The sequence below is a fragment of the Streptomyces sp. NPDC050145 genome (assembly GCF_044460245.1).
GTDB lineage: Bacteria > Actinomycetota > Actinomycetes > Streptomycetales > Streptomycetaceae > Streptomyces.
The window spans coordinates 1-56,847 of sequence record NZ_JBITJS010000016.1; the positions used below are offsets into that span (position 1 = coordinate 1).

Below are 56,847 nucleotides of genomic sequence, written 5' to 3' on the forward strand. Positions count from 1 at the left end.
GTCCGCTACCTCCTGTCGATGCTCCCGCAGAACAACCGCGAGAACCCCCCGACGGTCGCCTCCGACGACCCCGCCGACCGCCGCTCCGAGGTCCTCCTCGACCTCGTCCCGGCCGACGGCAACCGCCCCTACGACATGACCAAGGTCATCGAGGAACTCGTCGACGACGGCGACTACCTCGAGATCCACGAGCGCTGGGCCCGCAACATCATCTGCGCCCTCGCCCGCCTCGACGGCCAGGTCGTCGGCATCGTCGCCAACCAGCCGCAGTCGCTGGCCGGCGTCCTGGACATCGAGGCGAGCGAAAAAGCTGCCCGCTTCGTCCAGATGTGCGACGCTTTCAATATCCCGATCGTGACGCTTCTCGACGTTCCGGGCTTCCTCCCGGGCGTCGACCAGGAGCACGGCGGGATCATCCGGCACGGAGCGAAGCTGCTCTACGCGTACTGCAACGCGACCGTGCCGAGGATCTCGCTCATCCTGCGCAAGGCGTACGGAGGTGCCTACATCGTCATGGACTCCCAGTCCATCGGCGCGGACCTCACCTACGCGTGGCCCACGAACGAGATCGCTGTGATGGGCGCCGAGGGCGCGGCCAACGTGATCTTCCGCCGGCAGATCGCGGACGCCGAGGACCCCGAGGCCATGCGGGCCCGCATGGTCAAGGAGTACAAGTCCGAGCTCATGCACCCCTACTACGCGGCCGAACGCGGACTCGTCGACGACGTCATCGACCCCGCCGAGACCCGCGAGGTCCTCATCAAGTCCCTGGCGATGCTCCGCACCAAGCACGCCGACCTGCCGTCCCGCAAGCACGGCAACCCGCCGCAGTAGCGGCCACCAAACCTTCCGTTCCTTCCCTCCCGAGCTAGGAGACCTGCCGCAATGTCGACTCCTGACATCCGCGTCGAGAAGGGCCATGCCGAGCCCGAGGAGGTCGCGGCCCTGACCGCGATCCTCCTGGCCCGCGCCGCCACGGCCCCCGAGGCCCCGGCCCACCGCGGCCGCACGGACAAGGCCGGCTGGCGCCGCCTGGAGCGCGAGCCCGGCTTCCGCGCCCCGCACAGCTGGCGCTGAGCCCCGCGCAGCACGCACAGCACATACAGAAAGGCCCCGCCTCTCCCAGGAGAGGCGGGGCCTTTCTGTATGTGCGGCGTCATGTACGACGTCGTGCAGGCCGGGTTCCGCTACCGCAGACGCGCCATGAGCGCGTGCTCCACCAGCGTGATCAGGGCCGACTTGGCGTCCGCACGGTGGCGGGCGTCCGTCGTGATGATCGGGGTGTCCGGGCCGATCTGCAGCGCCTCGCGGACCTCTTCCGGGTTGTACGGCTGGTTGCCGTCGAACCCGTTGAGGGCGACCACGAAGGGCAGCCCCGAGTTCTCGAAGTAGTCCACGGCGGGGAAGCAGTCCGCCAGACGGCGGGTGTCGACGAGGACGATGGCGCCGATGGCGCCGCGGACCAGGTCGTCCCACATGAACCAGAAGCGGTCCTGGCCGGGGGTGCCGAACAGGTACAGGATCAGGTCCTGATCCAGGGTGATGCGACCGAAGTCCATGGCGACCGTGGTGGTCGTCTTGTCCCCGGTGTGGGTGAGGTCGTCGATGCCCGCGGACGCGGACGTCATCACGGCCTCGGTGCGCAGAGGGTTGATCTCCGACACGGCGCCGACGAAGGTCGTCTTGCCGACGCCGAACCCGCCGGCCACCACGATCTTCGCGGACGTGGTGGAACGACTTGGAGTTGCCGGCCCTCCGCTAGAGCTTGCGAAGTCCACTGAGCACCCTTTCGAGCAAAGTCACGTCTGGCTGGCCGCCGGCGCTCTCGTCGCCGCCGGGCTGATGGATGGCGACCAGGCCCGCCTCCGCGAGGTCGGCGACGAGAATCCTGGCCACACCGAGAGGGATGGTCAGCAGGGCCGAGATCTCGGCCACCGACTTGATCTCCCGGCACAGGTTGCAGATCCGCTGGTGCTCGGGCAGTTGGCCCTGCAACTGGTGCGGCTGCGCGGTGGTGTGCACCAGCGCCTCGATGGCGAGCTGGTAGCGCGGCCTGGTGCGGCCGCCCGTCATGGCGTACGGACGCACCAGAGGGTTGTTCGCAGCAGGCGCGGGCTTCGCGTCAGGACGCGGCTGCGGCTGCACAGGCTGGATGCGCGGCGTGTGCGGCTGGTCGTAGGGACCGGGCTGCCGCATCGGCCGGGCGTGGCTGGGCGCAGCAGGGAAGTCGTACCGGTTCTGCGAACCGTCGCCGCCCACGCCGGCCTGGCCCTGGGCGGGGCCATAGGGCGGCCAGTTGGCGGACGAACCGCTCGGGGGTGTTGCTGAACCAGACACGTACTCCTCCTCCGACTGCGCTGGGCACCATCACTGTGGAGCCGCGTCCCGAAACCTTACGGCCACGAGGCGCGAAAACGCACCGCTTGACTACTAGTTGAGAAGGCTTCCCTGAAGCTCCGCGCGCAGGTCGGGAGTGAGAACCGAGCCCGCACGGTCGACAAGAAGTGCCATCTCGTACCCAACGAGGCCAATGTCCGCCTCGGGGTGTGCAAGGACGGCGAGAGAAGAACCGTCAGAGATGGACATGATGAACAGGAATCCCCGCTCCATCTCCACAACTGTCTGGTTCACCGCGCCACCCTCGAAGATGCGGGACGCGCCCGCGGTCAACGAGGTCAGACCCGACGCGACGGCCGCCAGCTGGTCGGCACGGTCACGGGGGAACCCTTCGGACATCGCCAGAAGGAGTCCATCGGCGGAGACCACCACCGTGTGGGACACCCCGGGGGTGTTGTCCACGAAGTTGGTGATCAACCAGTTCAGGTTCTGTGCCGCCTGGCTCATCGGGCTCACACTAACGCTCCTGGTTGTAGGTGCTGTCAGGCTCATCGGGTGACCCGCTGACCTGGCCGTTCGTCTTCATCACTGCTGGTACTGCAACTGCCGTCACTGCTGGAAAAACTGTCACTGCTGCTCGCCGCCGCCTTCGCTGCGGCCCCGCTGCACACCACGGCGCAGATTGCTCAGTCTGCCGCGAACGTCCTCGGGGGCGCGGGAGATCTGGGGGCCGCCCTGGGGCGTCGACTCCGCCGTGCCCTCGACCAGGTTGGCCTTGGGCACGCGCCGGGGGAGACCGGACGAGGTGACTCCGCCCGCCTTGGGCTTCTTGAGCTGCTCCGCACGCTCCCACCGCTCGTCGTTGGCCGAGCGCCAGGAGTCGTCGCCGGGAGCGGAGTCCCCGGCCGGGGCCTGCGCGGGCTCCTGGCGCTGGGGGGCGCCGCCCCGGCGCGGGAGACCGGCATCGGTCAGCGCGTGCGGGACGGAGGGGGAGGGCCCGGCCGACAGCGGACCATGCGGCTCGAAGGATACGCTCTCCGGCTCCGCCGCGTCAGTGCTCTGGACGGATTCCGCTTCAGTCGGGTACGCGCTCGGGAAGCCGCCCTGGAAGTCACCCTGATAGGCGTTCTGCGCCTGCCAGTCGGCCTGCGGGGCGGGCTCCTCGTACGGGCTGTACTGCTCCGGAGCGGGTTCCGCATAGCCGCCGTGCGAGCCGTAGTCCGGCACCTGGCCGTTCGGGTCGCCGACCTGCGGGCCCGGTCGGCCCGCCGCGAAACCGTCGTATCCGCCCTGCGTCCGTCCGTCGTAGGCGGGCTGCTGCTCGCCGTAGACGTCCTGACGCTGATCGGCGTAGCCGGAATCCGGGCCCTGGTCGTAGCCGAGCTGCTGATCGGCGTAGGCCGACTGCGGCGCGTACGCGGTGTCGGGCTCCGCCTGCTGCGGGGCGATCTCGTCGCGGAACAGCGGGCGGCCGTCGGGGGAGTGGCCCGTCTCGGGCGTCTGGGACTGCGCCTCGAGCGCCGCGCGGCGCTCCTCGCGCATCAGCGAACGGCCGACCGGGTCGAGCTCACGGGCGTCGTCCGGGACCTCGTAGCGGCTGTCGTCGAAGCCGAGCTCGGCGGCGGTGCGCAGCGGAGCCTTCTCGAAGGCCGGCTGCTGCGGGATCATCGTCGAGACGGTGAACTCGTTCTGGTCGTGCGCCAGCTGACCGCCACCACCGTGGGTGATCCCGTCCGGGAGCATGACCAGCGAGGTGGTGCCGGCCTGCTCGCCCGAGGGGCGCAGCTGGACGCGGATGCCGTGCCGGTCCGACAGGCGGCCGACCACGAAGAGGCCCATGCGGCTGGAGATCGCGGCGTCCACGGTCGGCGGGTTCGCCAGCTTGTGGTTGATGTCCGCGAAGTCCTCGGCGGTGAGGCCGATGCCCTTGTCGTGGATCTCGATCATGACGCGGCCGTCGGGGAGACGGGTCGCGGTGACGCGGACCTTGGTCTGCGGGGAGGAGAACGTCGTCGCGTTCTCCAGGAGCTCGGCGAGCAGGTGCACGAGGTCGGTGACCGCGCGGCCGTGGATCTCGGCCTCCGGGACGCCGGACAGCTCGACACGCTCGTACTGCTCCACCTCGGAGGAGGCGGCGCGCAGCACGTCGACCAGCGGGACCGGCTGGTCCCAGCGGCGGCCGGGCTCCTCGCCGGCGAGGACCAGGAGGTTCTCGCCGTTGCGGCGCATACGGGTCGCCAGGTGGTCCAGGCGGAAGAGGTTCTCCAGCTGGTCCGGGTCGGCCTCGTTGTTCTCCAGGTCGGTGATGAGGGTCAGCTGGCCCTCGATCAGCGACTGGTTGCGGCGCGACAGGTTGGTGAAGATCGCGTTGATGTTGCCGCGGAGCAGGGCCTGCTCGGCGGCGAGCCGGACGGCCTCGCGGTGCACCTGGTCGAAGGCGCGGGCGACCTCGCCGATCTCGTCGCTCGTGTTGATCGGGATGGGCGTGACGCGGGTGTCGACCCGGCCCGGGTCGGTGCGCGAGAGCTGGTCGACCAGCATCGGCAGGCGCTGCTCGGCCACGTCGAAGGCGGCGGTGCGCAGCCGGCGCATCGAGCGCGACATCTGGCGGGCCATGAGACCGGCGAGCACGACGGCGGCGAGGAGCGCGACGACGACGGCGACGCCGATGACGATGGCTTCCTGCTTGGCGTCGTCGGCGATGCCGGACGCCTCGTTCACGGCCTTGTCCGCGAGATCCGACTCGATCGTGCGGTAGGCGTCGAACTTCGCGGTGTTGACCGCCCACCAGTTCTCGGCGGTGATGCCGCCCTGCGCGAGCGCGAGGCGGGCCGCGGGCTGGGTGCTGGGCATCGCGACGATGCCGGCCACCATCTCGGTGGGGTCGGCCGGCGGCGCCACGTAGGAGGGGTCCTTGGCCTTGGCCGCGGCCACCTGCTTGGCGCCGTCCGTCTTCAGCTGCTTCTGGGCCTGCTCGAGCTTGGCCAGGTCCTCGGGGGTGCCACCGCCCTTGTACTCCTCGATGGCGATGCCCTCGAGGTAGGCGTAGCTGCCGAGCGCGGTGCGCTGCTTGGCGAAGCTCTCCCGGGTCGGGCCGGGCTTCACGAGCAGGTGCATGCCGATGGAGCGCTCGAGCGAGAGCGCCGCCTTGGACAGCGAGATCGCGTAGACCGTGCGGCCGTAGCTCGTGATGTTTCCGGTGCCCAGACCGAGCTCGTTGGCGAACTCCATCAGCGGGTGCTGGATCTGGACGTAGCCCTCCTCGGTCATCACACCGGGAAGCTTGGAGGTGTACGCCGCGGCACGCAGCTTGTCCAGGCCGCCCTCGACCTTGTTGAACTGCTCCAGCCGGCGCTGGAGACCGGCCGTCTGCGGCATGTTCTGCGCGGCGGCGCGGAAGGCCGAGGCGGCACGGTCGGTCGCCTCGCGGGACTCGACGACCTTGGGGTCGTCCTTCTTGCCCTGGAGCAGCGGCGCGGCCGTGATGTCGCGCTCCTCGATGAGGAGGTTGCCGTAGGTCAGGGACGCCTGCACGAGCCGGGCCGTGTTCTCGGCGTCCTGGGCCTCGTGCCAGGTGTCGATGGAGTTCTTCACCTGGAAGCCGCCCATGACCAGACCCACGATCACGGGTATGAGCAGGATCGCGTTCAGCTTCGTGGGCACGCGCCAGTTGCGCGGCGACATCCGTCCGCCCGACGGTGCCGGCGCCGCGGCCTCGGCCACCGGTGCGGCCTCGGCCGCTGTGCGCGGCGGCGGGGTGAAGTTGCCCCGCGCCGAAGCCGGCTCGGGACTGTTCTTGCTTCGCCTCACTCGACCAACAACCTCTCGGCGGTCGGCACCTACACGTGCCGCTGTGTGTCTCCAGGCCCGTTCTTACTGGGCAGTTCAGCGCATTCCAGCACGTCAGGAGGCGCACTTCCAAACAGTCGGAACCGGAAGCTCCAGGACGCCGTCCCCCCAGATAAAACGGGCATAAAGAACGAGCCCCGCCAAAAGGCGGGGCTCTTGTGAGCACAGTGGAACCAGGTGTGCGCGACCCGTGTCGGTGCCCGTGGAATTCTCTGTCGAAACGTTATGAACACAGGGGCCCCGCGTGTCAAAGGCCACACGGACCTACGCGGGGCCTCTGACAACTACCGTACGGATCTTGTCACTTGGCAGCCGACTTGAGACCGTTTCCCGTCACTTCAGGCGGGCCATCAGGGCGTGCTCCACCAGCGTGATCAGGCCGCTCTTTGCATCCGCACGGTGCCGGGCGTCCGTCGTGATGATCGGGGTGTCCGGGCCGATCTGCAGCGCCTCGCGGACCTCTTCCGGGTTGTACGGCTGGTGCCCGTCGAACCCGTTGAGGGCGACCACGAACGGCAGGCCCGAGTTCTCGAAGTAGTCCACGGCCGGGAAACAGTCCGCGAGCCGGCGGGTGTCGACGAGGACGATGGCGCCGATGGCGCCGCGCACCAGGTCGTCCCACATGAACCAGAAGCGGTCCTGGCCGGGGGTGCCGAACAGGTACAGGATCAGGTCCTGGTCGAGCGTGATGCGACCGAAGTCCATGGCGACCGTGGTGGTCGTCTTGTCCCCGGTGTGGGTGAGGTCGTCGATGCCCGCGGACGCGGACGTCATCACGGCCTCGGTGCGCAGCGGGTTGATCTCGGAGACGGCACCCACGAACGTGGTCTTGCCGACGCCGAAGCCGCCGGCCACCACGATCTTGGCCGAGGTGGTCGACCGGGGAGCCCCGGTCGCGCCGTCAGAGCTTGCGAAGTCCACTGAGCACCCTTTCGAGCAGAGTCACGTCCGGCGCACCGCCGTTGTTCTCGTCGCCACCCGGCTGGTGGATGGCGACGAGGCCGGCCTCCGCGAGGTCCGCGACGAGGATCCGGGCCACACCGAGAGGCATCGAGAGCAGCGCCGAGACCTCGGCGACCGACTTCACCTCGCGGCACAGGTGGCAGATGCGCTGGTGCTCCGGGAGCAGCGTCTGCAGCGCCGCCGGGTCGGCGGTCGTCGACACGAGCGCCTCTATCGCGAGCTGGTAGCGCGGCCGGGTCCGGCCGCCGGTCATCGCATAGGGACGGACCAGCGGCTGGTCGCCCTCATGACCGTAACTGTCGGCAGCGGCGCTGCCGTACGGATCGTGAGGAGCGGTGGGCGGGGTCATGGATCCTCCGGGCGGGACGGCGGGCCGGGGGCCTGCCGTCTGAGGGTGGGCCGGTGGGGGGATTGTGTGACGGCCGGACGTGGGTCGGAAGGGGATTGGGTGTTCGCTCTGGATTTTGGGGCGGGTGGTGCGCCAGACTTCTGATGTGGCCGGGGTTACCGGCCGTCACCCCCGTCAGTGCAGCAGGCTGCCCTGCAGCTCCGCGCGCAGGTCCGGGGTGAGCACGGCGCCCGCCCGGTCGACGAGCAGCGCCATCTCGTAGCCGACGAGGCCGATGTCGCACTCGGGGTGCGCGAGCACGGCCAGGGACGAGCCGTCGGAGACGGACATGAGGAAGAGAAAACCGCGCTCCATCTCCACGACCGTCTGATTCACCGGCCCGCCCTCGAAGATGCGGGACGCACCGGCCGTGAGCGAGGTGAGCCCCGACGCCACGGCCGCCAACTGGTCCGCGCGATCGCGCGGGAACCCCTCGGACATCGCGAGCAGCAGACCGTCCGCGGACACCACCACCGTGTGCGAGACACCCGGGGTGTTGTCCACGAAGTTGGTGATCAACCAGTTCAGGTTCTGTGCCGCCTGGCTCATCTGACTCAACTAACGCTCCTGCTGGTGAGTGGGGCGGGGGTAGCTGCCCGTCTGACCGGTGCCGTTCGCCTGCCGGCCCTGCTGGATGCCCCGACGGAGATTGGTCAGGCGCCCCCGCACGTCGTCGGGCGCGCGGGAGACCTGGGGACCGGCCTGGGTCTGCTGCTGCTCCTGAGCCGTGCCCGCCACGAGGTTCGCCCGGGGGACACGACGGGGCAGGCCCGAGACGGTGACACCGCCGGCCGCGGGCTTGCGCACCCGCTCGGCCTGACGCATCAGCTCGTCGTTCGGGGACTGCCGCCAGGACGCGGGGTCCTGGCCGGGGTCGGCGGCCGTCGCCGGGCGCGAGGGCGCGGCGGCGGGAGTCTGCGGACGCTGCGGCTGGAACGGCGACTGCTGCGGCGACTGCTGCTGCGGAGCCTCCGCCGGACGCGGGGCACCACGCTGCGGCAGGTCCTGCTGCAGCGGCTGCTGGGGCTGCTGGGGCCGGCGCGGAGCCTGCTCCTGCTGGCCCTGGCGCCAGTTCGTCTCCAGCGTGTCGAACAGCGGCGTCCGGTTGTCGACCGGGCCGTTGGACGGCGGCAGGTACTCGTCCTGCGCGGGCTGCGCCGGGATGCCCTGCTGCTGCGGCGGGATCGGGCGCTCGAACTGACCGGTGGACGACGGGTCGTGGTAGCCGTTCGTCTGCGGCGCCGGACCGTTCGGTACGCCCCCGTAGACGTCGGGGCGAGCGAAGGCACCGGTGTCCTGGACCGGAGCCGGCCGCGGAGCGTCGAAGTCGGGACGGGCGAACTCGGCCGTGGCACCCGGGCCCTGCCGGTCGTCGCGCACCGGCGGGAACTGGGTCGTGGAGTCCGGCTCGTCGTGGCCGCGCGGGGCGTCGAGGTGCGGCTGCGCGTTCTCGTCGCTCCAACTGGGCACGCGCGGCTGCGGGTTGCCGCCCGGCAGCTCGGCACGCGGACCGCCACGCGGCGGCAGCACCGGCCGGCCGCCCTGCGGCTGCTGCGCGGCCGGCCCGTTCGGGTCGGCGTGGGTGCGCTGCTGCGGCGGGACCGGACCCCGCATCCCGGAGTCGAACAGGCTGCCCGTGGCGGACGGACCGGACGGACCCTGCGGGTTCTGCGGGTTCTGGGCGCGCGCGGGCTGCGGGGCCTGCGGGCGCTGCGGCGCCTGGGAGCGCTGGGGTATCTGGGGGTGCTGAGGGTTCTGCTGCCCCTGCGGCAGCCCCTGCTGCCCGTTCTGCTGCGGAGCCTGCGGGTACTGCTGACCCTGCGGGTTCTGCTGACCCTGCTGGCCCTGCGCGTTCTGCTGAGCCTGCGGGTTCTGCGGGCCCGCGGGACCGCCGTCCCGGCTGGGCAGCGCCGCACGCGGGCCACCGGCACCGGCGCCGACCTGCGGACGCGTCGCCGACGGACCGGCACCGAGCCGGCTCGCCGCGCCGCCTCCCGCGGCACCGCCCTGCACACCACGACGCGCGGCGGCGACACCGGCCGCGGCCTGCGCGGCGGCCGGACCGCCGGACTGGCCGGGAACCGGCTTGCCGGGCGCCTTCTTGCCACCCTGCGCGACATCGACGGGCAGCATGACCAGCGCGGTCGTACCACCGGAGTCGGAGGGGCGGAGCTGGATGCGGATGCCGTGACGCTGCGACAGACGACCGACCACGAACAGACCCATGCGGCGCGACACCGAGACGTCCACGGTGGGCGGCGACGCGAGCCGCTCGTTGATCGCCGCCAGGTCCTCCGGCGACAGACCGATACCGGTGTCGTGGATCTCGATCAGCACACGGCCGTCGGGCAGCGCGTGACCGGTGACCTTGACCTTGGTCTGCGGCGAGGAGAACGAGGTCGCGTTCTCGAGCAGCTCGGCGAGCAGGTGCACGAGGTCGTTGACGACGCGGCCGGCGACATCCGTGGCGGGCACGGCGGCCAGCTCGATGCGCTCGTACTGCTCCACCTCGGACGCCGCGGCACGCAGCACGTCGACGAGCGGCACGGGCCGCGTCCAGCGACGACCGGGCTCCTCACCGGCGAGGACGAGGAGGTTCTCACCGTTACGACGCATGCGGGTCGCGAGGTGGTCGAGCTTGAACAGCGAGGACAGCTGGTCCGGGTCGGCCTCACGGGACTCGAGCTCGGAGATCAGCGACAGCTGACGCTGGATGAGGCCCTGCGAGCGGCGCGAGAGGTTGGTGAACATCGCGTTGACGTTGCCCCGCAGAAGGGCCTGCTCGGCGGCGAGACGGACCGCCTCGCGGTGCACCTCGTCGAACGCCGCGGCCACCTTGCCGATCTCGTCGCGCGAGTGCACACCGACCGACTCCACGGACGTGTCGACGTCCTGCGGGTCGGACTCGGAGAGCTCCTTGACGAGCTCGGGCAGACGGTCCTGGGCGACCTTGGTCGCCGTGTCCTGCAGCCGGCGCAGCGAGCGGATCATGGACCGCGCCACGACGAACGCGCCGACGAGCGAGACGCCGAGCACGAGGAGGATCAGCGCACCGTTGACGATCGCGGAACGCTCGGACTGGTTGCGCAGCTCGCGGGCCTGCTGCTCCATCTCGTTGAGCAGCGTCAGCTCGATGCTGGACATCTGCTGGATGCGGGAGCTGTCGGCGTCGACCCAGTCGCGGTAGGAGCGCTTGTCCTGGGTGCGCAGACCGTTGCGGTCGCGCAGCACGCGCTCGGCGTAGCTGTCGGCGGCCTTGATGGTCGCGTTGTTCTCGTCGAGCGGCTTGAGCAGCTCCTCGGCGGACACGTTGCCGTAGACGCTTTTGAACGAGTCGAGCTGCGAGTCCTGGTTCTCCTGCGCGGCCTTGGCGTACTGCCGGTCCGTCTCGGAGAGCGAGCCGTAGCTCTTGCCGTTGGGCGGCAGCGCGGCGGCGATGATGGCCCGCTGCTCGGAGGCGTACTCCTTGGCGGACGAGAAGGCCGCCAGCGCGCGCGTGCGCTGGATCATCTCGGGGCTGCTGGTCGCCTGCGCCATGTCGGTCGACAGGGAGAGCAGCTGGTTGATGATGCGCGAGTACGCCTCGACGGTCTGCGAGGAGTTCTTCGGGTTCTTGTACGCGTCCTGGCGGATCTCGTTCAGGCCGATGAGGTCACGGGCGATCTGCACGGCGTGCTCGCGCACACCGTTGAGGCTGCCGGCGCCGCCGTCGCTCTCGATGTCCGTCGTGCTCTGCAGGAACGTGTCCCGGGCGCGCTTGGTCTTCTCGCGTGCGGCCTTGATGTTGAAGTCTTCGTTCGCGTTCGCGCCGTTGGCCAGCGGACCCGCGGACTGGTCGCGCTCCTCCTGGAGCGCAGAGGCCAGGTCGGTGGCCTGCTTCGTCATCTCGGTGAGCAGCTTCATGTTGTCGAGCTGCTCGATGTCCCCGAGGGACTCGGCGATACGGAGCGCGCCCAGCGAGGTCGCGGCGACCACGGGGAGGGCGAGCAGCGACACCAGTCGCGTCGAGATGCGCCAGTTGCGCAGGGCCATGCGCGAGCCGGGACCCGTGGGGCCCTTCGACTTCACGGACGGCGCGGCGGGCGCGGTCGGGCCCTCGGACATGCCGGGGCGCCCGTCGCGCTCCGGGCCGTCGACGGACGCGGTGCGCCCCGGGTTCTGGGCGTGCGGGGGCTGGGAACCGCCGGCTATCGGGCCGGTCCCGCCGCGCGGCTCCGGCTCCGCCGCAGCGCTGCCATCCCTGTTCTTACGTCCCTGCACTAGCGTCGCAACCTCTGGACCAGGCGCCCGTCCGCTGAAGCGGACAAGGCGGTGTCGGCGTAGTTCGAGGGGCGACCTGAAACGCCCCCCTGTGGTCGTGAGTGACCGGCGCTGGCTCCCCCTTCCCGCCGCTGCTCGGCGCTGAAGCGCGCCCCCGTGCGCCGGTTCGATACCCGCGGCGGTCCCGGGAATTCCAGCACAGTGCAGGATCTCCAACAAGGGCAACGGGATCTGGCACATCTTCCGTGACACCAAGTGAAGAGAGGGTTACGAGGTGTGGAAGATGATCTAGGTAAAACCGGACGATCAGGGACGTTGTACGTAGGGGCGGGGGGTGTCCCAGTCGCCATGATCGGGAGCGGAATGGCGGCTTCAGATACGGAATGTCCGCTTCTTCGGGCCCGGTTGGCCGCCTGAAAAATCCCATTTGGCCACCCCCTCGTGAGCAAACTCACACAAGGACGATCACAACTTCCCGGCTTTCGACGGGAATCAGATGTTTAGCCTGAACGCTTTGCAGGGATGGCCCATCCGACGACCGAAGGTTCCTGAGCACTCTCATGAAGACGACGACGATGTTCCACAAGATCGCCAACCCGCGCCGCACCACCCTGGCGCACCTCGAGGACGCCGGCGACCTCCAGACCGCCCCCGCCCTTCCGGAACACTCGGTCGACCTCCCCACGAACACGGCCAACCCGAAGCGCACGATCCTCATGGTCGCCCCCGAGGTCGTCCCGGCTGCCTGAGGCCGCCCGGCCTGTCAACCCCCGAAGCGATAGCCTGGAGCCCGGTCGACCCAATCCCGGGCCCATCGCAGAACGTGACAAAGGGGCGCAGCCACCCGTGCGGATCGCCAGATTCTCCATCGACGGAAACGTCGCCTTCGGCGCGGTCGAGGGCGACAAGCCCGACGAGCTGGTGCTCGACATCATCAAGGGCATCCCGTTCGCCGACTTCGAGCTGAGCGGCACCAAGGTCCCGGTCAGCAAGGTCCGCCTGCTGCCCCCCGTGCTCCCGAACAAGGTCATCGCCTTCGGCCGCAACTACGCGGAGCACGCGAAGGAGCTGGGCAACGAGGTCCCGGACGCCCCCTTCGCCTTCTTCAAGCCCTCGACCTCCGTCATCGGCCCCGGCGACGCCATCCAGTACCCCTCCTTCTCCGAGGAACTGCACCACGAGGCCGAGCTCGCCGTCGTCATCGGCCGCATGTGTCGCGAGGTCCCGCGCGAGCGCGCGAACGACGTGATCCTCGGCTACACCGCGGCCAACGACGTGACCGCCCGCGACGTGCAGAAGCGCGAGAAGCAGTGGGCCCGCGCCAAGGGCTTCGACACGTCCTGCCCCCTCGGCCCCTGGATCGAGACGGACCTGGACCTCAAGGCCGCCTCCGACCTCACCATCCAGTGCACGGTCAACGGCGCACAGCGCCAGCTCGGCCGGACGTCGGACATGATCACGCCCATCGCGGACCTGATCGCGAACATCTCCGAGGCGATGACCCTCCTCCCGGGCGACGTCATCCTCACGGGCACCCCGGAAGGGGTCGGCCCCCTCAACGTCGGCGACGAAGTCGCCGTCACCATCGAAGGCATCGGCACTCTCACCAACAAGGTTGTCAAGCGTGGCTAGCGCACCTGTACGCGTCCGTTTCTGCCCCTCGCCCACCGGTAACCCCCACGTGGGCCTGGTCCGCACCGCCCTGTTCAACTGGGCCTTCGCGCGCCACAACCAGGGCACTCTCGTCTTCCGCATCGAGGACACCGACGCGGCCCGCGACAGCGAGGAGTCGTACAACCAGCTCCTCGACGCGATGCGCTGGCTCGGCTTCGACTGGGACGAGGGCCCCGAGGTCGGCGGCCCGCACGCGCCGTACCGGCAGTCGCAGCGCATGGACATCTACAAGGACGTCGCCGACAAGCTGGTCGCCGCCGGCAAGGCGTACCCCTGCTACTGCTCCACCGAGGAGCTCGACGAGCGCCGCGACGCCGCCCGCGCCGCCGGCAAGCCGTCCGGCTACGACGGCCACTGCCGCGAGCTGACCGCCGAGCAGAAGGCCGCCTACGAGGCGGAGGGCCGCAAGCCGATCATCCGCTTCCGGATGCCTGACCGCACCATCACGTTCACCGACCTGGTCCGCGGCGACATCACCTACGAGCCCGAGAACGTGCCGGACTACGGCATCGTCCGGGCCAACGGCGCCCCGCTCTACACGCTCGTCAACCCGGTCGACGACGCCCTCATGGAGATCACCCACGTCCTGCGCGGCGAGGACCTGCTGTCCTCCACCCCGCGCCAGATCGCGCTCTACGACGCGCTCAAGGACCTGGGCATCGCCAAGGCCACCCCCGAGTTCGGCCACCTCCCGTACGTCATGGGCGAGGGCAACAAGAAGCTCTCCAAGCGCGACCCGCAGTCCTCGCTCAACCTGTACCGCGAGCGCGGCTTCCTGCCCGAGGGCCTGCTCAACTACCTGTCGCTGCTCGGCTGGTCGCTCTCGGCCGACCGCGACATCTTCTCGATCGAGGAGATGGTGGCCGCGTTCGACGTCAAGGACGTCCAGCCGAACCCGGCCCGCTTCGACCTCAAGAAGTGCGAGTCGATCAACGGCGACCACATCCGCCTGCTCGACCCCAAGGAGTTCGCGGCCCGCTGCGAGCCCTGGCTGAAGGCCCCCGTCGCCCCGTGGGCGCCGGAGGACTTCGACGAGGCGAAGTGGCAGGCCGTCGCGCCGCACGCGCAGACCCGCCTCAAGGTCCTGTCCGAGATCACGGACAACGTGGACTTCCTCTTCCTGCCCGAGCCCGTCTTCGACGAGCCGAGCTGGACGAAGGCCATGAAGGAGGGCTCCGACGCCCTGCTGACGACGGCCCGCGAGAAGCTCGAGGCCGCCGACTGGACCTCCCCGGAGTCCCTCAAGGAGGCCGTCCTGGCCGCCGGCGAGGCCCACGGCCTCAAGCTCGGCAAGGCCCAGGCCCCGGTCCGCGTCGCCGTCACCGGCCGCACGATCGGCCTGCCCCTCTTCGAGTCCCTGGAGATCCTGGGCAAGGAGAAGTCGCTGGCCCGCATCGACGCCGCCCTGGCGAAGCTCGCCGCGTGACCTCCGTCATGTGACGCACCTCGCGTGCGGCGTGAAGGCCGGAACCCCCGAGGGTTTCGGCCTTCACCCGTTTCCGGACCGACGAGCGCCCCGACGACGTACGGTCGACCCATGCCGATCAGAGCCGTGGTCTGGGACATCGACGACACGATCTTCGACTACGCGGGAGCCGACACCGCCGGCATGCGCGCCCACCTCACCGCGGAGGGCCGGCTCGGCGCCTTCGGCACCGTGGAACGGGCGCTGGAGCGCTGGCGGGAGCTGACCCGGGCGCACTGGGCCCGCTTCGAGGCGGGCGTCACGGACTGGGAGGGCCAGCGCAGGGACCGCGTACGAGGCTTCGTGGACCCCTCGCTGGACGACGAGGCGGCCGACGCCTGGTTCCGGCGCTACATCGCCCACTACGAGGCGGCCTGGGCGCTGTTCCCCGACACGGTGCCCGCCCTGGACGCGCTCGCGGGCGGCTACCGGCACGCGGTGCTCTCCAACTCCTCCCTGCACAACCAGGAGCGGAAGCTGCGCGTCCTCGGGGTGCGCGACCGCTTCGAGGCCGTCGTCTGCGCCGCCGAACTGGGCGTCGCCAAGCCCGAGGCCGCCGCCTTCCACGCGGTCTGCGCCGAGCTGTCCCTCGCCCCGCACGAGGTCGCGTACGTCGGTGACCAGCCGGACACGGACGCGCGGGGCGCCGTGGAGGCGGGCCTGACGGGCATCTGGCTGGACCGCTCGGAGCGGGGCGGCCGACCCGAACTCACCCGCATCACAGGCCTCGATCAGCTGCCCGCGCTGCTGGCGGGCGATACCCGTTTTGGAGCGCCGGACACCTTCGGGTAATGTTCTTCCTGCGCCGAGGGGAACGGGCCGAAAGGCCGAAACCCGGAAGCGCAAGCCAAGCAAGATCCCCCCGGGGATTGTGGTTTGGTGGCCTATGGTGTAATTGGCAGCACGACGGTTTCTGGTTCCGTTAGTCTAGGTTCGAGTCCTGGTAGGCCAGCTCGCAGAGCTCATCTGCAACCGTGGATTCCAGATCCACAAAGCCCCCGTTGTGTAGCGGCCTAGCACGCTGCCCTCTCAAGGCAGTAGCGCCGGTTCGAATCCGGTCGGGGGTACAGATCCTTCTCGTGAGGACGGTATGGGTAGCTCCCGCCGACCTTGATGCCAGGATCGCTAGGGCCCCCGTTGTGTAGCGGCCTAGCACGCCGCCCTCTCAAGGCGGTAGCGCCGGTTCGAATCCGGTCGGGGGTACTGGTCTAGACCTGATTGGTCTATACCGCCATGGCCTATGGTGTAATTGGCAACACTACGGTTTCTGGTACCGTCATTCTAGGTTCGAGTCCTGGTAGGCCAGCTCGCAGAGCTTATCTGCAACCGCGGATCTCGCATCCGCAAGGCCCCCGTTGTGTAGCGGCCTAGCACGCCGCCCTCTCAAGGCGGTAGCGCCGGTTCGAATCCGGTCGGGGGTACGCGAAAGATCAGAGGCCCTTCCCGATACGTCGGGAAGGGCCTCTCCTCGTTCCTCCGAGTGCGGTGAGGCCCGTACAACTCCGGCCGGTCGCTGCGGCGTTGAAGCGACCGGCCGGGGAACGGGCGGAAAGACGGAGCAGGTTGTGGATCGGCCGGAGCGGGCGCGTCAGCCGGAGCGGCGCAGGGCCTCGGAGAGGCGGCCCGCGGCGTCGATCACGGCCTGGGCGTGCATCCGGCCCGGGTGGCGGGTCAGGCGCTCGATGGGGCCGGAGACCGACACGGCGGCCACGACACGGTTGGAGGGGCCGCGTACGGGCGCGGAGACGGACGCGACGCCCGGCTCCCGCTCACCGATCGACTGGGCCCAGCCGCGGCGCCTGACGCCCGACAGGGCCGTCGCCGTGAAGCGGGCGCCCTGCAGGCCACGGTGCAGGCGCTCCGGCTCCTCCCAGGCCATCAGGATCTGGGCGGAGGAGCCCGCCTTCATGGTGAGCGTCGAACCGACCGGGACCGTGTCCCTGAGGCCGGACAGACGCTCCGCCGCGGCGACGCAGATGCGCATGTCGCCCTGGCGGCGGTAGAGCTGCGCGCTCTCGCCCGTGACGTCCCGCAGGTGCGTCAGGACGGGGCCCGCGGTCGCGAGCAGGCGGTCCTCGCCGGCCGCCGCCGCGAGCTCCGACAGGCGCGGGCCGAGAATGAATCGACCCTGCATGTCACGCGCCACCATGCGGTGGTGCTCCAGGGCCACCGCCAGGCGGTGGGCCGTCGGTCTTGCCAGTCCGGTGGCCGCGACGAGCCCAGCAAGGGTCGCGGGTCCGGACTCCAGGGCGCTGAGGACAAGGGCTGCCTTGTCCAGAACGCCGACGCCGCTACTGTTGTCCATGCGTCGATACTCCCGTCTCACTCTGTGAAACGCAAGTTCAATTTTCCGTGGAACTTGCCACTCTGGATCTCACACCGGCCCCGCGGGACAGAACGGGGCCCGGCCGTCGGCGTCCGGTACGAGGGGTACGGGCGAAGGCGATCCGAATCTCTAGTGGTGCCGGCACACCGAGCCGGCCGGAGGGAAAGCGATGGGTAGGACACTCGCGGAGAAGGTCTGGGACGACCACGTCGTCCGGCGCGCCGAGGGCGAGCCCGACCTCCTCTTCATCGATCTGCACCTGCTGCACGAGGTGACCAGCCCGCAGGCCTTCGACGGCCTCCGCAAGGGTGGCCGCCGGGTGCGGCGGCTCGACCTCACCATCGCCACCGAGGATCACAACACCCCGACCCTCGACATCGACAAGCCCATCGCCGACCCGGTCTCCCGGGTCCAGCTGGAGACGCTGCGCAAGAACGCCGCCGAGTTCGGCGTGCGCCTGCACTCCCTGGGCGACGTCGAGCAGGGCGTCGTCCACGTCGTCGGCCCGCAGCTGGGTCTGACCCAGCCCGGCATGACGGTCGTCTGTGGCGACTCCCACACCTCCACGCACGGCGCCTTCGGCGGCCTGGCCTTCGGCATCGGCACCTCGCAGGTCGAGCACGTGCTGGCCACCCAGACGCTGCCGCTGGCCCGCCCCAAGACCATGGCCATCACGGTCGACGGCGAGCTGCCCGACGGCGTCACCGCCAAGGACCTGATCCTCGCCATCATCGCGAGGATCGGCACCGGCGGCGGCCAGGGCTACGTCCTGGAGTACCGCGGCTCCGCCATCGAGAAACTGTCGATGGAAGCCCGCATGACCATCTGCAACATGTCGATCGAGGCCGGCGCCCGCGCGGGCATGATCGCCCCGGACGAGACCACCTTCGCCTACCTGGAGGGCCGCGAGCACGCCCCCAAGGGCGAGGACTGGGACGCCGCGGTCGCGTACTGGAAGACGCTGAAGTCGGACGACGACGCGGTCTTCGACGCCGAGGTCGTCATCAAGGCCGACGAGCTGTCCCCGTTCGTCACCTGGGGCACCAACCCGGGCCAGGGCGCCCCGCTTTCCGCGAACGTCCCCGACCCCGCTTCGTACGAAGACGCCTCGGAGCGCCTGGCCGCCGAAAAGGCCCTGGAGTACATGGGGTTGGAGGCCGGCCAGTCGCTGCGCGACATCAAGGTCGACACCGTCTTCGTAGGCTCCTGCACCAACGGCCGCATCGAGGACCTGCGGGCCGCCGCCGAGATCCTCAAGGGCCGCAAGGTCGCCGACGGTGTGCGCGCGCTGATCGTGCCCGGCTCCGCCCGGGTCGGCCTGCAGGCCGTCTCCGAGGGCCTGGACAAGGTCTTCAAGGAGGCCGGCGCCGAATGGCGGCACGCGGGCTGCTCCATGTGCCTGGGCATGAACCCGGACCAACTCGCGCCCGGCGAGCGCTCCGCGTCCACGTCCAACCGCAACTTCGAGGGCCGGCAGGGCAAGGGCGGCCGTACGCACCTGGTCTCGCCCCAGGTCGCCGCCGCCACCGCCGTGCTGGGCCACCTGGCCTCGCCCGCCGACCTGTCCGACGCCCCCGTCGCCGCTGGAGTCTGATCAGTCATGGAAGCATTCACCACGCACACCGGCCGGGCCGTCCCGCTGCGCCGCAGCAACGTCGACACCGACCAGATCATCCCTGCTCACTGGCTCAAGAAGGTCACGCGGGACGGGTTCGAGGACGGGCTGTTCGAGGCCTGGCGCAAGGACCCCGAGTTCGTGCTGAACCGGCCGGAGCGCGAGGGCGCCACCGTCCTGGTCGCCGGCCCCGACTTCGGCACCGGCTCCTCCCGTGAGCACGCCGTCTGGGCGCTGCAGAACTACGGCTTCAAGGCCGTCATCTCCTCCCGCTTCGCCGACATCTTCCGCGGGAACTCGCTGAAGAACGGCCTGCTGACCGTCATCCTCGACCAGAAGATCGTGGACGAGCTCTGGGCGCTGGTCGAGAAGGACCCCCAGGCCGAGATCACGGTCGACCTCGAGGCGTGCGAGGTGCGCGCCGAGGGCGTCACCGCGCCGTTCGAGCTCGACGAGAACTCCCGCTGGCGCCTGCTGAACGGTCTGGACGACATCAGCATCACGCTGCAGAACGAGCCGGACATCGCCGCCTACGAGGCGAAGCGCCCCTCCTTCAAGCCGCAGACCATCCAGGGCTGACCCTCTGGGCCCGGCGGCGGACTGATCTGCTGCCGGGCAAGGCATATTCAGGCCACATCTGAAGGGCCCCGTACCCCCAATCGAGCATCGGTTGGGGGTACTTCCATGTCCGGCCCCGGGAGCCCTCCACGGGCCCGTTCGAGGCCCTCCGGGCGTGCTCAACTCCCCTGAACCGCAAGGGTGTTCGGCGAAAACAAGGGTTCGAGCGCCGTATCCGGCGATGGGCCGACCGGAGGACCCAGAAGCCCCTTGTGGCGCGGGAGTTACCCCCTGCGGAGGCGACAACTCGCCCCAGATGGCACAATCTGTGCATGGGACACGACGGCCAACTCCAGCTGTACACGGCGGTCGCGGACCAGCTCAAGGAAGCGCACTCCCGAGTGCGCGCACTGCAAGTCCCGGAGGGCGTACGGATGGCGCTGACCCGGAAGCTGCTGGTCATTACGGCCGCGGCCAAACACGATCTCGCCGGAGCGGCAAGGCGGCTGGAGCGATTCATGGCGGACCTCGACGACTTCGAAGAGGGTTCGTCCACCGAAGAAGAACTCTGAGGCAGTCGAGTCCGTTGCGGCACAAGGGTGATTAGCCCGTTTCGCGTTTGATTTGCGGTATATATCTGCCTAACGTGCGAAAAGCCGGGCCGAAAGAGATTCGTTCCGGCAATGTCTCCGAAGGGGAAGACGTGAACAAGGCGCAGCTCGTAGAAGCGATTGCCGACAAGGTGGGCGGCCGTCAGCAGGCCGCTGACGCCGTGGACGCCGTACTCGACGCCATCGTCCGTGCCGTGGTCGCCGGCGACCGCGTCTCGGTCACCGGTTTCGGCTCGTTCGAGAAGGTCGACCGCCCCGCCCGGTACGCCCGTAACCCGCAGACGGGTGAGCGCGTCCGGGTCAAGAAGACGTCCGTGCCCCGGTTCCGCGCGGGCCAGGGCTTCAAGGACCTCGTCGCGGGTTCGAAGAAGCTCCCGAAGAACGATGTCGCGGTCAAGAAGGCGCCCAAGGGCAGCCTGACCGGCGGCGCTTCGGCGACGGTCAAGAAGGCCGCGGCCAAGAAGACCACCGCGGCCGCGAAGAAGGCGGCGGCCAAGAAGGCGACGCCGGCGAAGAAGACGACGGCCGCCGCGAAGAAGGCCGCCACCGCCAAGAAGACGACGGCGAAGAAGACGACCGCCAAGAAGGCCACGGCGACCGCCAAGAAGACCACGGCCGCCGCGAAGAAGACGACCGCCAAGAAGGCGGCTCCGGCCAAGAAGGCCGCCACCGCCAAGAAGACGGCGCCCGCCAAGAAGGCCACGGCCAAGAAGGCGCCCGCCAAGAAGTCGACGGCGCGCAAGACGACCGCCAAGAAGGCCACCGCCCGCAAGAAGTAAGGGCCGACGCCACCCAGGGCTGCTCACACGCCGGGCCGGACTCCGTCAGGGGAGTCCGGCCCGCGGCGTTTGCGCAGTTCAGAAGGTCTGCGGTCCAGAAGTTCTGCGGTTCAGAAGGTCTGCAGGGTCACCAGTGTGATGCGGCGGGCCTCGGCCTCGCCCTCCGTCTCGATGCGCACCCGCTGGCCGGGACGCAGCAGCCGCAGGCCGCCCGCGTCGAACGCGGCGGCGTCGAAGGGCACCGGGGTGCCGTCGTCCAGAAGGACGCTGCCGGAACGGGACTCGGAGTCGTACGTGTACGCGGTGGCCTGCATACCCGCAGCGTACTCAGTGCGTACTCAGTCCACGAGCAGGAGTCCCGCGGTGGCCCGGGCCGTGTGCGGGCCCACGCCGAGCGCCAGCGCGGCCCGCAGATCCTCACCCGTGTCGACGTCCTGGCGCACGGAATCGACCCCGGCCGGCGAAAGTTCCACCGCCCCCGAGGCCGTGTGCCGAGCGCGCGAGGCGCCGCCGAATGCGGGCCGCAATTCCCTTCCCGGGCCCGCGGCCAGGAACGTCGTACCGATTCCGGCGGCATCCGGCAGAAAAGCCCGCGGAAAAGCACCGGCCGTGGCGAGCACCTCCGCCAATTCGGCGGGGCGCAGCGCGGGCAGATCGGCGTTGAGCGCCGCGATCGGGGTCGTGGGGTGCCATGCGCGCACGGCGGCGGCGCCGTGCGCGAGCGCGGCGTTGAGGCCGGCGCCGGGGGAGTCGGGCAGAATGCGGGCGCCGAGCGCCGAGAGCGCGGCCCCGGCCCGCTCGTCGTCCGTGACGACCACCACATCCCCGACCCTCGCGCAGGCCGCCGCCGCGGCCACCGTGTCCTGCGCGAACGCGAGCGCGAGGCCGGGCCGCAGGGCGTCCCCCGCGGCCGGTGCCAGCCTGCTCTTCGCCCGCATCAGGGGTTTCAGCGGTATCACCAGGGTCCACTGCACCCGCCCATTGTGACCTGTGCACGTCGTGTGGTGGATGAAAAGCGCTGGTGCGCACAGGTCCGCACAAGGGCGGTGGCGCGAGACGGGTGGGCGTACGGTGTTCTCGACAGACCGGTGGCCTGGGGCGACACTTGTGCGGCCCGGACAGGTACCGCCTGCCAGGTCCTAGAGGAAGGTGTCCGAGTGTCCCGCCGCAGAATCGGCTTCTGGTACCGCTTCGCCGCGGTCCTCTGCAAACCACCACTGGTCGTTCTGTTCAAGCGGGACTGGCGCGGAATGGAGCACATTCCGGCGGACGGCGGATTTATCACCGCGGTCAACCACAATTCCCATCTGGACCCGTTCCTGTACGCCCATTTCCAGTACAACACCGGACGAGTCCCGCGATTCCTCGCGAAGCACGGCCTCTTCAAGAAGGGGTTCGTGGGAGCCGCCATGCGCGGCACCGGGCAGATTCCCGTCTATCGCGAGTCCACGAACGCGCTGAGCGCCTTCCGTGCCGCGATCGACGCCGTGGAGCGCGGTGAGTGCGTCGCCTTCTATCCCGAGGGCACGCTGACCCGGGATCCCGAACTGTGGCCGATGATCGGCAAGACCGGCGTCGCCCGCGTGGCCCTGCAGACGAAATGCCCCGTCGTCCCCGTCGGCCAGTGGGGCGCCACCGAGGCCCTCGCCCCGTACGCGAAGAAGCCGCATTTCTTCCCGCGCAAGACGCACCACGTGCTGGCCGGTGAGCCCGTCGATCTCTCCGCGTACTACGACCGGGAGATCACGCCCGAGCTTCTGAAAGAGGCCACCGAGGCGATCATGGTCGCGATCACCGCCCTCGTCGCGGAGCTGCGCGGCGAGCCGGCCCCGGAGAAGCGTTTCGACCCGCGTGAGGCGCGCATCGAGCAGCGCCGCAAGTCCCGTTCGGACAGCGCGGGTTCGGCCTCCGCGTCCGGCCGTGCCGTCAAGGAGAGCGAGAAGTGACCCGACCCGTGAAGGCCGCCGTCTTCGGCACCGGTTCGTGGGGCACGGCCTTCGGCATGGTGCTCGCCGACGCGGGGTGCGACGTCACCCTCTGGGGCCGCCGAGCCGAGCTCGCCGAGGCCGTCAACTCCACGCGGACCAACCCGGATTACCTGCCCGGCGTCGAGCTCCCCGAGAACCTGCGGGCGACCACCGACGCGGCCGAGGCCGCCGCCGGCGCCGACTTCACCGTCCTCGCCGTGCCCTCGCAGACCCTGCGTGGCAACCTCGCCGCCTGGACGCCGCTCCTCGCCCCCGACACCGTCCTCGTCTCACTGATGAAGGGCGTCGAGCTCGGTTCCGCCATGCGGATGAGCGAGGTCATCGAGGACGTCACCAAGGTCGGCGAGGACCGCGTCGCGATCGTCACCGGCCCCAACCTCGCCCGCGAGATCGCCGCCCGCCAGCCGGCCGCCGCGGTCGTCGCCTGCCGTGACGAAGCGGTCGCACAGCGTCTCCAAGTCGCCTGTCACACCCCGTACTTCAGGCCCTACACCGAGACGGACGTGGTCGGCTGCGAGCTCGGCGGAGCGGTCAAGAACGTCATCGGGCTCGCCGTCGGCATCGCCGACGGCATGGGCCTCGGGGACAACACGAAGGGCTCGCTGATCACCCGCGGCCTCGCCGAGACCGCGCGCCTCGGCGTCGCGCTGGGCGCCGACCCGCTGACCTTCTCCGGGCTCGCGGGCCTCGGCGACCTCGTCGCCACCTGCTCCTCGCCGCTCTCGCGCAATCACACCTTCGGCACCAACCTCGGCAAGGGCATGACGCTCGAGGAGACCATCGCGGTCACCAAGCAGACCGCCGAGGGCGTCAAGTCCTGCGAGTCCGTGCTCGACCTGGCGCGCCGCCACGGCGTCGACATGCCCATCACGGAGACCGTCGTCGGCATCGTCCACGAGGGGAAGCCGCCGGTCGTCGCCCTGAAGGAGCTCATGTCGCGCTCCGCCAAGCCCGAACGACGCTGAGCGACGGCCGTTGCGGGCGCTGACTCTCGAACTACCAGCAGGTACGCTCAACGCGATATGAGCAGCGAGAACCTCCCCCAGAGCCCCGCATCCGCCCTGTCGGGCGTTTCGTCGAGCGGGCAGAAGCCGCGCGTGGCCGTCGTCTTCGGCGGCCGCAGCTCCGAGCACGGTGTCTCCGTCGTCACGGCGGGCGCCGTGCTGCGCGCCATCGACCGGTCCAAGTACGACGTGCTGCCCATCGGCATCACGCGCGAGGGCCGCTGGGCGCTGACCTCGGACGACCCGGAGCGGATGGCCATCGCCGACCGCAAGGTGCCGGACGTCGCCGACCTGGCCGAGTCGCCCGAGGGCGGCGTGGTCCTCCCCGTCGACCCGGCCTCCCGCGAGGTCGTCTACAACGAGCCGGGCTCCGTGCCCAAGGTCCTCGGCGACGTCGACGTGGTCTTCCCCGTGCTGCACGGCCCCTACGGCGAGGACGGCACGATCCAGGGTCTCCTGGACCTGTCCGGCACCCCGTACGTCGGCTGTGGTGTGCTCTCCTCGGCCGTCGGCCAGGACAAGGAGTACATGAAGCGCATCTTCACCTCCTTCGGTCTCAAGGTCGGCCCCTACCTGGTGATCCGCCCCCGCGAGTGGGAGAACGACCAGGAGGGCGCCCGCCGCCGCATCGCCGACTTCGTGGGCGAGCAGGGCTGGCCGCTGTTCATCAAGCCCGCCCGCGCCGGCTCCTCGATCGGCATCACCAAGATCGACTCCTTCGATGGCCTCGACGAGGCCATCGAGACCGCTCGCGCCCACGACCCCAAGGTCATCGTCGAGGCGGGGCTCGTCGGCCGCGAGATCGAGTGCGGCGTCCTCGAGTTCGAGGACGGCCCGCGCGCCTCGCTCCCCGCCGAGATCCCGCCCGTGCAGTCGCACGACTTCTACGACTTCGAGGCGAAGTACATCGACTCGGCGGCCGGCATCGTGCCCGCGCCGCTGACCGACGAGGAGACCGCCGAGGTCCAGCGGCTGGCCGTCGCCGCGTTCGACGCGGTGTCCTGTGAGGGGATCGTCCGGGCGGACTTCTTCCTCACGGAGGACGGCGAGTTCGTCATCAACGAGATCAACACCCTGCCCGGCTTCACGCCCATCTCCATGTACCCCCGGATGTGGCAGGAGTCCGGCGTCAGCTACCCGGAGCTCGTCGACCGCCTCCTCGAAGCGGCCCTGCGCCGCTCGACGGGCCTGCGCTAGGCCTCCGGCCGGGGCGGGGATCGCGGGGCGGGGCGAGTCAGGGCGTGCGGGCCGGCGAATGTCGCCGGCCCGCCTCTCCGGGGGCAGCCCTGCGCTGAGGGAGGGCGGGGCCCGTCCCGTCCGCATCGGTGCTTGTCCGCGGGGCGGCGGGGGCTTGTCGCGCGCCGCGACGGAGCCGCTGATGTCACCGGCCCGTGCCCCTGGAGATGCGCACTCCGTGCGGCAGCTCCTGAGGGCCTCACGCCCTTAGGCCGTCATGTCCTCAGGGCCTCGCGCCCTTAGGCCGTCATGCCCTCAGGGTCTCACGCCCTCAGGGCCTCACGCCCTCAGGCCGTCGCGCCCTCAGGGTCTCGCGCCCTCAGACCGTCACGGCCTCAGACGGTCACGGCCTCAGACGGTCACGTCCTCAGGGCCTCACGCCCTTAGGTCGTCACGCCCTTAGGTAGTCACGGCCTCAGGTCCCGGCGGGGGAGTGGCGGGTCGGGGTGCTTCAGTCGGCGATCCCCTTGGGGATCGCCTTCTTGACGGGCGCAGCCAGGTCCACCAGCGGGCCCGCGCCCCCCTGCGCGACCTGGTCCTTGGGTATCGTCACCTCGACGTACGCCAGACGCGACCCCGTCGTCATCCGCTGCGAGCCGTCCTTCAGCTCCTCGACGATCCACTCGACCCCGTCGACCGTCGCGGGCATGCTGTCCTTCTTCAGGACCGCGTCAGGCCACGCCACGCCACAGCGCAGTATGATCGCCGGGCTTCCCCACGCCGCGGTCAGCTCGGAGCGCGGCTCGGGATCGTTGCGCTCGAGTCCGTCGATCTTCTGCGGCAGCAGTTCGTGCAGATTCCGGCACAGCCCGGTGACCTTCGCGTCCGGCTTGGGAACCGGCACCTCGGGCGTGTCATCCGTTGAAGCACAGCCCGAAACGGCGACGAACAGCAGTGACAGGGCGGGGAGCCCGACGAGAAGACGGCGCCGGTGACGGAAAGAGTTCACCGGCACAGGGTAGACGGGGGCTACAGGTGGACGACCGGGCAGGTCAGGGTGCGGGTGATGCCGTCCACCTGCTGGACCTTGGCGACCACCATGCGCCCCAGATCGTCGACCGTGTCGGCCTGAGCCCGCACGATGACGTCATAGGGGCCGGTGACATCCTCGGCCTGAATGACTCCTGGAATCTTCCCGATCAGCTCGGCGACAGTCGACGCCTTGCCTACTTCGGTCTGAATCAGGATGTACGCCTGTACCACGGAACCTCCAGGGCGACCACGAGGATCATGTGGGGAGAAGGGACGCCACGGTATCGCGTCGCCGCTCCTCGCGGGGAGACCCGGGGCGTCTGTGGCGTACCCACCGTGTACGCGCGGCAAGCACACAGGGATCGAGAAGGCGGGCTCGTGACGGAAACCGTGACGGAAACAGCGGGCAAGCCCGTGACAGAAACCGTACCCATGACAAGGACGGCCCGCGACCTCGCGCGGTCCGGGGCACAAGGCCCCGTCGACCGCCGGCGGACCCGGGCGGAAGGGGCAGTACGCGCATGAAGGGCACCGTCGGCGAGCTGGGGGAGTTCGGGCTCATCCGAGAACTGACCTCGCGGCTCACCACCACCCCGGCCGTCCGCGTCGGGCCGGGCGACGACGCCGCCGTGGTCGCGGCGCCGGACCGCCGCGTCGTCGCCAGCACGGACATCCTGCTGGAGAACCGGCACTTCCGGCGCGACTGGTCCACCGCGTACGACGTCGGCCGCAAGGCAGCCGCCCAGAACCTGGCCGACATCGCCGCGATGGGCGCCGTGCCCACCGCGCTGCTGCTCGGCCTCGTCGTCCCCGCGGAACTGCCCGCCTCCTGGCCGTCGGAACTGATGGACGGCCTGCGCGACGAGTGCCAGGTCGCCGGCGCCGCGGTGGTCGGCGGCGACGTCGTCCGCGGCGACACCATCACCGTCGCCATCACCGCACTCGGCGACCTGCGCAACCACGAGCCCGTGACCCGCGCCGGCGCACAGCCCGGCGACGTCGTGGCCGTCACCGGCTGGCTCGGCTGGTCCGCCGCCGGGTACGCCGTGCTGTCCCGCGGCTTCCGCTCCCCGCGCGCCTTCGTGGAGGCCCACCGCCGCCCCGAGCCGCCGTACCACGCGGGCCCCGCCGCGGCCGGACTCGGCGCCACCGCCATGTGCGACGTCAGCGACGGCCTCATCGCCGACCTCGGCCACATCGCGGAGGCGAGCAAGGTCCGCATCGACATCAAGTCCGGCAAGGTCGACGTCCCCTCGCAGATGAACGACATCGGCCAGGCCGTCGGCGTCGACCCCCTGCAGTGGGTGCTCACCGGCGGCGAGGACCACGCCATCGTGGCCACCTTCCCGCCCGACGTGAAGCTCCCGGCCCGCTGGAAGGTCATCGGCGAGGTCCTCAACCCCTCCGCACTGCCCCAGGTGACCGTCGACGGAGCCCCCTGGACCAGCAAGGGCGGCTGGGACCACTTCGGCGACGACCCCACCACGGGCGGCGGCCCGGGCAACGGCCTCGGCGGTGCGAACGGCTCCGGCGGTCCGGGCGGCTCCGGCGGCCTCGGCGGATTCGGCGGGGAGATCGAGTCGTGACCGCCCCCGAAGCGGCCCCGGCGCACCCCAGCCCCGTACGCGTCCTGACCGTCGCCGGGTCCGACTCCGGCGGCGGGGCCGGCATCCAGGCCGACCTCAAGACGATGCTCGCCCTCGGCACCCACGGCATGAGCGTGATCACCGCCGTCACCGCCCAGAACTCGCTCGGCGTCCAGGGAGCCTGGGAGCTCCCCGTGGACGCGGTGCGTGCCCAGTACCGCAGCGTCGTCGACGACATCGGCGTCCAGGCCGTCAAGACCGGCATGCTCGCCTCGCCCGAACTCGTCGAATGCGTCGCCGACTTGCTCGCCGGCACGGACGCGCCCGTGGTCGTCGACCCCGTCGGCGTGTCCAAGCACGGCGACGCGCTGCTCGCCGCGACGGCCCTGGACGCCGTCCGCACCAAGCTCCTGCCGACCGCCACGGTGGCGACCCCGAACCTCGACGAGGTGGCCCAACTCACCGGGATCCATGTCGAGTCGGAGGACGGCATGCGCCGCGCCGCCGACGCCGTGCTCGCCTACGGGCCGCGCTGGGTGGTCATCAAGGGCGGACATCTGGGTCATGAGGCCTCCTCTTCGGGTACGGGCCTCGCCGGGGGATCCGACGAGGCGGTCGATCTGCTGACGGACGGGGTGCAAGAGCACTGGCTGCGGGCCCCGCGCCTCGACAACCGGCACACCCACGGCACGGGCTGCACCCTCGCCTCCGCGATCGCCGCGCAGCTGGCCAAGGGGCAGTCGGTGCCCGAGGCGGTGCGGGCCGCCAAGGAGTACGTGACCGGGGCGATCGCCGCCGGCTTCGCTCTGGGCGGCGGGATCGGCCCCGTGGATCACGGGTGGCGGCTGTCCACGCCGGTCGGGCGCGGCACGGACGCCTGAGTCGTTCTCTCCGGAGCCGGCATCGGCGCCGGGCCGGGTGCGTGCAGGGAGGCCGGCTCCGCGGACAGGACGTAGTCCTTCAGCGCCAGATTGCTGGCTGCCTTCTCCGTGATGCGCTTGAAGACACCGGCCAGCAGACGCGAACTGAGCATCCGGTACGCCCGGTCGCGGCTGCGTATCTTCTTCTCGGTGGGCGGCGCCAGGAACGGGCCCGCATTCCCGGACGTCTTCTGGCAGCCCTTCGCGTACTGCGTGATCTCCGCCTCGAAGGCCGCGAAGGCCGTGCGGTGGTCGCCGCGCGCCGCGACCAGCTCGCCCGCCAGGACATAGGCCGACACCAGCGCCGTGCCGGTACCGATGCCGCCCATGGTCGCCCCGTGCCCGGCGTCGCCGAGCAGGATCACCCGCCCCTTGGACAGCCGGTCGATGTGGATCTGGGCGATGGCGTCGAAGTACAGGTCGTCCGCCTGATCGAGCGCCTCGCGCATCTGCTCCACGTGCGGCCACGCGAGCCCGCGCAGCTTCTCCGCGACGATCCGCTTCTGCTCCGTGGCGTCCTTGCGGTCGTACGTGAGCTCCTCGGAGCTGAACACGACAGCCGCGCCCGCCCGATCCTGATCCCCGTCGTAGTTGCTGATCATCGCCGTGCGTCCCGGCTCCGTGTACAGCCGTGCGGTGCGGTCCAGGCCCAGGTGGTTGGGCATGTCGAACCCCGCGACGTAGTACCCGAGGAAGCGCAGGTAGCGGGACTCGTCGCCGAACACCAGCCGGCGCGTGTGCGAGTGCAGGCCGTCCGCGCCGATCACCAGGTCGACCGTGCGGGGAGCACCGTGGTCGAAGGTGACGTCCACCCCGGCCGGGGTCTCGGTGATCGAGGCGATCGAGTCGCCGAAGACGTACTCCACCGAGTCCTTGGTGCGCTCGTACAGGAGCTTGGAGAGATCACCGCGGAAGACCTCGACGTCGCCGCTCATCAGGTGCGCGGGCAGATCGACCCGCTCGCTGCCGTCCGCGTCGACGATGATCTGGCGGCCCATGTCGGTCTGGATGCGGTGCAGCTCGTCCCAGATGCCCATCCGGGTGAGGACGGTGCGGTGGACGTGCCCGCGGAAGTCGACCGCGAAGCCGCCCTCGCGCAGGGCCGGTGCCTTCTCCACGACCGTGACCCGGGCGCCCTGGCGGGAGAGCCAGAAGGCGATCGCGGGGCCGGCGATGCTGGCGCCGGAGACCAGGACGTCGAGGTGGGACAGCGAGGCGGAGGTCGTGGTCGTCTGCGTGTTCGTGTTCGTGGTCACGGTCATGGTCGTGTGCGTCTGCTTCGTCATGTCACCGAGCTTGCGGTTCGCCGCTTACCGTTCGCTTACCGTCGGCTGACCGTGCCTTACCGACCGCTGACCGCGCCACGATTCCCGCTCCTCGACGGCGCGTGACAGAGCCCACTGCCAGGTGGCCCGCGCGCCTCACGCCTCGCGAACGGCCGCCTCGCGCAGAGCGCTGCCGAGCTCGAAGGCCTTCTTGAACGTGTCGGGGGCGAGCAGCCGCCGGATCCGCCGCTCGACGGGCGTCACGTCGGGGTCGTCCACGATCAGCTGCCCGCGCAGGGCCGACGCAGCGCCGAGCAGCGTCGCGGCCTGCTCCGGTTCGGCAGCCCGGGCCGCCAGCGCCTCGGCCACCTCCGCCAGTTCGAGCTGCTGTGTCTGACCCCCGGTCGACAGCGTCCCGGCCTGGCGGAACCAGTCGTCGGCCTCGTCCGCGCGCCCCTCGGCCAGCGCCGTCCGGCCCAGGCCGAGGAAGATGCGCACGGTCTGGCCGACGCTGTACCAGGACCGGGCGCTCGTCTCGAGAGCGGACTCGTAGTGGGCGCGGGCCCCCGCCATGTCCCCGGCGAGGCGGGCGGCGTCGCCCAGGCCCCAGTGGGCACCCGCCACCTTGTCGTGCGCGCCGATGCCACGCGCCAGCTCGGCCGCCCGCGCGAAGTCCACCGCGGCTTCCGCGTGCCGCCCGCTGCGCAGCAGAACCGTGCCCCGTCGGCACAGCAGATCGGCCGTCTCCTCCGGTGCCGCCAGTTCGCGCGCGTAGGTGAGCGCCTCGTCGATCAGCTCCAGGGCGCGCGCCCGCTCCCCACGCCAGTCCGCGTACAGGCCCAACTGGTCCAGGGAGTTGGCCATGCCCCAGCGGTCGCCGCAGGCCCGGAACCCTTCCAGGGCCCGGGCGAACAGGGCCTCGGACGCCGTCGGCCGGCCCGCGAACTGCTCCTGGAAGCCGAGTCCGACGGCCAGCAGCGCCTGGCCCCAGGCGTCGTCGCCGACCTGGGCGCGCACCCGCTCGTCCTGCGAGCGCTCGGGGCCGACCGCCAGTGTCCACAGGACCACGGTGAAGGGGAGGCGCAGCTGCCGGTCGATCGTGGCCAGTACCCGGTCCGCCCGTACGAGCCGCTCGTCGTCGTCACCCGTCACCGCGTTGAGCCCGCAGAGGGCGTACTCCTCGTCGAGTCCGGGCGGCGGCGTCGGACCCACCGCGTCCAGGAGCTCGCGGGCGAGCCCGACGCGCTGACCGGCCAGGCCGTGCAGCCGCCAGAACCAGGACAGGGCCGCCATCAGCCTCAGTCCGTCCTCCGGCGCGCTGCGCACCAGGTGGCGCAGGGCCGCGTCCAGATCGTCGCGCTCGGCGGAGAGCCGGCTCAGCCAGGGAAGCTGCTCCCCGCCGCGCAGCAAGGGCTCGGCCTGCTCCGCGAGACGCAGGTAGTACGCGGCGTGGGCGTCCTTCAACGTGGCGAGCGTCTCGTCCGGCACCTGCTCGGCGCAGAAGGCGCGGATCGTCTCCAGCATTCCGTAGCGCCCGTCGGACGCGTCCAGGAACGACTTCTCGGCGAGCGAGGCCAGAAGATCCTCCGGGTAGGCGATGCCGCACACGGACTCCACCGCGTCCAGCGTCGCGCCGCCGGAGAGCCCGCCGCCGCTGAAGACCGTCAGCCGGCACGCAAGATCGCGCTCCTCGGCGTCGAGCAGCTCCCAGCTCCACTCGACGACCGCGCGCAGGGTTGCGGTGCCGGGGGGCCTTGGTGCGGTCACCGCGCGACAGGACCCGGAACCGGTCGCCGAGCCGCTCCGCCAGCTCCTCCACCGTCAGGGTGCGCAGCCGGGCGGCCGCCAGCTCGATGGCGAGAGGGAGTCCGTCCAGCGCCGCACAGATGCCGTCGATCGCCGCCACGCGCGCGGGGTCCTCCGCGGCCGCGTCGAAGTCGGGGCGCACGGTCGCCGCCCGGTCCCGGAAGAGCTGAGCCGCGGGACCCGCCGCCAGTGGCGGCACCGGGCACAGCGCCTCGCCGGTGATCCCCAGGGCCTCCCGGCTCGTCGCCAGGATCCGCACGCCAGGGCAGGCGCCCAGCAGCAGCCCCGCCACGCGGGCCGCGCCCTCGACGACGTGCTCGCAGTTGTCGAACACCAGCAGCGGTGTGCGCTCCTCCAGCACGGCGATCAACCGCTCGGTCGCGTCCGCGCTCTGCGGCCCCCGCAACCCTTCGCGGACGCCGAGGGCGGTGAGCACGGCGTACGGGATCTGCGCGCCGTCGGCGAGCGGGGCCAGCTCCACGTAGCAGACGTCGGGGCGGGGCCGGGCCGCCTCCATGGCCAGCCGTGTCTTGCCCGCGCCACCGGGACCCGTCAGTGTGACGAGCCGGGCCCCCGCCAGCAGCTCGTCGATCCGGGTCAGCTCCTCGGCCCGCCCCACGAACCGCGTCAGCTGCGCGGGCACACCCCGCTGCCGCTGCGGCTCCCCTCCTCGCAGCAGCTCCAGGTGGAGGGCCGAGAGCTCCGCCGACGGATCGGCGCCGAGCTCCTCCGCGAGGACGCTCCGCGCCTCCTCGTACGCGGCCAGCGCCTCCGCGGGACGGTCCGCCGCGTGCAGTGCGCGCATCAACAGGGCGTACAGCCGCTCGCTCAGCGGATGCCGGGCCAGCAGCTCACGGATCTCGGCGATCAGGTCCGGGCCCGCGCCCAAGGCGAGGTCGGCGGCGATCCGATCCTGCAGGGCGGTCAGCCGCAGCTCCGCGAGGCGCGGCAGCTCGTCCGGTGCCGGGCCGCGCCACAGCGCGAGGCCCTCCCGGAGCAGCGCCGCCGCACGCGCGTGATCGCCGGATGCCAGGGCCTGGCCGCCCTTGCGCGCGAGGCGCTCGAAACGGTGCACGTCCACCGCGTCACGGTCGGTCACGAGCCGGTATCCGGCGGGGCCCGTCTCGATCTTCAGGTCCAGCCGCTTGCGCAGCCGTGAGACCTGGGACTGCAGCGCGTTCGCCGCGTTCGCCGGGGGATTCTCGCCGTAGAGCCCGTCGATCAGGCGCTCCGGGGAGACGGTCCGGCCCGCGTCGAGCAGGAGCAGGGTCAGCAGGGCACGGGGACGCGGCCCTCCGGGGTCCAGAGGGCTTCCGTCGGGGGCCCGCACGTCGAGAGGGCCGAGGATGCCGAACCGCATGCGCAGAGTCTCGCAGCCGCCACTGACAGTCGTGCCCGAGACGGAGGATCTTGCCGGGGACCGGTGATGTGCCCGCGTGCGGACAAGAAAAAGCCGGCCCCCGAGGGGACCGGCTTTTTCAAGCAACCAGCGAGGTGGCCGCGCTACGCGTTACGTCAGCGCGAGACCTTGCCGGCCTTGATGCACGAGGTGCAGACGTTGAGCCGCTTCGGCGTCCGCCCGACCACTGCACGCACACGCTGGATGTTCGGGTTCCAGCGACGGGGCGTACGGCGGTGCGAGTGCGAAATGTTGTTGCCGAAGCCCGGCCCCTTGCCGCAGACGTCGCAGTTGGCAGCCACGGGTCACTCCAAAGACTTCAGATGCACTTACGGTTGATCCCGGCATGCCGGGATCGAGATCGGAGGATCTGAGTGGCGGTGCCAGGGGAGAGCCCGATGGATATCGGGCAACCGGAGCAGCATACAACGGCTGCTTCGGTAGAACGAAACTACCATGACCTGGCAGGAGGCTGCTCCGGCCGGGTGGACTCGGCCCTCTTCCTGACGAGCACTCCGGCGGGGTCTACGCTGCGATGCCAGTCCAGCTGTTCAAGGAGGCGCAGGTGCCGCAGGTGCCGCATGTGCTCGACGTCGTCGCGGTGCGCGCCTGGTGCTCACTCGCCCTGGAGGCGCTCGGGCGCGACCGTGCGGAGATCGACGCGATCAACGTGTATCCGGTCGCGGACGGGGACACCGGCACCAATCTCTACCTGACCGTCGAGTCCGCGCATCAGGCCGTGGAGGCCGTCTTCGCGGGGCTCGAAGCAGGTCCGGAGCCGGCCGGCCCGAGCCTGACCGAGGTCATGCGCGCGATGGCGCACGGCGCCCTGATCGGCGCGCGCGGGAACTCGGGGACGATCCTCGCCCAGCTGCTGCGCGGCATGGCCCAGGTCCTCGCCGGTGACGGCGTAAGTGACGCGGATCACGAGGCCGGGGCCGATGCGCGGGCGCTGCGTCTCGCCCTCCGTAGAGCCGCGGACTCCGCGCGGGACGCGGTCGCCCACCCTGTGGAGGGCACGGTGCTGACCGTGGCGCGGGCCGCCGCGGACGCCGCCGCGTTCGTGGAGGGAGACTGCGGGGCCGTCGTCCGCGCCGCCTATGAAGGCGCGTGCGCGGCTCTCGACGCGACACCGGAGCAGCTCGCCGTCCTGCGCACCGCAGGTGTCGTGGACGCGGGCGGGCGTGGACTCGTCGCCGTCCTGGGGGCGCTCAGCCAGGCCGTCTCCGGAGAGGCGGCGCCGCAGCACAAGAAGGCGCCCAGGGCCGCGGACGACACCCAAGGGGGAGCGGGCGGCCCCCTCGACTGCCCCGAGGAGCACGGGGGCACGGGACCCGCTTTCGAGGTGATCTACCTCCTGGAGGCCGAGGACAGCGCTGTCGCGCGACTGCGCACCCGGCTCGACGCCCTCGGCGACTCCCTGGTGGTCGTCGGCGGCGACGGCTTGTGGAACGTGCACGTCCATGTCGACGACGCCGGAGCCGCCGTGGAGGCCGGCGTGGAGGCCGGTCGCCCGTACCGCATCCGCATCACCCACTTCGGCCTCGGGGACGCGCACGCGGGCGGTGGCGCCACGCCGGCCCGTGAGCGGGCACAGCGGGCCGTCGTGGCCGTGGTGCCGGGCGACGGACTGGCCGGGCTCTACGCGGAGGCCGGTGCGACCACCGTTCCGGACCGGCCCGGCGAACCGCCCGCGAGCGGGGAGCTCGTCGACGCGATCCGCCGCGCCCACGCGCGCGAGGTGGTGCTGCTGCCGAACGACGCGGAGCTGCGCCACACCGCGGCCGCGGCGGCGGAGCAGGCCCGCTCCGAGGGCGTACGAGTCGCCCTGATCCCGACCCGGTCCGCGGTCCAGGGCATCGCCGCGCTCGCCGTGCACGAGCCCGACCGGCGCTTCGACGAGGACGTCGTCGCGATGACCTCGGCCGCCGGTGCGACCCGCTACGGCGAACTGACCGTCGCGGAACGGCAGTCGTGGACCATGGCCGGGATCTGCCAGGCCGGCGACGTCCTCGGTCTCATCGAGGGCGACGTGGCCGTCATCGGCAGCGAGGTCCCGGCCACCGCCCGCACGGTCCTGGACCGGATGCTCGCGGCCGGCGGGGAACTCGTCACCCTGGTCCTCGGCGACGAGGTCCCCGACGAGGTCGCCGAGAGCCTCGAACAGCACGTCCGCGAGACCTACCTGGCCGTCGACACGGTCGTGTACCGGGGCGGCCGGCAGTCGGCGCTGCTGCTCATCGGCGTCGAGTAGCGAGCCCTCCTCGTCGGCCGATGGCCGCGGTCCCGGACGAGGTCTACCCCCGGCGCGCCTCCAGGGTCTCCCGTGCCTCGTCCCGGGCCTCCTCGTCCCCGGCCGCCTCGAACGCCGCCGCCGCTCGCTCCAACTGCTCCTCCGTGTCCGGGGCGTCCCTGCGGCTCAGGAGCTGCGCGAACTGGCGGTGCGTGTGGCCCAGTTCGGAGAGCAGGAGCTCACGGTCGTCGTCGTCGGCGTCGGACAGGGCCGCCTCACACGCGGCGATCGCGGCCTCCATGCAGGCGCGCTCGGCGTCGGCGTCGGCGGAGTCCAGCCAGGCACGCGCGCGGAGGCAGCGCACCACCGCGCCCGTCTGCCCCAGCGAAGCCCACAGCTCGCCCGCGCGCACGTACGCGCGGTCGGCGTCCTCGGGCCGGCCGGCCCGGTCCAGCGCGTCGGCGGCGAGATTCGCGAGCATCGCGTGGTCGCGCTGCTCGGGCCAGTGCTGGGCCAGCTCGGCCGCCTTCAGCCACGCCTCGGCGGACTGCAGGTGCTCGCCCAGGGCGCGGGCGCAGTCACCGAGCCACCAGCGGGCCTGCACGATCGCCCCGTCGCCGTGATCGTCCGACGTCAGGTCGAGCAGCGCCGACTCCAGGACCTCGGCCGCCTCCGCGTGCCGGTCCTGGCCCAGAAGGTGGCCGCCCAGTTGGAAGCGGGCCCAGGCGCCGAGCCCGGCGCCGTCACCCACCTCGTCGGCCCAGTGCGTCGCCTCGAGGGCATGCTCCGACGCGGCCCGCGCGTCGCCACCGGCCGCGAGGATCTCTGCCAACTGGAGCTGCAGCTGCGCGACATCGTGCGGCTCCAGGGCACCCGCACCGTGCTCCAGGGCCGCCCGCAGCCGGCGCGCGCCCTCGTCGAGGTCGCCCCGCTCCCGGGCGAGACCGGCCAGCCGCATGTCGCAGTCCACGGCCGCCCACGGCCGCTCCGCCGCCAGATGCGCCTCCACCGCGCCCTCGTACAGGGCGCGCGCCCCCTCGTCGTCACCACGGTGCACCGCGATGTCACCGAGCATCGCCCGCGCGGAGGCCGCCTGGGAGGCGAGACGCGGCACGTCCTCGAACCGTTCGGCGAGGGCCAGCAGATCCCGTACGCACGCCTCGGCGGCCGCGATGTCCTCGTCCCCGGCGTGCCCCATCAGCAGGATGCGCGCCCGGCTCGTCAGCACGGCCGTCACCGGCCTGGCCGACTCCGCGGCCAGCTCCGCGAACCCGTCGAGCACCACCTGCTCGTACGGCTCCCGGATCGCCGCACGCGCCTCGTCCAGGCGTCCCGCGCGGGCCAGCGCGAACGCGCCACGCGCGCGTGCCGCACGGGCCTCCGCCGGATCGCCCGCCTCCTCGAACAGCGCGGCCGCGTGGTCGAAGCCCCCGACGGTGTCGTCGGAGTGGATCGCCGCGTAGTCGGCGATCTCCGCCTGGTCGCGGACCGTGAGCTCCAGGCTCTCGTCCTGCGCCGCACGCGCGGCAGCGGCCCAGGCACGGGCCGTCAGAGGGCCTCCTGTGGCCGCCGAGAGCCGCCGGGCCTCCGCGACCAGGGACGCGGCGTCCCGCGGCCGCGTGTCCGCCGGAGCGGCCGGCGCCACGGGCACGGTGACCGACGGGCGAGTGACACGCACGCCCAGCGGGAGCCGCTCCACCAGCGGCCGCTGGTCCATGCGCTCCCGCACCCGCCGGCTCACCACGTCCGTGCCGTTGCGCGCGTCGAAGCGCGCGGCGACCGCGAGTGCCTCCCCGCGCGCGTGCACGGCGAGTTCGGCCGCCGTCCAGTCGCGCCCGGCCGGACCCGGCACCCGCTGCTCACCCAGGCCCAGTGTGACCAGCCGGTCCATGACCAGGGCCGTCACCGCCAGGAAGTTCTTCAGGCCCTGCGGATCGCCGCTGTCCGTGAAGTACGCGGGCCGCTCCGCGAGCAGCTCCAGGGCCCGCGCCTCGTTGCCCGTCAGGGCGCAGAACTCGACGTGCGACGCGAACGCGCCCCGCATCGACTCCATCTGCCGCACCAGACGCAGCCCCCGCAGATGGTTGGCCCGCGCCTCCTCGGGACGCCCCAGCCGCAGCAGCGGCAGCAGCGACGAGGCCAGCGCGGCGTGCGGCTCATGGGCGCACGTCAGCTCGCCCGCCAGGACGCGGCCCCACAGCTCGAGGGCCCGCTCGTCATGGCGCAGATCCGCCTGACGCGCCCCCTGGCCGTTCAGCTCACAGGCGTGGCAGTCGGCCTTGTCGTCACGGTCCGCCGCCAGCCACGCGTCGTACGCGCGCGTGGCGCGCTCCTCGTCGCCCAGGTGGTCGGCGACGTAGAACTCGCTCATCCGGACGGCCCGTTCGGAATGGCCCGCCACCTTGTAGCGGTGGTCCATCTCGCCGAGCCACTTCTCTATGGAGGCGAGCGGGACGTGCGGCTGGTTCAGCATTCCGTTCGTCATCCACTTGAAGACCCAGTGCAACGAGTGCGCCTCGTAGCTGTCGAAGTCCTCCGGGTGCTCGTCCCACATGCGCAGCAGACGCGCGAAGGGGACGAACATCTTGTCCTTCTCCGAGCTGTAGTTGTACATCTGCAGCTGGTGGCTGAGCGCCTCGATGACGCCCAGCGGGACAGCGAGCTTCTCCGCCTCGGCGAGCAGCACCTCCGCGCGGGCGCCCCGCGCGGGCCCCTCCGGCTGCGCCGCGTTCTCCGCCATCGCGTGCCGCAGGGCGTCCAGATCCATGGTCGCGCTCATCGGGGGTCCTTTCCGGTGCCGGGGTGCGTGGCCCACTCCAGGAGGCCGATGAACGAACGGTTGAGGAGCGCGGAGTCGGCGGGACGCAGCGGGCGCTGCGCCATCAGCAGCGCCTGCCCGTACAGGGCCTCCGCCGCCGTGCCGATCAACTCCGGGTCGGCGAGCGAACTCACCCTGCGGATCAGCGGGTTGAGGTGGTTGAGCACCAGACGCGCGCGCGGCGCGCTGCCGCGCAGCGAGCCGAGAATGCCCGCCCACAGGTCGTCGGCCTGGGCCTCCGCCTCCGCGCGGGCCTGCTCGTGCCGGGCCGCACGGTCGTCCAGGTGCAGCGCCGGCACCGTCAGCGGATGGAAGGCCCGCAGGGCCACGTCGCAGCCCAGCGGATCGAGCTTGGCCCGCGCGGCCGCGAGGAAGCCCGCCAGGGCCAGCTCCTCCGCCGGGTCCACGGCGTCGAGATGCGCGGTGACCGTCTCCGCGTCCAGCTCGGCGACCGCCGTCCCCGGACGTACGGACGGCAGCGCCTCGACCAGATCGGCGTCATACGTGTAACCGCCGTTGACCACCCCGATGCCCTGCGCCGACGCGATCGGAGCGACCTGCCGGTACTCCTCCACGGTGCGCGTGAAGTGCACGACCGGGTGGCGCTGCGCGAACTCCTCCAGAGAGAGATGCCCGTCCGTCGTCTCGAACGGCAGCCACGGAAGCATCGTCCGCAGCATCTCCTTGTCGTGCCGCGCCAGGGACTTGACCCCCAGGTGATGCACGGAGAGGAAGGCCGACAGCCGCTCCGGGGAACCCGCCGCCAGCGAGGTCAGCCACTCCCGGATGCGCTCGCCCAGAGCCTCCCGCACGGCGGCCAGCGTCTCGTCGTCGTACAGCGACTCGCGCGACGCCGTCGGGCGCAGGCTGTCCGTGTCGATGACACAGCGCACGAAGAACGCCCAGTCGGGCAGCAGCTGATCGGCGCGCTCGGTGAGCAGCATGCCCTTCAGGTGCACCCGGTGGCTCGCGCGCTGCGCGGGACTGACCGCCTGCGGCAGCACGTGCGCGACGCCCCGGACACCGGCGAGCGGCACCTCCAGGTCGATCGAGTCGAGCGGCGTGAAGCCGAAGACCTCACGGCAGTGGCCCGCCAGGGCGACCCGGCGGGCGGCCGGACTCGCGTGCTCCCGGTCCCACACGGCCGGAAGGTCCGTCACGGCTGCGTCGCCCACCCGCACGTCGTACGGCAGCAGCGAGCCGAAGTCCCGGGCCAGGGACAGCACCCGCTCCTCGTCCAGCCACTCCGCCGCACCCGCGCGGGCCTCCAAATGCACCGTCGTGCCGGGCTCGGGACGTGCCGCGTCCGGCAGCGTGCGCACCGTGTACGAGCCGTCGTCGCGCGCCGTCCACTCGACCGGAGGCGCGTCGGGCGTCCGCGCGCTGCGGCTCACCACACGGATGCGCTCGGCGACCACGAAGCACGCGAGCAGCCCGATGCCGAACTGCCCGAGGAAATCCGCGCGGGCCGACTCCAGACCGTCGTCGCGCTTGGAACTGCGGCCGATCGTCGCCAGGAGACTGTGCACGTCCGCCTCGGACAGACCGATGCCGGAGTCCTCCACACGCAGCGACCCGGACCCGGCGGACAGCCGCACCGTGGCGGGGGAGCCGGGCTGCTCGGCGCGGCGGGCGGTGATCGCGTCCACCGCGTTCTGGAGCAGTTCGCGCAGGTAGACCTTGGGGCTGGAGTACAGGTGATGGGAGAGGAGGTCGACCAGACCACGCAGGTCGACCTGGAAGGTGTGCGGCGCCTGCGCGCCCGGGGACGTCTGTGAACTCTGTGAAGTCTGGGAATCCATCGTCGCTGCGCCGGTGGGGGGACGGGCGACGGCGCGGGTCGGGCGGCACCACGGGAGGTGACCGCGATCAAGGGCCGGAGCCGGTCATCCTAGGTCCGGCGAGCCGCTCGTGACCAGCGGATTCCCGGCGGGCACCGGCGGTGGTCGGTGATTGTCAGTGGCGTGGTGTGCAATGGATCTCGTGCCCGCGCTCGAAGAACCGCTGAAGAAAGCGCTCGGTCCCGCCACCGCGAAGGTGATGGCCGAGCACCTAGGCCTGCACACCGTCGGTGACCTGCTGCACCACTACCCACGCAGATACGCCGAGCGCGGCGAGCTCACCCGCCTCGCCGACCTGCCGCTCGACGAGCACGTCACCGTCGTCGCCCAGGTCGAGACCGCCCGCGTCCTGAGGTTCAACGGCGGCAGCGGGCAGCGCCTCGAGGTCACCATCACCGACGGCAGCGGACAGGTCCAGCTCGTCTTCTTCGGCCGCGGCATCCACAAGCCGCACAAGGACCTGCTGCCGGGCACGCGCGCGATGTTCGCCGGCAAGGTCGGCGTCTTCAACCGCAAGATGCAGCTGGCCCACCCCGCCTACCAGCTGCTGCAGGCCGACTCCTCGCAGGAAGCGGCCGAGACCGTCGGCTCCTGGGCCGGCGCCCTCCTGCCGATCTACCCGGCCACCGCCAAGCTGGAGTCCTGGAAGATCGCCAAGGCCGTCGACCTCGTCCTGCCCAGCGCCACGGAAGCCCTCGACCCGCTCCCGGAGTCCCTGCGCGAGGGCCGCGGCCTGGTCCCGCTCACCGAGGCGCTGCTCAAGATCCACCGGCCGCACACCAAGGCCGACATCGAGGACGCCCGCGCCCGCCTCAAGTGGGACGAGGCGTTCGTCCTCCAAGTCGCCCTCGCCCGGCGCCGGTTCGCCGACACCCAGCTCAGCGCCGTCGCGCGCGTACCGAAGCCCGACGGACTGCTCACCGCGTTCGACGCGAAGCTCCCGTTCACCCTCACCGAAGGCCAGCAGAAGGTCTCCCGCGAGATCTTCGACGACCTGGCCACGGAGCACCCGATGCACCGGCTGCTCCAAGGCGAAGTGGGCTCCGGCAAGACGATGGTCGCCCTGCGCGCCATGCTCGCCGTCGTCGACGCGGGCGGGCAGGCGGCCATGCTCGCTCCCACCGAGGTCCTCGCCCAGCAGCACCACCGGTCCGTCACCGAGATGATGGGCGAGCTCGCCGAGGGCGGCATGCTCGGCGGGATCGAGCACTCCACCAAGGTCGTCCTCCTCACCGGCTCCATGGGCGCCGCCGCCCGCCGCAAGGCGCTGCTCGACCTGACCACCGGCGAGGCCGGCGTCGTCATCGGCACGCACGCCCTGATCGAGGACAAGGTCCAGTTCCACGACCTCGGCCTCGTCGTCGTCGACGAGCAGCACCGCTTCGGCGTGGAGCAGCGCGACGCCCTGCGCTCCAAGGGCAAGCAGCCCCCGCACCTCCTCGTCATGACGGCCACGCCGATCCCGCGCACGGTCGCCATGACCGTCTTCGGCGACCTGGAGACCTCCGTCCTCGACCAGCTGCCGGCCGGACGCTCACCGATCGCCACCCACGTCGTCCCCGCCGCCGACAAGCCCCACTTCCTCACGCGCGCGTGGGAGCGCGTACGCGAGGAAGTGGGCAACGGGCATCAGGCCTACGTGGTCTGCCCCCGCATCGGCGACGACGAGGACGAGAAGCCCAAGAAGGGCAAGGCCGCCAAGAAGTCCCCCGAGGACGAGGCCGAGAAGCGGCCGCCGCTCGCCGTCCTGGAGGTGGCCGAGCAGCTCGCGCGCGGGCCGCTCCAGGGACTCACGGTCGAGGTCCTGCACGGCCGGATGCAGCCCGACGACAAGGACGCGGTGATGCGCCGCTTCGCCGCGGGCGAGACCGACGTCCTCGTCGCGACCACCGTCATCGAGGTGGGGGTGAACGTGCCGAACGCGACCGCCATGGTGATCATGGACGCCGACCGCTTCGGCGTCTCCCAGCTCCACCAGCTGCGCGGCCGTGTCGGCCGCGGCTCGGCGGCCGGCCTGTGCCTCCTGGTCACCGAGATGCCCGAGGCCAGCCCCGCGCGCGCCCGCCTCGGCGCCGTCGCCGCCACCCTCGACGGCTTCGAGCTCTCCCGGATCGACCTGGAGCAGCGCCGCGAGGGCGACGTCCTCGGCCAGGCCCAGTCCGGTGTCCGCTCGTCCCTGCGGGTGCTCGCCGTCATCGAGGACGAGGAGATCATCGCCGAGGCCCGCGAGGAGGCGACCAAGGTGGTCACCGCCGACCCGGACCTCGAGCACCTGCCCGGACTGCGCACCGCCCTGGACGCCCTCCTGGACGAGGAGCGGGAGCAGTACCTCGAGAAGGGCTGAGACACTGGGTGACACCACCCACCCCCGAATCCCGAAGGGCCGAGGAACGAGATGACCCGCGTGATCGCCGGACGCGCCGGCGGACGCCGCCTGGCCGTGCCGCCGGGCAACGGCACCCGCCCCACCTCCGACCGCGCGCGCGAGGGCCTCTTCTCCACCTGGCAGGCCCTGCTCGGCACCCTCGACGGCACTCGCGTCGCCGACCTGTACGCGGGCTCGGGAGCCGTCGGCCTGGAGGCACTCTCCCGGGGCTCGGCCCACGCCCTGCTCGTCGAGGCCGACGCCCGCGCCTCCCGCACGATCCGGGAGAACATCAAGGCGCTCGGCCTGCCCGGCGCGGAGGCGCGTACCGGCAAGGCGGAGCAGATCGTCGCGGGCCCCGCCCCCGCCACCCCCTACGACCTGGTCTTTCTCGACCCTCCGTACGCGGTCTCGGACGACGATCTTCGCGAGATTCTGCTCACACTCCGCACTCAGGGCTGGCTCACGGACGCTGCGCTCGTCACCGTTGAACGCAGTACGAGAGGCGGCGACTTCCGCTGGCCGGACGGCTTCGAGGCATTGAGGTCCCGGCGTTACGGCGAGGGAACGTTTTGGTACGGTCGCGCCGCCTTGACCGCCAGCCTCACGTGCGACGACGCACGATGACCGGACCGGAGAGCGAGGGACTTCCCGTGCGCCGCGCAGTCTGTCCCGGGTCGTTCGACCCCATCACCAACGGCCACCTCGACATCATCGCCCGAGCCTCCAAGCTCTACGACGTCGTGCACGTCGCGGTGATGATCAACCAGTCGAAGAAGGGCCTCTTCGAGGTCGAGGAGCGGATCGAGCTGATCCGCGAGGTCACCGCCGAGTTCGGCAACGTCGAGGTGGAGGCCTTCCACGGCCTGCTCGTCGACTTCTGCAAGCAGCGCGACATCCCGGCCATCGTGAAGGGCCTGCGCGCGGTCAGCGACTTCGACTACGAGCTGCAGATGGCCCAGATGAACAACGGCCTCTCGGGCGTCGAGACCCTCTTCGTCCCCACCAACCCCACCTACAGCTTCCTGTCCTCCTCGCTGGTCAAGGAGGTCGCGGCCTGGGGCGGAGACGTGTCGCACCTGGTCCCGCCGGTCGTGCACGAGGCGTTGACCGAGCGCCTCCCCAAGAAGTGACACGCACGCACCAGTTGGGCATACAGTCGTCCCGTCCGTCTCCAACACCCCTCACACCCCTGTGAGCAGACGAGAGAGTGGCGAGCACACGGTGGACGTCCAGAAGAAGCTCGACGAGATCGTCGCCGCGGTCGGCAGCGCCCGGTCCATGCCCATGTCGGCCTCGTGCGTGGTCAACCGCGCCGACCTGCTCTCGATGCTCGACGAGGTGCGCCAGGCGCTGCCCGGCTCCCTCGCCCAGGCCCAGGAGCTGATCGGCGGGCGCGAGCAGATGGTCGAGCAGGCCCGCGCCGAGGCCGAGCGGATCATCGAGACCGCGCACACCGAGCGCGGCACGCTGATCGCCGACACGGAGATCGCCCGCCGCTCGCAGGACGAGGCCGACCGCATCCTGGCCGAGGCCCGCCAGGAGGCGGAGGAGGTCCGTGCCGAGGCCGACGACTACGTCGACTCGAAGCTCGCCAACTTCGAGGTCGTCCTCAACAAGACGCTCGGCTCGGTCGGCCGCGGCCGCGAGAAGCTGCTCGGCACCGGCCCCGGCACGGACGAGCACGGCTACGAGGACGAGGACGCCCCCGAGCGCAGCCAGGACCCCGAGACCCTGCGCCGGGACGCCGACTCCTACGTGGACGCCAAGCTCGGCGCCTTCGAGGCGGTGCTCGCCAAGACCCTGGACGCCGTCGGCAAGGGCCGCCAGAAGCTGCACGGCCGGATCGCCAGCGACGACCTGGGCGCGCTGACGCTCGACGGCGAGGGCGGCGCGCAGGCGCACACCAGCGACGCCGACTACCTCGCCGGCCTCGCCGAGATCGGCGCCCAGGAGACGCGGCAGCCCGAGACCCCGCAGATCCCGGCCCAGCAGCCCGTCGCCGCGTACGCCCAGCAGCCGGACCCGTACGCCTACCAGCAGCAGGGCTACGGGCAGCAGGACGCCTACGCCGGGTACCCGCAGCAGCCTCAGCAGCAGCCGGACCCGTACGGGTACCAGCAGCAGGATCCGTACGCGGCGCAGCAGGAGCAGTACCAGCAGTACGGGTACCCGCAGCAGTCCGAGCAGCCGCAGGCCGCGGCGCAACAGGACCAGGGCGGGGTGCTCGACGAGACCAGCCTCTTCGACACCAGCATGATCAACATGGATCAGGTGCGGGAGTACGAGCGGCAGTACGAGCAGGGCCGCTGACCGGTTCCGACCGGGGACCGGGGCCGGATTGGGCCGAGAGCGAATGGTCCAGTATCCTGGGCGTTCGGTCGCGCGTACACGTGCGTCCTGAGCTGCCCGGAAAGATCGTGGCGGCGCTTCATGAGCTTCGAAGAACGAAAGCGGGACCAGCCCTGAACACCCACCTCGACCACCGCAATCCTCTCGTGTTCGATACGCACGAGCTGGGCCGGCGTCCTGGTGCCATGCAGCGGCTGTCCCGCACGGTCGGCGCTCCCAAGGACTTCGGTATCCAGGGAGTCATCGAGGTGCCGGAAGGCGCCCCGGTGGAGCTCGACCTCCGCCTCGAGTCGGTCATGGAAGGGGTGCTTGTCACAGGCACCGCCCGTGCATCGGCCAAGGGGGAGTGCGTAAGGTGTCTGGAGCCGCTCGACCAAGAGGTCGACGCGGACTTCCAGGAGATGTTCTCGTACCCTGACGCCGACGACCGGGGCCGTCCCAAGGACGACGCCGGCGACGACGCCGAGGACGACGAGGACAGTCTCTCTCTCGAGGACGGCCTGTTCGACCTCGAGCCTGTGCTGCGTGATGCGGTGGTGCTCGCACTGCCGATGCAGCCGGTGTGCCAGGAAGACTGTGAGGGTCTGTGCTCCGAATGCGGAGTGCGTCTCGCGGACGACCCGGACCACCACCACGACGCCGTCGACATCCGTTGGGCGGCACTGCAGGGACTCGCTGGCACCATCCAGGACGGCGAGAAGGACGAGATGAGCGGCGCCGAAGCGGAAGCGGGCGTCGACGAGAAGCAGGAGAAGTAGCCGTGGCTGTTCCGAAGCGGAAGATGTCGCGCAGCAACACGCGCCACCGCCGGTCGCAGTGGAAGGCTGCGGTCCCCACCCTGGTTTCGTGTGAGCGTTGCCAGGAGCCCAAGCTGCAGCACATCGCGTGCCCGGCTTGCGGTACCTACAACAAGCGCCAGGTCCTCGAGGTCTGAGCGGCTGGTGAGAGGCACAGTGTCGAGCCCCAAGAAGGCGGATGACGCCAAGAAAAAGGTGGACACCACAGCCTCGTCCCACACGCTTCTGGAAGGGCGGCTCGGGTACAAGCTCGAGTCCGCCCTTCTGGTGCGTGCGCTGACCCATCGCTCGTACGCGTACGAGAACGGTGGCCTGCCCACGAACGAGCGTCTGGAGTTCCTCGGGGACTCCGTGCTCGGCCTCGTGGTCACGGACACCCTCTACCGCACCCACCCCGACCTGCCTGAAGGCCAACTGGCCAAGCTGCGGGCCGCGGTGGTCAATTCGCGTGCGCTTGCGGAGGTCAGCCGCGGGCTGGACCTGGGCTCCTTCATCCGGCTCGGCCGGGGCGAAGAGGGCACGGGCGGCCGGGACAAGGCGTCCATCCTCGCCGACACCCTTGAAGCGGTGATCGGCGCCGTCTATCTGGACCAGGGTCTGGACGCGGCCGGTGAGCTCGTTCACCGACTGTTCGACCCGTTGATCGAGAAGTCCTCGAATCTGGGTGCCGGCCTGGACTGGAAGACCAGTCTCCAGGAACTCACGGCGACCGAAGGACTCGGTGTCCCCGAGTACCTGGTCTCCGAGACGGGCCCGGACCACGAGAAGACCTTCACTGCTGCCGCCCGCGTCGGAGGCGTCTCGTACGGCACCGGCACCGGCCGCAGCAAGAAGGAAGCGGAGCAGCAGGCTGCCGAGTCCGCGTGGCGCGCCATTCGCGCGGCCGCGGACGAGCGGGCCAAGGCCGCCGAGGCGGAGACCGCCGCAGGCGCCTAGTCCGCCGCTTCCTTGCGCCTGTCCTGCCGGTTTCCCGCCGGTGGGGCAGGCGCCTTTGCCTTGGATCGTGACCCCTCCGGAGGAACCCCGTGCCCGAGCTGCCCGAAGTGGAGGTCGTACGGCGCGGCCTGGCCCGCTGGGTGGCCCAGCGCACCGTCGAGGATGCCGAGGTGCTGCACCCGCGCGCGGTCCGCCGCCATGTCGCCGGCGGCGAGGACTTCGCGCACCGGCTCAAGGGGCAGCGGATCGGTGAGCCGATGCGCCGGGGCAAGTACCTCTGGCTCCCCCTGGAGACCACCCACACCTCGGTTCTCGCCCACCTCGGGATGAGCGGCCAGCTCCTGGTGCAGCCGCACGACGCCCCGGACGAGAAGCACCTGCGGGTGCGGATCAGGTTCGCCGACGATCTCGGCACGGAGCTGCGCTTCGTCGACCAGCGCACCTTCGGCGGCCTCTCGTTGCACGAGAACACCCCCGACGGACTGCCGGACGTCATCGCGCACATCGCCCGCGACCCGCTCGACCCGCTGTTCGACGACGCCGCCTTCCACACCGCGCTGCGAGCCAAGCGCACCACCCTCAAGCGCGCCCTGCTCGACCAGTCGCTGATCAGCGGCGTCGGCAACATCTACGCCGACGAGGCACTGTGGCGCGCGAAGCTGCACTACGAACGCCCGACGGCCACGCTCACCCGCCCGCGCACCGCCGAACTCCTCGGCCACGTACGGGATGTGATGAACGCGGCGCTCGCCGTCGGCGGCACGAGTTTCGACGCGCTCTACGTGAACGTCAACGGGGAGTCGGGCTACTTCGACCGGTCCCTGGACGCGTACGGACGCGAGGGGCTGCCGTGCCGGCGGTGCGGCACCCCGATGCGGCGCCGCCCCTGGATGAACCGGTCCAGCTACTACTGCCCGCGCTGTCAGCGACCGCCGCGGGTCACCCCGTAGGGCTCGCCCGGCCAGGCAATCAGTAGCCGAAGTCCTGCGTCCACCACGGGCCGCCCGCGCCGAAGTGCACGCCGACGCCGATGGTCTTGAAGTCGCAGTTCAGGATGTTGGCCTTGTGGCCGGCGCTGCTCATCCACGCGTCCATGACGGACTGCGCGTCGGCCTGGCCGCGTGCGATGTTCTCGCCGCCGAGGTCGGTGATGCCGGCTTCCTTGGCGCGGTCCCACGGCGTCGCGCCGTCCGGGTCCGTGTGGTCGAAGAAGTCCCGCGCGGCCATGTCGGAGCTGAAGTCCGAGGCCAGCGCGGCGAGGCCGCTGTCCGACGTGACGGGGGAGCAACCGACCTTGGCCCGCTCCTGGTTGACGAGCGTCACGACCTGCGCCGCGGCCGAGGGCACGGCGGTCTTCGCGGGAGCGGGGACGGCGGGCACCGGGGTCCTGCGCTCGGGGGCGGACGTCGAGGGGCTCGCGCTCTTCGTCGAGGGCGCGGCGGACGGCGTCCGTGACGGCTCCGCCTTCTTCGACGGGGTGCGGGACGGCGTCGGCGACGCGCTCTTGGACGGTGCGGACGGGGACGGGGCCCCCTTCGACGGGGTCGCCTTCGAAGGGGTCGCGCGCTCGGTGTCACGGCTCGCGGAGGAGGGCGAGCGCTCCACGAGCGCGCCGTCCGTGCCGCCCTGCGCCTCCACACTGGGGGAGGAGCCGGCGGCCCGCACCTTGTTGACACCGTGGTCGCCGCCGAGCCTGAGGCTGTCGGTCCCCGGTATCAGACCCGAGGTCACCGCGACCGCGCCCAGGGCGACGGCGGCGGAGACACCGAGCAGTCCGGCCCGGACCGGGACGCCGCGCTTGCGGCGGTGGTGCACACGCGGACCCTCACCCGCGGCGCCGGCCGGAGCCTCGGCGCCGAAGGCCTCGGGCTCGTCGAACGGAGCGTAAAGAGGGTGTGCGGGGGAACCCTCGGCGCCGTGCACGCCACCGGGGGAGCCCGGGTGGTCGGTGCCGTACGCGTCGGGTGTGGTCTCCGCGGCGCGGCCCGTGGCGGCGCGTCCGGCGGCGGAGCGTCGGTGGCGTCCCATGTGCTGGCCTTCCTCGTCCTCGCGGTGGTCCATGAGCCTCACCCGTACGAGTGAGCCTCATCGGTCCGCGACGGTACCCCAGAACACAAGGGGGTGAGGTGCTCCGAGTGCATTTGGCCGGTTAGCGTGCAGCCATGAACGAACACGTACGACTCACCGCATGGGTGCGAGGACGCGTCCAACGTGTGGGTTTTCGCTGGTTCACCAGGGCGCGCGCCCTGGAGATCGGCGGTCTGAGTGGTTTTGCTCTCAATTTGGACGACGGACGGGTCCAGGTGGTCGCCGAGGGGTCGCGCGCGGCCTGTCAGCAGCTCCTCGACTGGCTCCACGACGGCGACACTCCCGGCCGCGTCGAGGGTGTGACTGAGATCTGGGACACGCCGCGCGGGGGTTACGAGGGGTTCGCGATCCGCTGACGGTCACCGCGAGCGGCCCTCCGGGCACCCGCTGTGCGTATGCCCCGGGCAAGCGCTCCGAGCGAAAAGCCCCTGGTGGTTGCCAAGAAGAGGGACTCGTGGCAGGCTCCGGGAGTACGGATGATCTCCACGCCCCCAGGGCCCCGACGGTCAGGCCGCGCCGCACGTTCTCCGGCGCGAAGCCCCCGGGATGCCCGCGAATACGGGGTGTGATCGTGTTGACCGTCAAACTTTTTGGTGAGACTCTGGAAGCCCCGCGCACCTTAGCTGTTTGGCATGTGAGAACGGCAGCACGACAAGAAGTGCCAAGCACCGCGGGTGCGATTCCCTCACGACCCACACCGATTCGGTCGGTCACTCAGTGTGGAGGACCATCCATCATGGCAAAGGCGCTTCTCGGTTACGTCGGCGGCAGCGACCCGCGACTCCTCGCCGAGATGCGACGGCTCCAGCAGCGTGTACAGGACCTGGAATCCGAGCTTGTCCGGATCCAGGCCGAGAACGACGCGCTCGCGGCAGCCACCGCTTCTCACGACTCTCTCATCGAGGGCATCGACGTACCCCAGGCGGAGCCTGCGCTCACCTGACCACATGTTCCACGCCGTACGTGGTCGGGCTGCTCGTATCAGCCGCTGACAGATACGCACCAGAGACAGGTGCCAGAGATACCCAAGGGGCGCCCCGGCGTCCCTTCTTTCTTCCCCCCGTCCCCTCCCGCGAGACGTTCTTCAAGGTCTGGTGTGCCCTGCGCCCTCCTGGGTGAAACCGTGGGTTCATGGAGTGAGACAGGGGCGCCCGGTAAAGTCCGACGGCGTGCACCTCAAGGCTTTGACCCTGCGCGGGTTCAAATCGTTCGCCTCGGCCACCACTCTGCGGTTCGAGCCGGGCATCACCTGCGTCGTGGGACCCAACGGCTCGGGCAAGTCCAATGTCGTGGACGCCCTGAGCTGGGTCATGGGCGAGCAGGGCGCCAAGTCCCTGCGCGGCGGCAAGATGGAGGACGTCATCTTCGCCGGCACCACCGGCCGCCCGCCGCTGGGCCGCGCCGAGGTGTCGCTGACCATCGACAACTCCGACGGGGCGCTCCCCATCGAGTACGCCGAGGTCACCATCACGCGGATCATGTTCCGCAACGGCGGCAGCGAGTACCAGATCAACGGGGACACCTGCCGGCTCCTCGACATCCAGGACCTGCTCTCCGACTCCGGCATCGGCCGCGAGATGCACGTCATCGTCGGCCAGGGGCAGCTCGACTCCGTCCTGCACGCCGATCCCATGGGCCGGCGCGCCTTCATCGAGGAGGCGGCCGGCGTCCTCAAGCACCGCAAGCGCAAGGAGAAGGCGCTGCGGAAGCTGGACGCGATGCAGGCCAACCTCGCGCGCGTGCAGGACCTCACCGACGAACTGCGCCGCCAGCTCAAGCCGCTCGGACGCCAGGCCGCCGTCGCCCGCCGCGCCGCCTTCATCCAGGCCGACCTGCGCGACGCCCGCCTGCGCCTGCTCGCCGACGACCTCGTCAGGATGCGGGAGGCGCTCAGCGCCGAGATCGCCGACGAGGCCGAACTGAAACGGCGCAAGGACACGGCCGAGGAGGAACTGAAGAAGGCTCTCCAGCGTGAAGGTCATCTGGAGGACGAGGTGCGGCAGCTGACGCCCCGCCTCCAGCGCGCCCAGCAGAGCTGGTACGAACTGTCGCAACTCGCCGAGCGGGTGCGCGGCACCGTCTCCCTCGCCGACGCGCGCGTGAAGAGCGCGACCTCCGTCCCGGCCGAGGAGCGGCGCGGCCGCGACCCCGAGGATCTCGAACGCGAGGCCGCGCGCGTGCGTGAGCAGGAGGCCGAGCTGGAGGCCGCCCTCGAAGCCGCGCAGACCGCGCTCGACGAGACGATCGCCCACCGCGCCGAGCTGGAGCGCGAGCTGGCCGTCGAGGAGCGCCGCCTCAAGGACGCCGCCCGCGCCATCGCCGATCGCCGCGAGGGACTCGCCCGGCTCCAGGGACAGGCCGACGCCGCCCGCGGCCGGGCCGCCTCCGCGCGGGCCGAGATCGACCGGCTGGCCTCCGCCCGGGACGAGGCCGAGCAGCGGGCGGTCACCGCGCAGGAGGAGTACGAGGAGCTCCAGGCCGAGGTCGACGGGCTCGACGCCGGGGACGCGGAGCTCACCGAGCGGCACGAGGCCGCCCGCGCCGCGCTCGCCGAGGCCGAGGCCGCGCTCGGGGCCGCGCGCGAGGCCCTCACCGCCGCCGAGCGCAGCCGCGCCGCCACCGCCGCCCGCCACGAGGCGCTCGCGCTCGGACTGCGCCGCAAGGACGGCACCGGCGCGCTGCTCGGCGCCCGCGACCGGCTCACCGGACTGCTCGGGCCCGCCGCCGAACTGCTCACCGTGACGCCCGGCCACGAGGTCGCGATCGCCGCCGCGTTCGGCGCCGCCGCCGACGCGATCGCCGTCGCCACCCCCGCTGCCGCCGCCGAGGCCATGCGACTGCTGCGCAAGCAGGACGCGGGACGGGCGGCCCTGCTGCTCGCCTCCGAAGCGGACGCGGAGCCCCTCGCCCCGGCACCGGACGGCACGACGCCCGCCGCCGAACTGGTGCGCGGCCCCGCCGAGTTGATGCCCGCCGTACGGCATCTGCTGCGCGGCATCGTGGTCGTCGGCACCCTGGAGGACGCCGAGGACCTCGTCTACGCGCGCCCCGCACTGACCGCCGTGACCGCCGAAGGAGACCTGCTCGGGGCGCACTTCGCGCAGGGCGGGTCCGCCGGCGCGCCCAGCCTCCTGGAAGTGCAGGCGTCGGTCGACGAGGCCGCCGCCGAACTGGAGCGCCTCTCCGCGCAGTGCGAGGAGCTCGCCGTCGCCCAGCGCGTCGCGGCCGAGCGCCGTACGGAGTGCGCCGCGCTGGTCGAGGAGTTGGGGCAGCGGCAGCGCGCCGTGGAACGGGAACGTTCCGGGCGGGCCCAGCAGCTCGGCCGGCTCGCCGGGCAGGCCCGCGGCGCCGCGGGGGAGGCCGAGCGCAGCGCCGCGGCGGCCGCCAAGGCGCAGGACGCGCTCGACCAGGCCGTCCTGGACGCGGAGGAGCTCGCCGAGCGGCTCGCCGTCGCCGAGGAGCAGCCCGCCGACGAGGAGCCCGACACCTCCGTGCGCGACCGGCTCTCGGCCGACGGGGCCAACGCACGCCAGACCGAGATGGAGGCCCGGCTCCAGACCCGTACCCACGAGGAGCGGGTGAAGGGGCTCGCGGGGCGGGCCGACTCGCTCGACCGGGCCGCCCGCGCCGAGCGCGAGGCACGCGCGCGTGCGGAGCGGCAGCGCGCCCGGCTCCGGCACGAGGCCGCCGTCGCGTCGGCCGTCGCGTCCGGCGCCCGCCAGCTCCTCGCGCACGTCGAGGTGTCCATCGCCCGGGCCGACCAGGAGCGGGTGCTCGCCGAGCGGGCCAAGGCCGGCCGGGAGCAGGACCTCGTCGCCGAGCGGTCCCGCGGCCGCGACCTCAAGGCGGAGCTGGACAAGCTGACGGACTCGGTGCACCGCGGCGAGGTGCTCGGCGCCGAGAAGCGGCTGCGGATCGAGCAGCTGGAGACCAAGGCGCTGGAGGAGCTCGGCGTCGAACCGGCCGGGCTCGTCGCGGACTACGGCCCGGACCAGCCCGTGCCGCCCTCGCTGCCGGCCGAGGGCGAGGCTGCGGACATCAGCGGCTCCGCCGCGGGGCCCGAGGATCCGGAGCACCCGCGCAACCAGCCGCGGCCGTTCGTCCGTTCGGAGCAGGAGAAGCGGCTCAAGGCCGCCGAGCGCGCCTACCAGCAGCTCGGCAAGGTGAATCCGTTGGCCCTGGAGGAGTTCGCCGCACTGGAGGAGCGGCACAAGTTCCTCAGCGAGCAGCTGGAGGACCTGAAGAAGACGCGGGCCGACCTGCTTCAGGTGGTGAAGGAGGTCGACGAGCGCGTCGAGCAGGTCTTCACCGAGGCGTACCGGGACACGGCGCGCGAGTTCGAGGGGGTCTTCAGCCGGCTGTTCCCGGGTGGTGACGGGCGGCTGATCCTGACCGATCCCGACAACATGCTCACCACGGGCGTCGACGTCGAGGCCCGCCCGCCGGGCAAGAAGGTCAAGCGGCTGAGCCTGCTCTCGGGCGGCGAGCGCTCGCTGACCGCCGTGGCGCTGCTCGTCTCCATCTTCAAGGCGCGGCCCAGCCCCTTCTACGTGATGGACGAGGTCGAGGCGGCCCTCGATGACACCAACCTGCAGCGGCTGATCCGCATCATGCAGGAGCTGCAGGAGGCCTCGCAGCTGATCGTCATCACGCACCAGAAGCGCACGATGGAGGTGGCCGACGCGCTGTACGGCGTCTCCATGCAGGGCGACGGCGTCTCGAAGGTCATCAGCCAGCGCCTGCGGTGAGCTGAGTCCAGGCCCTGACGGCCGGCGGTTCTGCCTTCACAGTGTCTTCAACTCTTGAACTCAATGCGGCTCGGCATGCCTAGAAGTTCACAGCACTCGAAGTATTGACTTCGAAACTTGAAGGCATAGTCTCTGCAACGTTGCTTTTACCTTCAGGTGGTGGGCGGCGTGAAGTTGTGCGCCACTGGAAGGGCTCGCCCCCACCCCCGGCAGTGCAGCCGGTGGCCCGAGGAGTACACGTGACCGACACTGCGCCACCGAAGTCCGGAGCCCGGGAAGCGCACCCCGAGCATCTGGGCCATGTCATCTTCATCGCGGCCGCCGCCGCGATGGGCGGCTTCCTCTTCGGCTACGACAGTTCCGTGATCAACGGCGCCGTCGAGGCCATCCGCGACCGGTACGACATCGGCTCCGCCGCCCTCGCCCAGGTCATCGCCATCGCCCTGATCGGCTGTGCCATCGGCGCCGCCACCGCGGGCCGCATCGCCGACCGCATCGGCCGTATCCGCTGCATGCAGATCGCCGCCGTGCTGTTCACCATCAGCGCCGTCGGCTCCGCCCTGCCGTTCGCCCTGTGGGACCTCGCCTTCTGGCGGATCATCGGCGGCTTCGCCATCGGCATGGCCTCCGTCATCGGCCCGGCCTACATCGCCGAGGTCGCCCCGCCCGCCTACCGCGGCCGGCTCGGCTCCTTCCAGCAGGCGGCCATCGTCGTCGGCATCGCCATCTCCCAGCTCGTCAACTGGGGCCTGCTCAACGCCGCGGGCGGCGACCAGCGCGGCGAGCTCATGGGCCTGGAAGCCTGGCAGGTCATGCTCGGCGTCATGGTCGTCCCGGCGATCCTCTACGGGATGCTCTCCTTCGCCATCCCCGAGTCGCCGCGCTACCTGATCTCCGCGGGCAAGGACGAGAGGGCCCGCAAGGTCCTCGAAGAGGTCGAGGGCAAGGACGTCGATCTGGACCTCCGCGTCCTCGAGATCGAGCACGCCATGAAGAGCGAGCACAAGTCCACGTTCAAGGACCTGCTCGGCGGGAGCTTCTTCTTCAAGCCGATCGTCTGGGTCGGCATCGGCCTCTCGGTCTTCCAGCAGTTCGTCGGCATCAACGTCGCGTTCTACTACTCCTCGACGCTGTGGCAGTCCGTCGGCGTCGACCCGAGCGACTCGTTCTTCTACTCGTTCACCACGTCGATCATCAACATCGTCGGCACCGTGATCGCGATGATCTTCGTCGACCGCATCGGCCGCAGGCCGCTCGCCCTCATCGGCTCGGTCGGCATGGTCGTCGGTCTCGCCCTGGAGGCCTGGGCGTTCTCCTTCGACCTGGTGGACGGCAAGCTGCCCAGCACCCAGGGCTGGGTCGCGCTGGTCGCCGCCCACGTGTTCGTCCTCTTCTTCGCCCTCTCGTGGGGTGTCGTGGTCTGGGTCTTCCTCGGCGAGATGTTCCCGAACAAGATCCGTGCCGCGGCCCTCGGCGTGGCCGCCTCGGCCCAGTGGATCGCCAACTGGGCCATCACCGCGAGCTTCCCGTCGCTGGCCGACTGGAACCTCTCCGCCACGTACGTCATCTACACGATCTTCGCCGCGCTCTCCATCCCCTTCGTGCTCAAGTTCGTGAAGGAGACCAAGGGCAAGGCCCTGGAGGAGATGGGCTGACGCCCGCGCCTCCCACCGACCCGGGGGGACGGACCAAGACCCCGCTACCGTCCCCCCGCTGCCGTCACCGCCCGCCGCCCGGACCCGACCACCGGACGGCGGGCGGTGTCATGTCCGGGCGCCGGACGATTCCGGGACTTCGGACGTCACGAGGTCACGACGTCACCAGATGAGGACGCCGCCGCCGATCTCCAGCGCCTTGTGGCAGCTCGCCTCGATGATGCGCAGCCGGTGCGCGATCTGGTCCCGGTGCTCCTCGACCTCGCGCGGATGCCGGGTGCCGCGCGCCACCGTGTCCAGGTGCTCCCGTACGAGCGCGACCTCGTCCAGCAGTCGCGGCACCTGGTCCGCCTCGGCGTACAGGTCGTCGGCGGAGAGTTGCGGCAGCAGTCGTGCACCGAGCGAGCGCACCAGGTCCGAACCCCACACCGTCTTCCGCCAGGACTCGAAGCCGCCCGACTGGTAGACGTCGTCGGGGACGTCGAGGATGCGCAGGGTGCCGTCCGGGTCGCGGACGAACACCTCCACCAGAAGGCTCATGGCGGCAGTGCAGCACTACGTGGATGAGACCGGCCAGCGAATTACGGTGCTCAGGCCGTCAGCCGGGGGAGCACGCTCTCGCAGTACAGCTGAAGACTGCGCCAGCCCTCGTCGATCGGCATGCCGCCCGACAGCGGGTGCAGTACGTAGTTGTCGAGGCCCTGGGCGACGCACTCGTCCGGCGTGAGGATGCGGTAGACGCCCTCGGCGCGCAGCTCCTCGACCGTCGTCGCGCCCGAGCGCACCGCCGACTTGATGTCCTGCGACTGCCAGGACGCGTACGTGCGCGCCTCGTGCAGGAAGTGCTCGCCGTGCTCGGCCCAGGTGCGGTCCGGGTCCTCGGACAGGTGCAGCAGCGGCGTCGACTCGGCCGGCATCATCGTCCAGCCCTCGGTGCCGTACTCGGCCAGCCGCTCCTTGTAGTACAGCTCCAGCTCCGGCAGATGGGCGCTCGGGAAGAACGGCAGGCCGAGCCGGGCCGCACGGCGCGCGGCCGCCTGCGAGGAGCCGCCCACCAGGAGCAGCGGGTGGGGCTGCGTGAAGGGGCGCGGAGTGACGCGCACGCGCCGGCCGCGGAAGGTGAACTCCTCGCCCGTCCACGCGGTGAGCAGCGTCTCCAGCAGCTCGTCCTGGAGCTTGCCGCGCCGCTTCCACTCCACGTCGAACTGGGCGTACTCCTCGGGGCGGTACCCGATCCCCGCCACCGTGACCAGTCGGCCGCCGCTCACCAGGTCCAGGACGGCGATGTCCTCGGCGAGCCGCAGCGGATCGTGCAGCGGGCCGATGATCGCCGAGACCGTCACGGCTATCCGGCGGGTGGCGCCGAAGACCGCGCCCGCGAAGGTGAACGGGGAGGGCAGCCAGTTGTTGGCGACGCCGTGGTGCTCCTCGGTCTGCACCGTGTCGACGCCCCGGTCGTCGGCGTACGCCGCCATCTCCACCGCCGCCTTGTAGCGCGCGCTGAGCGACTCGGGTGTGCCGGCCGGATCGACCAGGTTGAACCGTACGACGGAGACGGGCATCGAAAAGTCCCCCTTCACGCGGGCTCGTGTGAAGGGGGACGTTAGCTGACGGTGCGTCAGACGGCCAGGGGCTCGGCGCTCTCGGTCTCGTCCGGCGCCGTGGTCGTGTCGGCCGGCTTCGGCAGGACCAGGTACAGCAGACCCGAGACGATGATCGTGACGACCCAGCCGAGTCCGTACTCGCCCAGGAAGTTGTTCGAGGCGAGCGGGCCGGTGAACCAGTCCGAGGACGTGAACAGCAGGCCCGCGACCAGACCGACCGCCCACGCGATGACGGCGGCGGGGGAGAAGCCGCCCTTGTACCAGTAGGCGCTGGAGCGCGTGGTGTCGATCAGCGCCGCGGCGTCGTAGTGCTTGCGCGTGAACATGTCCGCGCCGAAGACGCCGACCCAGGCCGAGAAGGCGACCGCGAGCAGCGACAGGAAGGCGATGAACGAGCCCATGAAGCTGG

Annotated in this window: 50 protein-coding genes, 5 tRNA genes and 1 pseudogene (1 of these 56 only partly in view); 33 read left to right on the forward strand and 23 right to left on the reverse strand. The window is 71.1% G+C overall.

The window, feature by feature from the left end; genetic code table 11:
* Positions 1–834: acyl-CoA carboxylase subunit beta (locus ACIBTU_RS28765; protein ID WP_399129438.1), on the forward strand; the 834-nt coding region annotated here is incomplete at its 5' end.
* A gap of 51 nt (positions 835–885) precedes the next feature.
* Positions 886–1,077, forward strand: coding sequence for an acyl-CoA carboxylase subunit epsilon (locus tag ACIBTU_RS28770; RefSeq protein ID WP_399129439.1), 192 nt, complete (start codon positions 886–888; stop codon positions 1,075–1,077).
* A gap of 110 nt (positions 1,078–1,187) precedes the next feature.
* Here ACIBTU_RS28770 and ACIBTU_RS28775 read toward each other — a convergent pair whose 3' ends face one another.
* The 8 genes from ACIBTU_RS28775 to ACIBTU_RS28810 form a co-directional block, all read right to left on the reverse strand.
* A complete protein-coding gene (locus tag ACIBTU_RS28775) occupies positions 1,188–1,778 on the reverse strand; it encodes a GTP-binding protein (protein WP_399129440.1) in 591 nt (196 codons plus the stop codon).
* Positions 1,759–2,337 (reverse strand): DUF742 domain-containing protein, encoded by a 579-nt coding sequence (locus tag ACIBTU_RS28780; RefSeq protein WP_399129441.1) that lies wholly within the window; start codon positions 2,335–2,337, stop codon positions 1,759–1,761. Before ACIBTU_RS28780 ends, ACIBTU_RS28775 begins: the two co-directional genes overlap by 20 nt.
* Before the next feature lie 93 nt (positions 2,338–2,430).
* A complete protein-coding gene (locus ACIBTU_RS28785; protein WP_005311461.1) occupies positions 2,431–2,844 on the reverse strand; it encodes a roadblock/LC7 domain-containing protein in 414 nt (137 codons plus the stop codon).
* Positions 2,845–2,964: 120 nt separating this feature from the next.
* Complete coding sequence (locus tag ACIBTU_RS28790) at positions 2,965–6,147, reverse strand: nitrate- and nitrite sensing domain-containing protein (protein ID WP_399129442.1); 3,183 nt, start codon at positions 6,145–6,147, stop codon at positions 2,965–2,967.
* Between the two features lie 372 nt (positions 6,148–6,519).
* Positions 6,520–7,107: a GTP-binding protein gene (locus ACIBTU_RS28795; protein WP_399129443.1), complete on the reverse strand. Its 588-nt coding sequence runs from the start codon at positions 7,105–7,107 to the stop codon at positions 6,520–6,522.
* Positions 7,088–7,498, reverse strand: a complete 411-nt coding sequence (locus ACIBTU_RS28800; RefSeq protein ID WP_384628305.1) for a DUF742 domain-containing protein — start codon at positions 7,496–7,498, stop codon at positions 7,088–7,090. Before ACIBTU_RS28800 ends, ACIBTU_RS28795 begins: the two co-directional genes overlap by 20 nt.
* 174 nt (positions 7,499–7,672) lie before the next feature.
* The gene (locus ACIBTU_RS28805) at positions 7,673–8,086 is read right to left on the reverse strand and encodes a roadblock/LC7 domain-containing protein (protein ID WP_207827120.1); all 414 of its coding nucleotides are present in this window, start codon (positions 8,084–8,086) and stop codon (positions 7,673–7,675) included.
* Between the two features lie 9 nt (positions 8,087–8,095).
* Positions 8,096–11,797, reverse strand: coding sequence for a nitrate- and nitrite sensing domain-containing protein (locus ACIBTU_RS28810; RefSeq protein ID WP_399129445.1), 3,702 nt, complete (start codon positions 11,795–11,797; stop codon positions 8,096–8,098).
* Between the two features lie 560 nt (positions 11,798–12,357).
* Here ACIBTU_RS28810 and ACIBTU_RS28815 point away from each other — a divergent pair.
* The 9 genes from ACIBTU_RS28815 (at position 12,358) to ACIBTU_RS28855 (ending at position 16,357) form a co-directional block, all read left to right on the forward strand.
* Positions 12,358–12,546 carry a hypothetical protein gene (locus ACIBTU_RS28815; RefSeq protein ID WP_399129446.1) on the forward strand — a complete coding sequence of 63 codons (189 nt, stop codon included), beginning with the start codon at positions 12,358–12,360 and terminating at the stop codon, positions 12,544–12,546.
* Positions 12,547–12,643: 97 nt separating this feature from the next.
* On the forward strand, positions 12,644–13,429 hold the full coding sequence (locus tag ACIBTU_RS28820; RefSeq protein ID WP_399129447.1) for a fumarylacetoacetate hydrolase family protein: 786 nt from the start codon (positions 12,644–12,646) through the stop codon (positions 13,427–13,429).
* The gene (gene gltX, locus ACIBTU_RS28825) at positions 13,413–14,897 is read left to right on the forward strand and encodes a glutamate--tRNA ligase (protein WP_399129449.1); all 1,485 of its coding nucleotides are present in this window, start codon (positions 13,413–13,415) and stop codon (positions 14,895–14,897) included. The genes ACIBTU_RS28820 and gltX overlap by 17 nt, the downstream gene beginning before the upstream one ends.
* 111 nt (positions 14,898–15,008) lie before the next feature.
* A complete protein-coding gene (locus ACIBTU_RS28830) occupies positions 15,009–15,728 on the forward strand; it encodes an HAD family hydrolase (protein ID WP_399129450.1) in 720 nt (239 codons plus the stop codon).
* A gap of 88 nt (positions 15,729–15,816) precedes the next feature.
* Positions 15,817–15,888: transfer RNA gene (locus tag ACIBTU_RS28835), tRNA-Gln, on the forward strand.
* A gap of 42 nt (positions 15,889–15,930) precedes the next feature.
* Positions 15,931–16,003, forward strand: a tRNA-Glu gene (locus ACIBTU_RS28840).
* Positions 16,004–16,066: 63 nt separating this feature from the next.
* Positions 16,067–16,139, forward strand: a tRNA-Glu gene (locus ACIBTU_RS28845).
* Positions 16,140–16,170: 31 nt separating this feature from the next.
* A tRNA-Gln gene (locus ACIBTU_RS28850) sits at positions 16,171–16,242 on the forward strand.
* A gap of 42 nt (positions 16,243–16,284) precedes the next feature.
* A tRNA-Glu gene (locus tag ACIBTU_RS28855) sits at positions 16,285–16,357 on the forward strand.
* A gap of 167 nt (positions 16,358–16,524) precedes the next feature.
* On the opposite strand, the gene ndgR is transcribed toward ACIBTU_RS28855, so the two are convergent.
* Complete coding sequence (gene ndgR / locus ACIBTU_RS28860; protein WP_187742582.1) at positions 16,525–17,241, reverse strand: IclR family transcriptional regulator NdgR; 717 nt, start codon at positions 17,239–17,241, stop codon at positions 16,525–16,527.
* A 190-nt stretch (positions 17,242–17,431) separates the two neighbouring features.
* On the opposite strand from ndgR, the gene leuC reads away from it, so the two are divergent.
* From leuC to ACIBTU_RS28880, 4 genes are all read left to right on the forward strand, one after another.
* Positions 17,432–18,856: a 3-isopropylmalate dehydratase large subunit gene (gene leuC / locus ACIBTU_RS28865; RefSeq protein ID WP_399129451.1), complete on the forward strand. Its 1,425-nt coding sequence runs from the start codon at positions 17,432–17,434 to the stop codon at positions 18,854–18,856.
* A 6-nt stretch (positions 18,857–18,862) separates the two neighbouring features.
* Positions 18,863–19,456 carry a 3-isopropylmalate dehydratase small subunit gene (leuD, locus tag ACIBTU_RS28870; protein ID WP_399129452.1) on the forward strand — a complete coding sequence of 198 codons (594 nt, stop codon included), beginning with the start codon at positions 18,863–18,865 and terminating at the stop codon, positions 19,454–19,456.
* A gap of 311 nt (positions 19,457–19,767) precedes the next feature.
* Positions 19,768–20,007, forward strand: a complete 240-nt coding sequence (locus ACIBTU_RS28875) for a hypothetical protein (protein WP_188336650.1) — start codon at positions 19,768–19,770, stop codon at positions 20,005–20,007.
* 131 nt (positions 20,008–20,138) lie between these two features.
* A complete protein-coding gene (locus ACIBTU_RS28880) occupies positions 20,139–20,825 on the forward strand; it encodes an HU family DNA-binding protein (RefSeq protein WP_399129453.1) in 687 nt (228 codons plus the stop codon).
* A gap of 110 nt (positions 20,826–20,935) precedes the next feature.
* Here ACIBTU_RS28880 and ACIBTU_RS28885 read toward each other — a convergent pair whose 3' ends face one another.
* Both ACIBTU_RS28885 and cofC read right to left on the reverse strand, forming a co-directional pair.
* Positions 20,936–21,139 carry a hypothetical protein gene (locus ACIBTU_RS28885; protein ID WP_399129454.1) on the reverse strand — a complete coding sequence of 68 codons (204 nt, stop codon included), beginning with the start codon at positions 21,137–21,139 and terminating at the stop codon, positions 20,936–20,938.
* A gap of 24 nt (positions 21,140–21,163) precedes the next feature.
* Positions 21,164–21,799 (reverse strand): 2-phospho-L-lactate guanylyltransferase, encoded by a 636-nt coding sequence (cofC, locus tag ACIBTU_RS28890; protein ID WP_399129455.1) that lies wholly within the window; start codon positions 21,797–21,799, stop codon positions 21,164–21,166.
* A 183-nt stretch (positions 21,800–21,982) separates the two neighbouring features.
* Here cofC and ACIBTU_RS28895 point away from each other — a divergent pair, with 183 nt between their 5' ends.
* The 3 genes from ACIBTU_RS28895 to ACIBTU_RS28905 are packed head-to-tail and all read left to right on the forward strand — an operon-like array spanning position 21,983 to position 25,014.
* Entirely contained in the window at positions 21,983–22,771 is a 789-nt protein-coding gene (locus ACIBTU_RS28895) for a lysophospholipid acyltransferase family protein (RefSeq protein WP_399129456.1), read from the forward strand.
* Entirely contained in the window at positions 22,768–23,778 is a 1,011-nt protein-coding gene (locus ACIBTU_RS28900) for an NAD(P)H-dependent glycerol-3-phosphate dehydrogenase (protein WP_399129457.1), read from the forward strand. The genes ACIBTU_RS28895 and ACIBTU_RS28900 overlap by 4 nt, the downstream gene beginning before the upstream one ends.
* Positions 23,779–23,835: 57 nt before the next feature.
* On the forward strand, positions 23,836–25,014 hold the full coding sequence (locus tag ACIBTU_RS28905; RefSeq protein WP_399129458.1) for a D-alanine--D-alanine ligase family protein: 1,179 nt from the start codon (positions 23,836–23,838) through the stop codon (positions 25,012–25,014).
* A gap of 490 nt (positions 25,015–25,504) precedes the next feature.
* Here ACIBTU_RS28905 and ACIBTU_RS28910 read toward each other — a convergent pair whose 3' ends face one another.
* Positions 25,505–26,002, reverse strand: coding sequence for a DUF3515 domain-containing protein (locus tag ACIBTU_RS28910; RefSeq protein WP_399129613.1), 498 nt, complete (start codon positions 26,000–26,002; stop codon positions 25,505–25,507).
* A gap of 20 nt (positions 26,003–26,022) precedes the next feature.
* Complete coding sequence (locus ACIBTU_RS28915; protein ID WP_037933238.1) at positions 26,023–26,256, reverse strand: Lrp/AsnC family transcriptional regulator; 234 nt, start codon at positions 26,254–26,256, stop codon at positions 26,023–26,025.
* Positions 26,257–26,546: 290 nt separating this feature from the next.
* Between ACIBTU_RS28915 and ACIBTU_RS28920 the strand changes: the two genes are divergently transcribed.
* On the forward strand, positions 26,547–27,611 hold the full coding sequence (locus ACIBTU_RS28920; protein WP_399129459.1) for a thiamine-phosphate kinase: 1,065 nt from the start codon (positions 26,547–26,549) through the stop codon (positions 27,609–27,611).
* Positions 27,608–28,492 (forward strand): bifunctional hydroxymethylpyrimidine kinase/phosphomethylpyrimidine kinase, encoded by an 885-nt coding sequence (thiD, locus tag ACIBTU_RS28925; RefSeq protein ID WP_399129460.1) that lies wholly within the window; start codon positions 27,608–27,610, stop codon positions 28,490–28,492. Before ACIBTU_RS28920 ends, thiD begins: the two co-directional genes overlap by 4 nt.
* On the opposite strand, the gene ACIBTU_RS28930 is transcribed toward thiD, so the two are convergent.
* The 4 genes and pseudogenes from ACIBTU_RS28930 to rpmB all read right to left on the reverse strand — a co-directional run bounded on the left by ACIBTU_RS28930 (position 28,444) and on the right by rpmB (position 33,303).
* Positions 28,444–29,793 (reverse strand): FAD-dependent monooxygenase, encoded by a 1,350-nt coding sequence (locus tag ACIBTU_RS28930; protein ID WP_399129614.1) that lies wholly within the window; start codon positions 29,791–29,793, stop codon positions 28,444–28,446. The genes thiD and ACIBTU_RS28930 overlap by 49 nt on opposite strands.
* A gap of 159 nt (positions 29,794–29,952) precedes the next feature.
* The gene (locus ACIBTU_RS28935) at positions 29,953–31,563 is read right to left on the reverse strand and encodes an ATP-binding protein (protein ID WP_399129461.1); all 1,611 of its coding nucleotides are present in this window, start codon (positions 31,561–31,563) and stop codon (positions 29,953–29,955) included.
* Between the two features lie 772 nt (positions 31,564–32,335).
* Positions 32,336–32,962, reverse strand: a pseudogene (locus ACIBTU_RS28940) (BTAD domain-containing putative transcriptional regulator); the annotation flags it as partial.
* Positions 32,963–33,117: 155 nt separating this feature from the next.
* Positions 33,118–33,303, reverse strand: coding sequence for a 50S ribosomal protein L28 (rpmB, locus tag ACIBTU_RS28945; protein WP_015036441.1), 186 nt, complete (start codon positions 33,301–33,303; stop codon positions 33,118–33,120).
* Positions 33,304–33,536: 233 nt separating this feature from the next.
* On the opposite strand from rpmB, the gene ACIBTU_RS28950 reads away from it, so the two are divergent.
* Positions 33,537–35,255, forward strand: coding sequence for a DAK2 domain-containing protein (locus ACIBTU_RS28950; RefSeq protein ID WP_399129462.1), 1,719 nt, complete (start codon positions 33,537–33,539; stop codon positions 35,253–35,255).
* A 43-nt stretch (positions 35,256–35,298) separates the two neighbouring features.
* Here the strand turns inward: ACIBTU_RS28950 and ACIBTU_RS28955 are convergent, their stop codons facing one another.
* Both ACIBTU_RS28955 and ACIBTU_RS28960 read right to left on the reverse strand, forming a co-directional pair.
* Positions 35,299–38,013 carry a tetratricopeptide repeat protein gene (locus ACIBTU_RS28955; RefSeq protein ID WP_399129463.1) on the reverse strand — a complete coding sequence of 905 codons (2,715 nt, stop codon included), beginning with the start codon at positions 38,011–38,013 and terminating at the stop codon, positions 35,299–35,301.
* Positions 38,010–39,854, reverse strand: coding sequence for an HSP90 family protein (locus ACIBTU_RS28960; RefSeq protein ID WP_399129465.1), 1,845 nt, complete (start codon positions 39,852–39,854; stop codon positions 38,010–38,012). The genes ACIBTU_RS28955 and ACIBTU_RS28960 overlap by 4 nt, the downstream gene beginning before the upstream one ends.
* A 172-nt stretch (positions 39,855–40,026) precedes the next feature.
* Between ACIBTU_RS28960 and recG the strand changes: the two genes are divergently transcribed.
* The 8 genes from recG (at position 40,027) to mutM (ending at position 47,293) form a co-directional block, all read left to right on the forward strand.
* Positions 40,027–42,237 (forward strand): ATP-dependent DNA helicase RecG, encoded by a 2,211-nt coding sequence (recG, locus tag ACIBTU_RS28965; RefSeq protein WP_399129466.1) that lies wholly within the window; start codon positions 40,027–40,029, stop codon positions 42,235–42,237.
* A 51-nt stretch (positions 42,238–42,288) separates the two neighbouring features.
* Positions 42,289–42,885, forward strand: a complete 597-nt coding sequence (rsmD, locus tag ACIBTU_RS28970; RefSeq protein WP_399129467.1) for a 16S rRNA (guanine(966)-N(2))-methyltransferase RsmD — start codon at positions 42,289–42,291, stop codon at positions 42,883–42,885.
* A gap of 26 nt (positions 42,886–42,911) precedes the next feature.
* On the forward strand, positions 42,912–43,391 hold the full coding sequence (gene coaD / locus ACIBTU_RS28975; RefSeq protein WP_399129469.1) for a pantetheine-phosphate adenylyltransferase: 480 nt from the start codon (positions 42,912–42,914) through the stop codon (positions 43,389–43,391).
* Positions 43,392–43,482: 91 nt separating this feature from the next.
* Positions 43,483–44,571 (forward strand): ATP synthase F0 subunit B, encoded by a 1,089-nt coding sequence (locus ACIBTU_RS28980; RefSeq protein ID WP_399129615.1) that lies wholly within the window; start codon positions 43,483–43,485, stop codon positions 44,569–44,571.
* A 107-nt stretch (positions 44,572–44,678) separates the two neighbouring features.
* Positions 44,679–45,368, forward strand: a complete 690-nt coding sequence (locus ACIBTU_RS28985) for a YceD family protein (RefSeq protein WP_399129616.1) — start codon at positions 44,679–44,681, stop codon at positions 45,366–45,368.
* A 2-nt stretch (positions 45,369–45,370) separates the two neighbouring features.
* Positions 45,371–45,544: a 50S ribosomal protein L32 gene (rpmF, locus tag ACIBTU_RS28990; protein WP_030361955.1), complete on the forward strand. Its 174-nt coding sequence runs from the start codon at positions 45,371–45,373 to the stop codon at positions 45,542–45,544.
* Between the two features lie 7 nt (positions 45,545–45,551).
* Positions 45,552–46,343 carry a ribonuclease III gene (gene rnc, locus ACIBTU_RS28995; protein WP_188336632.1) on the forward strand — a complete coding sequence of 264 codons (792 nt, stop codon included), beginning with the start codon at positions 45,552–45,554 and terminating at the stop codon, positions 46,341–46,343.
* 89 nt (positions 46,344–46,432) lie between these two features.
* A complete protein-coding gene (mutM, locus tag ACIBTU_RS29000; protein WP_399129470.1) occupies positions 46,433–47,293 on the forward strand; it encodes a bifunctional DNA-formamidopyrimidine glycosylase/DNA-(apurinic or apyrimidinic site) lyase in 861 nt (286 codons plus the stop codon).
* A gap of 19 nt (positions 47,294–47,312) precedes the next feature.
* Here the strand turns inward: mutM and ACIBTU_RS29005 are convergent, their stop codons facing one another.
* A complete protein-coding gene (locus ACIBTU_RS29005) occupies positions 47,313–48,404 on the reverse strand; it encodes a CAP domain-containing protein (protein WP_399129471.1) in 1,092 nt (363 codons plus the stop codon).
* Between the two features lie 101 nt (positions 48,405–48,505).
* On the opposite strand from ACIBTU_RS29005, the gene ACIBTU_RS29010 reads away from it, so the two are divergent.
* From ACIBTU_RS29010 to ACIBTU_RS29025, 4 genes are all read left to right on the forward strand, one after another.
* Complete coding sequence (locus ACIBTU_RS29010) at positions 48,506–48,787, forward strand: acylphosphatase (protein WP_399129472.1); 282 nt, start codon at positions 48,506–48,508, stop codon at positions 48,785–48,787.
* A 380-nt stretch (positions 48,788–49,167) separates the two neighbouring features.
* A complete protein-coding gene (locus ACIBTU_RS29015) occupies positions 49,168–49,374 on the forward strand; it encodes a hypothetical protein (RefSeq protein ID WP_188336629.1) in 207 nt (68 codons plus the stop codon).
* 226 nt (positions 49,375–49,600) lie between these two features.
* The gene (gene smc, locus ACIBTU_RS29020; RefSeq protein WP_399129473.1) at positions 49,601–53,179 is read left to right on the forward strand and encodes a chromosome segregation protein SMC; all 3,579 of its coding nucleotides are present in this window, start codon (positions 49,601–49,603) and stop codon (positions 53,177–53,179) included.
* 239 nt (positions 53,180–53,418) lie between these two features.
* Positions 53,419–54,834, forward strand: coding sequence for a sugar porter family MFS transporter (locus tag ACIBTU_RS29025; RefSeq protein ID WP_399129474.1), 1,416 nt, complete (start codon positions 53,419–53,421; stop codon positions 54,832–54,834).
* A 162-nt stretch (positions 54,835–54,996) separates the two neighbouring features.
* On the opposite strand, the gene ACIBTU_RS29030 is transcribed toward ACIBTU_RS29025, so the two are convergent.
* The 3 genes in view from ACIBTU_RS29030 to ACIBTU_RS29040 are tightly spaced (at most 56 nt apart) and all read right to left on the reverse strand, a layout consistent with a single transcriptional unit that may run on beyond the window.
* A complete protein-coding gene (locus ACIBTU_RS29030; protein ID WP_399129475.1) occupies positions 54,997–55,374 on the reverse strand; it encodes a hypothetical protein in 378 nt (125 codons plus the stop codon).
* Positions 55,375–55,424: 50 nt separating this feature from the next.
* Positions 55,425–56,396, reverse strand: coding sequence for an LLM class flavin-dependent oxidoreductase (locus tag ACIBTU_RS29035; protein ID WP_399129477.1), 972 nt, complete (start codon positions 56,394–56,396; stop codon positions 55,425–55,427).
* 56 nt (positions 56,397–56,452) lie between these two features.
* Positions 56,453–56,847 carry the end of a cytosine permease gene (locus ACIBTU_RS29040; protein WP_399129478.1) on the reverse strand. It continues 1,051 nt past the right edge of the window, so the window shows 395 of its 1,446 coding nt (coding positions 1,052–1,446); its start codon lies off the right edge, out of view — the gene reads right to left on this strand; the stop codon is at positions 56,453–56,455.

What these genes read in the sequence shown, in the direction of transcription:
- ACIBTU_RS28770 (WP_399129439.1), top strand. Translation starts at nt 886, where the DNA reads ATGTCGACTCCTGACATCCGCGTCGAGAAGGGCCATGCCGAGCCCGAG.
- ACIBTU_RS28785 (WP_005311461.1), bottom strand. Translation starts at nt 2,844, where the DNA reads ATGAGCCAGGCGGCACAGAACCTGAACTGGTTGATCACCAACTTCGTG.
- ACIBTU_RS28800 (WP_384628305.1), bottom strand. Translation starts at nt 7,498, where the DNA reads ATGACCCCGCCCACCGCTCCTCACGATCCGTACGGCAGCGCCGCTGCC.
- ACIBTU_RS28805 (WP_207827120.1), bottom strand. Translation starts at nt 8,086, where the DNA reads ATGAGCCAGGCGGCACAGAACCTGAACTGGTTGATCACCAACTTCGTG.
- ACIBTU_RS28815 (WP_399129446.1), top strand. Translation starts at nt 12,358, where the DNA reads ATGAAGACGACGACGATGTTCCACAAGATCGCCAACCCGCGCCGCACC.
- ACIBTU_RS28830 (WP_399129450.1), top strand. Translation starts at nt 15,009, where the DNA reads ATGCCGATCAGAGCCGTGGTCTGGGACATCGACGACACGATCTTCGAC.
- ndgR (WP_187742582.1), bottom strand. Translation starts at nt 17,241, where the DNA reads ATGGACAACAGTAGCGGCGTCGGCGTTCTGGACAAGGCAGCCCTTGTC.
- leuC (WP_399129451.1), top strand. Translation starts at nt 17,432, where the DNA reads ATGGGTAGGACACTCGCGGAGAAGGTCTGGGACGACCACGTCGTCCGG.
- leuD (WP_399129452.1), top strand. Translation starts at nt 18,863, where the DNA reads ATGGAAGCATTCACCACGCACACCGGCCGGGCCGTCCCGCTGCGCCGC.
- ACIBTU_RS28875 (WP_188336650.1), top strand. Translation starts at nt 19,768, where the DNA reads ATGGGACACGACGGCCAACTCCAGCTGTACACGGCGGTCGCGGACCAG.
- ACIBTU_RS28885 (WP_399129454.1), bottom strand. Translation starts at nt 21,139, where the DNA reads ATGCAGGCCACCGCGTACACGTACGACTCCGAGTCCCGTTCCGGCAGC.
- ACIBTU_RS28905 (WP_399129458.1), top strand. Translation starts at nt 23,836, where the DNA reads ATGAGCAGCGAGAACCTCCCCCAGAGCCCCGCATCCGCCCTGTCGGGC.
- ACIBTU_RS28920 (WP_399129459.1), top strand. Translation starts at nt 26,547, where the DNA reads ATGAAGGGCACCGTCGGCGAGCTGGGGGAGTTCGGGCTCATCCGAGAA.
- ACIBTU_RS28930 (WP_399129614.1), bottom strand. Translation starts at nt 29,793, where the DNA reads ATGACCGTGACCACGAACACGAACACGCAGACGACCACGACCTCCGCC.
- ACIBTU_RS28950 (WP_399129462.1), top strand. Translation starts at nt 33,537, where the DNA reads ATGCCAGTCCAGCTGTTCAAGGAGGCGCAGGTGCCGCAGGTGCCGCAT.
- ACIBTU_RS28955 (WP_399129463.1), bottom strand. Translation starts at nt 38,013, where the DNA reads ATGAGCGCGACCATGGATCTGGACGCCCTGCGGCACGCGATGGCGGAG.
- ACIBTU_RS28960 (WP_399129465.1), bottom strand. Translation starts at nt 39,854, where the DNA reads ATGGATTCCCAGACTTCACAGAGTTCACAGACGTCCCCGGGCGCGCAG.
- recG (WP_399129466.1), top strand. Translation starts at nt 40,027, where the DNA reads ATGGATCTCGTGCCCGCGCTCGAAGAACCGCTGAAGAAAGCGCTCGGT.
- rsmD (WP_399129467.1), top strand. Translation starts at nt 42,289, where the DNA reads ATGACCCGCGTGATCGCCGGACGCGCCGGCGGACGCCGCCTGGCCGTG.
- ACIBTU_RS29005 (WP_399129471.1), bottom strand. Translation starts at nt 48,404, where the DNA reads ATGGACCACCGCGAGGACGAGGAAGGCCAGCACATGGGACGCCACCGA.
- ACIBTU_RS29010 (WP_399129472.1), top strand. Translation starts at nt 48,506, where the DNA reads ATGAACGAACACGTACGACTCACCGCATGGGTGCGAGGACGCGTCCAA.
- ACIBTU_RS29015 (WP_188336629.1), top strand. Translation starts at nt 49,168, where the DNA reads ATGGCAAAGGCGCTTCTCGGTTACGTCGGCGGCAGCGACCCGCGACTC.
- ACIBTU_RS29030 (WP_399129475.1), bottom strand. Translation starts at nt 55,374, where the DNA reads ATGAGCCTTCTGGTGGAGGTGTTCGTCCGCGACCCGGACGGCACCCTG.
- ACIBTU_RS29035 (WP_399129477.1), bottom strand. Translation starts at nt 56,396, where the DNA reads ATGCCCGTCTCCGTCGTACGGTTCAACCTGGTCGATCCGGCCGGCACA.